The sequence below is a fragment of the Pseudomonas poae genome (genome assembly GCF_001439785.1).
GTDB lineage: Bacteria > Pseudomonadota > Gammaproteobacteria > Pseudomonadales > Pseudomonadaceae > Aquipseudomonas > Aquipseudomonas poae.
Genome location: NZ_JYLI01000018.1, coordinates 57,022 through 113,799 on the forward strand (window position 1 = coordinate 57,022; position 56,778 = coordinate 113,799).

The 56,778-nt window shown below is 58.0% G+C and carries 51 protein-coding genes and 2 pseudogenes (2 of these 53 cut by a window edge); 22 read left to right on the forward strand and 31 right to left on the reverse strand.

The genetic code is table 11. The features are described 5' to 3' along the window. On the reverse strand, positions 1-529 hold the 5' portion of the coding sequence (locus TU75_RS19945; protein ID WP_015371750.1) for a YceH family protein. It extends 122 nt beyond the left edge of the window; only the first 529 of its 651 coding nucleotides appear in the window; it begins with the start codon at positions 527-529; its stop codon lies beyond the left edge, outside the window. Positions 530-644: 115 nt separating this feature from the next. On the opposite strand from TU75_RS19945, the gene TU75_RS19950 reads away from it, so the two are divergent. Beyond that, a complete protein-coding gene (locus TU75_RS19950) occupies positions 645-1,154 on the forward strand; it encodes a DUF1993 domain-containing protein (RefSeq protein ID WP_003237956.1) in 510 nt (169 codons plus the stop codon). 68 nt (positions 1,155-1,222) lie between these two features. On the opposite strand, the gene sstT is transcribed toward TU75_RS19950, so the two are convergent. Next, a complete protein-coding gene (gene sstT / locus TU75_RS19955; RefSeq protein WP_032871475.1) occupies positions 1,223-2,443 on the reverse strand; it encodes a serine/threonine transporter SstT in 1,221 nt (406 codons plus the stop codon). A 129-nt stretch (positions 2,444-2,572) separates the two neighbouring features. Beyond that, on the reverse strand, positions 2,573-3,475 hold the full coding sequence (nhaR, locus tag TU75_RS19960; protein WP_003237952.1) for a transcriptional activator NhaR: 903 nt from the start codon (positions 3,473-3,475) through the stop codon (positions 2,573-2,575). 134 nt (positions 3,476-3,609) lie between these two features. Between nhaR and TU75_RS19965 the strand changes: the two genes are divergently transcribed. The 4 genes from TU75_RS19965 to mnmH all read left to right on the forward strand — a co-directional run bounded on the left by TU75_RS19965 (position 3,610) and on the right by mnmH (position 6,871). Further along, complete coding sequence (locus tag TU75_RS19965; protein ID WP_003237950.1) at positions 3,610-3,861, forward strand: hypothetical protein; 252 nt, start codon at positions 3,610-3,612, stop codon at positions 3,859-3,861. A gap of 28 nt (positions 3,862-3,889) precedes the next feature. Then, complete coding sequence (locus TU75_RS19970) at positions 3,890-4,639, forward strand: TerC family protein (protein ID WP_003237949.1); 750 nt, start codon at positions 3,890-3,892, stop codon at positions 4,637-4,639. Between the two features lie 94 nt (positions 4,640-4,733). After that, positions 4,734-5,768: a selenide, water dikinase SelD gene (gene selD / locus TU75_RS19975; protein WP_003237947.1), complete on the forward strand. Its 1,035-nt coding sequence runs from the start codon at positions 4,734-4,736 to the stop codon at positions 5,766-5,768. Next, positions 5,768-6,871 (forward strand): tRNA 2-selenouridine(34) synthase MnmH, encoded by a 1,104-nt coding sequence (gene mnmH / locus TU75_RS19980; RefSeq protein WP_060549860.1) that lies wholly within the window; start codon positions 5,768-5,770, stop codon positions 6,869-6,871. The genes selD and mnmH overlap by 1 nt, the downstream gene beginning before the upstream one ends. A 117-nt stretch (positions 6,872-6,988) precedes the next feature. Here the strand turns inward: mnmH and TU75_RS19985 are convergent, their stop codons facing one another. Together TU75_RS19985 and TU75_RS19990 are read right to left on the reverse strand one after the other, a co-directional pair. Continuing rightward, positions 6,989-8,044 carry a permease gene (locus TU75_RS19985; protein ID WP_003237943.1) on the reverse strand — a complete coding sequence of 352 codons (1,056 nt, stop codon included), beginning with the start codon at positions 8,042-8,044 and terminating at the stop codon, positions 6,989-6,991. A 58-nt stretch (positions 8,045-8,102) separates the two neighbouring features. Beyond that, entirely contained in the window at positions 8,103-8,804 is a 702-nt protein-coding gene (locus tag TU75_RS19990; RefSeq protein ID WP_060549861.1) for a hypothetical protein, read from the reverse strand. Between the two features lie 253 nt (positions 8,805-9,057). On the opposite strand from TU75_RS19990, the gene TU75_RS19995 reads away from it, so the two are divergent. The 3 genes from TU75_RS19995 (at position 9,058) to hemB (ending at position 11,679) form a co-directional block, all read left to right on the forward strand. Then, entirely contained in the window at positions 9,058-9,756 is a 699-nt protein-coding gene (locus TU75_RS19995) for a glutathione S-transferase N-terminal domain-containing protein (RefSeq protein WP_060549862.1), read from the forward strand. A gap of 3 nt (positions 9,757-9,759) precedes the next feature. Further along, positions 9,760-10,590: a PhzF family phenazine biosynthesis protein gene (locus TU75_RS20000; RefSeq protein WP_060549863.1), complete on the forward strand. Its 831-nt coding sequence runs from the start codon at positions 9,760-9,762 to the stop codon at positions 10,588-10,590. Between the two features lie 114 nt (positions 10,591-10,704). Next, positions 10,705-11,679 (forward strand): porphobilinogen synthase, encoded by a 975-nt coding sequence (hemB, locus tag TU75_RS20005; protein WP_060549864.1) that lies wholly within the window; start codon positions 10,705-10,707, stop codon positions 11,677-11,679. Positions 11,680-11,783: 104 nt separating this feature from the next. Here hemB and TU75_RS20010 read toward each other — a convergent pair whose 3' ends face one another. Further along, positions 11,784-12,092: a contact-dependent growth inhibition system immunity protein gene (locus tag TU75_RS20010; protein ID WP_060549865.1), complete on the reverse strand. Its 309-nt coding sequence runs from the start codon at positions 12,090-12,092 to the stop codon at positions 11,784-11,786. Beyond that, the gene (locus tag TU75_RS20015; protein ID WP_060549866.1) at positions 12,089-16,807 is read right to left on the reverse strand and encodes an RHS repeat-associated core domain-containing protein; all 4,719 of its coding nucleotides are present in this window, start codon (positions 16,805-16,807) and stop codon (positions 12,089-12,091) included. The genes TU75_RS20010 and TU75_RS20015 overlap by 4 nt, the downstream gene beginning before the upstream one ends. A 245-nt stretch (positions 16,808-17,052) precedes the next feature. Between TU75_RS20015 and TU75_RS20020 the strand changes: the two genes are divergently transcribed. Continuing rightward, positions 17,053-18,138 carry a DUF1615 domain-containing protein gene (locus TU75_RS20020; RefSeq protein WP_060549867.1) on the forward strand — a complete coding sequence of 362 codons (1,086 nt, stop codon included), beginning with the start codon at positions 17,053-17,055 and terminating at the stop codon, positions 18,136-18,138. 75 nt (positions 18,139-18,213) lie between these two features. On the opposite strand, the gene TU75_RS20025 is transcribed toward TU75_RS20020, so the two are convergent. From TU75_RS20025 to TU75_RS20035, 3 genes are read right to left on the reverse strand one after another with little or no spacing between them, the layout of a single operon-like run. Next, entirely contained in the window at positions 18,214-19,395 is a 1,182-nt protein-coding gene (locus tag TU75_RS20025) for an acetyl-CoA C-acetyltransferase (protein ID WP_060549868.1), read from the reverse strand. Between the two features lie 11 nt (positions 19,396-19,406). Next, complete coding sequence (locus TU75_RS20030; RefSeq protein ID WP_003232829.1) at positions 19,407-20,066, reverse strand: CoA transferase subunit B; 660 nt, start codon at positions 20,064-20,066, stop codon at positions 19,407-19,409. Positions 20,067-20,101: 35 nt separating this feature from the next. Further along, positions 20,102-20,800 carry a CoA transferase subunit A gene (locus TU75_RS20035; protein WP_003232827.1) on the reverse strand — a complete coding sequence of 233 codons (699 nt, stop codon included), beginning with the start codon at positions 20,798-20,800 and terminating at the stop codon, positions 20,102-20,104. A 188-nt stretch (positions 20,801-20,988) separates the two neighbouring features. Here TU75_RS20035 and TU75_RS20040 point away from each other — a divergent pair, with 188 nt between their 5' ends. Beyond that, positions 20,989-21,891, forward strand: a complete 903-nt coding sequence (locus TU75_RS20040) for a LysR family transcriptional regulator (RefSeq protein WP_060549869.1) — start codon at positions 20,989-20,991, stop codon at positions 21,889-21,891. 57 nt (positions 21,892-21,948) lie between these two features. On the opposite strand, the gene TU75_RS20045 is transcribed toward TU75_RS20040, so the two are convergent. From TU75_RS20045 to TU75_RS20070, 6 genes are all read right to left on the reverse strand, one after another. Continuing rightward, positions 21,949-22,278, reverse strand: a complete 330-nt coding sequence (locus TU75_RS20045; protein ID WP_003232823.1) for a hypothetical protein — start codon at positions 22,276-22,278, stop codon at positions 21,949-21,951. A 691-nt stretch (positions 22,279-22,969) separates the two neighbouring features. Beyond that, entirely contained in the window at positions 22,970-23,815 is an 846-nt protein-coding gene (locus TU75_RS20050; protein ID WP_015371763.1) for an NAD-dependent protein deacetylase, read from the reverse strand. Positions 23,816-23,823: 8 nt separating this feature from the next. Next, on the reverse strand, positions 23,824-24,264 hold the full coding sequence (locus TU75_RS20055) for a CBS domain-containing protein (protein WP_003232819.1): 441 nt from the start codon (positions 24,262-24,264) through the stop codon (positions 23,824-23,826). 128 nt (positions 24,265-24,392) lie between these two features. After that, positions 24,393-26,342 (reverse strand): DNA topoisomerase III, encoded by a 1,950-nt coding sequence (locus tag TU75_RS20060; protein ID WP_060549898.1) that lies wholly within the window; start codon positions 26,340-26,342, stop codon positions 24,393-24,395. 161 nt (positions 26,343-26,503) lie between these two features. Continuing rightward, positions 26,504-28,126, reverse strand: a complete 1,623-nt coding sequence (locus TU75_RS20065; RefSeq protein WP_060549870.1) for an MFS transporter — start codon at positions 28,124-28,126, stop codon at positions 26,504-26,506. Positions 28,127-28,191: 65 nt separating this feature from the next. Then, positions 28,192-29,838, reverse strand: a complete 1,647-nt coding sequence (locus tag TU75_RS20070) for a GMC family oxidoreductase (RefSeq protein WP_060549871.1) — start codon at positions 29,836-29,838, stop codon at positions 28,192-28,194. A 129-nt stretch (positions 29,839-29,967) separates the two neighbouring features. Between TU75_RS20070 and TU75_RS20075 the strand changes: the two genes are divergently transcribed. Beyond that, positions 29,968-30,864: a LysR family transcriptional regulator gene (locus TU75_RS20075; RefSeq protein WP_060549872.1), complete on the forward strand. Its 897-nt coding sequence runs from the start codon at positions 29,968-29,970 to the stop codon at positions 30,862-30,864. 309 nt (positions 30,865-31,173) lie between these two features. Here TU75_RS20075 and TU75_RS20080 read toward each other — a convergent pair whose 3' ends face one another. Together TU75_RS20080 and TU75_RS20085 are read right to left on the reverse strand one after the other, a co-directional pair. Beyond that, complete coding sequence (locus TU75_RS20080; RefSeq protein WP_060549873.1) at positions 31,174-32,520, reverse strand: glutamine synthetase family protein; 1,347 nt, start codon at positions 32,518-32,520, stop codon at positions 31,174-31,176. A gap of 11 nt (positions 32,521-32,531) precedes the next feature. After that, positions 32,532-33,089 carry a helix-turn-helix domain-containing protein gene (locus TU75_RS20085; RefSeq protein ID WP_060549899.1) on the reverse strand — a complete coding sequence of 186 codons (558 nt, stop codon included), beginning with the start codon at positions 33,087-33,089 and terminating at the stop codon, positions 32,532-32,534. On the opposite strand from TU75_RS20085, the gene TU75_RS27435 reads away from it, so the two are divergent. Continuing rightward, on the forward strand, positions 33,078-33,383 hold the full coding sequence (locus tag TU75_RS27435; protein WP_156422788.1) for a hypothetical protein: 306 nt from the start codon (positions 33,078-33,080) through the stop codon (positions 33,381-33,383). The two genes, TU75_RS20085 and TU75_RS27435, sit on opposite strands and share 12 nt — an antisense overlap. Before the next feature lie 61 nt (positions 33,384-33,444). Continuing rightward, positions 33,445-33,753, forward strand: a complete 309-nt coding sequence (locus TU75_RS20090; RefSeq protein WP_003232805.1) for an RcnB family protein — start codon at positions 33,445-33,447, stop codon at positions 33,751-33,753. A 93-nt stretch (positions 33,754-33,846) separates the two neighbouring features. Here the strand turns inward: TU75_RS20090 and TU75_RS20095 are convergent, their stop codons facing one another. Beyond that, a complete protein-coding gene (locus TU75_RS20095; protein WP_003232802.1) occupies positions 33,847-34,119 on the reverse strand; it encodes a DUF1652 domain-containing protein in 273 nt (90 codons plus the stop codon). A gap of 103 nt (positions 34,120-34,222) precedes the next feature. Further along, a complete protein-coding gene (locus TU75_RS20100) occupies positions 34,223-35,719 on the reverse strand; it encodes a helix-turn-helix transcriptional regulator (protein ID WP_060549874.1) in 1,497 nt (498 codons plus the stop codon). Positions 35,720-35,915: 196 nt separating this feature from the next. Here TU75_RS20100 and TU75_RS20105 point away from each other — a divergent pair, with 196 nt between their 5' ends. The 4 genes and pseudogenes from TU75_RS20105 to TU75_RS20120 all read left to right on the forward strand — a co-directional run bounded on the left by TU75_RS20105 (position 35,916) and on the right by TU75_RS20120 (position 38,379). Then, entirely contained in the window at positions 35,916-36,884 is a 969-nt protein-coding gene (locus TU75_RS20105) for a hypothetical protein (protein WP_060549875.1), read from the forward strand. Positions 36,885-37,003: 119 nt separating this feature from the next. Then, positions 37,004-37,624 (forward strand): transglycosylase SLT domain-containing protein, encoded by a 621-nt coding sequence (locus TU75_RS20110; RefSeq protein WP_060549876.1) that lies wholly within the window; start codon positions 37,004-37,006, stop codon positions 37,622-37,624. Positions 37,625-37,693: 69 nt separating this feature from the next. Further along, positions 37,694-37,891: pseudogene (locus tag TU75_RS20115) on the forward strand (FKBP-type peptidyl-prolyl cis-trans isomerase); the annotation flags it as partial. A 167-nt stretch (positions 37,892-38,058) separates the two neighbouring features. After that, positions 38,059-38,379, forward strand: coding sequence for a hypothetical protein (locus TU75_RS20120; RefSeq protein WP_060549877.1), 321 nt, complete (start codon positions 38,059-38,061; stop codon positions 38,377-38,379). Positions 38,380-38,628: 249 nt separating this feature from the next. Here TU75_RS20120 and TU75_RS20125 read toward each other — a convergent pair whose 3' ends face one another. Then, positions 38,629-39,351, reverse strand: coding sequence for a recombinase family protein (locus tag TU75_RS20125; RefSeq protein ID WP_060549878.1), 723 nt, complete (start codon positions 39,349-39,351; stop codon positions 38,629-38,631). A 133-nt stretch (positions 39,352-39,484) separates the two neighbouring features. Next, a complete protein-coding gene (locus TU75_RS20130) occupies positions 39,485-39,703 on the reverse strand; it encodes a helix-turn-helix domain-containing protein (RefSeq protein ID WP_069665420.1) in 219 nt (72 codons plus the stop codon). Positions 39,704-39,805: 102 nt separating this feature from the next. Here TU75_RS20130 and TU75_RS20135 point away from each other — a divergent pair, with 102 nt between their 5' ends. Further along, the gene (locus tag TU75_RS20135) at positions 39,806-40,006 is read left to right on the forward strand and encodes a hypothetical protein (RefSeq protein ID WP_056787648.1); all 201 of its coding nucleotides are present in this window, start codon (positions 39,806-39,808) and stop codon (positions 40,004-40,006) included. A gap of 50 nt (positions 40,007-40,056) precedes the next feature. Then, positions 40,057-41,346: a tetratricopeptide repeat protein gene (locus TU75_RS20140; protein WP_162276116.1), complete on the forward strand. Its 1,290-nt coding sequence runs from the start codon at positions 40,057-40,059 to the stop codon at positions 41,344-41,346. Positions 41,347-41,369: 23 nt separating this feature from the next. Here the strand turns inward: TU75_RS20140 and TU75_RS27440 are convergent, their stop codons facing one another. From TU75_RS27440 to TU75_RS20160, 6 genes are all read right to left on the reverse strand, one after another. Further along, entirely contained in the window at positions 41,370-41,702 is a 333-nt protein-coding gene (locus TU75_RS27440; protein WP_141719132.1) for a hypothetical protein, read from the reverse strand. Between the two features lie 448 nt (positions 41,703-42,150). Continuing rightward, positions 42,151-42,372 (reverse strand): hypothetical protein, encoded by a 222-nt coding sequence (locus tag TU75_RS20145; protein WP_060549881.1) that lies wholly within the window; start codon positions 42,370-42,372, stop codon positions 42,151-42,153. After that, positions 42,372-42,848 (reverse strand): hypothetical protein, encoded by a 477-nt coding sequence (locus TU75_RS20150; protein ID WP_060549882.1) that lies wholly within the window; start codon positions 42,846-42,848, stop codon positions 42,372-42,374. Before TU75_RS20150 ends, TU75_RS20145 begins: the two co-directional genes overlap by 1 nt. 320 nt (positions 42,849-43,168) lie before the next feature. Further along, complete coding sequence (locus TU75_RS20155; protein WP_082630494.1) at positions 43,169-44,416, reverse strand: primase-helicase family protein; 1,248 nt, start codon at positions 44,414-44,416, stop codon at positions 43,169-43,171. A 166-nt stretch (positions 44,417-44,582) separates the two neighbouring features. Further along, positions 44,583-44,753: a hypothetical protein gene (locus TU75_RS27700; RefSeq protein WP_169794359.1), complete on the reverse strand. Its 171-nt coding sequence runs from the start codon at positions 44,751-44,753 to the stop codon at positions 44,583-44,585. Between the two features lie 1,712 nt (positions 44,754-46,465). Next, positions 46,466-48,031: a recombinase family protein gene (locus tag TU75_RS20160; RefSeq protein WP_060549883.1), complete on the reverse strand. Its 1,566-nt coding sequence runs from the start codon at positions 48,029-48,031 to the stop codon at positions 46,466-46,468. A 49-nt stretch (positions 48,032-48,080) separates the two neighbouring features. Here TU75_RS20160 and TU75_RS20165 point away from each other — a divergent pair. After that, positions 48,081-48,248: pseudogene (locus tag TU75_RS20165) on the forward strand (FKBP-type peptidyl-prolyl cis-trans isomerase); the annotation flags it as partial. A gap of 226 nt (positions 48,249-48,474) precedes the next feature. On the opposite strand, the gene TU75_RS20170 reads toward TU75_RS20165, so the two are convergent. The 3 genes from TU75_RS20170 to TU75_RS20180 form a co-directional block, all read right to left on the reverse strand. Further along, a complete protein-coding gene (locus tag TU75_RS20170; protein ID WP_060549884.1) occupies positions 48,475-49,647 on the reverse strand; it encodes a hypothetical protein in 1,173 nt (390 codons plus the stop codon). Positions 49,648-49,661: 14 nt separating this feature from the next. Then, positions 49,662-50,549 carry a nitrilase family protein gene (locus TU75_RS20175; protein WP_003232792.1) on the reverse strand — a complete coding sequence of 296 codons (888 nt, stop codon included), beginning with the start codon at positions 50,547-50,549 and terminating at the stop codon, positions 49,662-49,664. A gap of 115 nt (positions 50,550-50,664) precedes the next feature. Beyond that, complete coding sequence (locus TU75_RS20180) at positions 50,665-52,614, reverse strand: flavin monoamine oxidase family protein (RefSeq protein WP_060549885.1); 1,950 nt, start codon at positions 52,612-52,614, stop codon at positions 50,665-50,667. A 771-nt stretch (positions 52,615-53,385) separates the two neighbouring features. Here TU75_RS20180 and mgtA point away from each other — a divergent pair. Beyond that, on the forward strand, positions 53,386-56,091 hold the full coding sequence (mgtA, locus tag TU75_RS20185; RefSeq protein ID WP_060549886.1) for a magnesium-translocating P-type ATPase: 2,706 nt from the start codon (positions 53,386-53,388) through the stop codon (positions 56,089-56,091). 92 nt (positions 56,092-56,183) lie between these two features. After that, positions 56,184-56,778, forward strand: the 5' portion of a protein-coding gene (locus TU75_RS20190) for an MgtC/SapB family protein (RefSeq protein ID WP_060549887.1). Its footprint extends 122 nt past the window's final position; 595 of the gene's 717 nt are visible here — the first part of the coding sequence; the start codon lies at positions 56,184-56,186; its stop codon lies beyond the right edge, outside the window.

The window sequence follows — 56,778 nt, forward strand, 5'->3', positions numbered from 1 at the left end:
TAATCGCCTCGATATCCGCCGGATCGCCCAGTGCATGGGTATAACGGTCTTCCCGCTGCCCCGCCTGGCGCGGCACCAGCACGGCCAGCCCGCGCGCAATCAGACGCTCCAACTGATGCACCACTTGCTCAGCGTCCTCAAAGGCATGCATGCGCCCGCTGCGGGTCAGCAACTCGTTGACTGTCTGCGGCCCGCGCAAAAACAGCAGGCCGATAAGAATCACCTGGGCCGGCACCAGTTCCAGGGCCTTTTCCACGCGGTGCTCCCACCGGTCGGCGCGGCTGCCCATCACCAGCCGGGTAAACCCCTGGCCTTCGAGCACGCGCAGGCTTTGGCCGACCTGACCCGGGCTCAGGTTCATCACCGGCTCGCGGCTGGTCTTCTGGTTGCAGGCCAGCACCAGTGCGTTGAGGGTCAGAGGGTAGGTTTCCGGGTGGGTCGCCTGTTTTTCGATCAGGCAGCCCAGGAGGCGGATTTCCGTGCTGTTCAGGCGCGGCTCGGGGGTGTCGGTGTCGTGCTCGGCGGTCATCGCGCTTTCCCTATGCAGTGAGCGCACTAGCCTATGCCGGAAAAAATAAAAGACAAGCGGCTGGCATGCCTATAATCGCCGCTGGTTCAAACCCTGCCATAACCGTGAGACTGTCATGACTATTTCCCTGTACGCCGCCTCAATTCCGGTCTTCAAGCAAATGCTCAACGCCCTGAGCGATGTGCTGAACAAGGCCGAAGCCCACGCCACCGCCAAAAATATCGAGCCTAACGCGCTGCTGCAGGCGCGCCTGTTCCCGGACATGTTCGCACTGGTGCGCCAGGTGCAGATCGCCGTCGACTTCGCCAAGGGCGTCTCGGCGCGCCTGGCTGAGATCGACGTGCCCAAGTACGAAGACAACGAAGTCACCTTTGCCGACCTGCAAGCGCTGATCACCAAGGTGCTGGCCTTCATCGACACCCTCAAGCCCGAGCAGATCGACGGCAAGGAAGGCATCGAGATCATCACCCGCCCAGGCACACCGAAAGAGAAGCGCTTCACGGGCCAGTCCTACCTGCTGACCTACGGCCTGCCGCAGTTCTTCTTCCACGTCACCACTGCGTACGCGTTGTTGCGTCATAATGGCGTGGAAGTGGGCAAGCGCGATTACATGGGCGCGTTCTAAGCACCCCCAGTACAAAAAAACCGGGGTGGTTCTTCAATGAACCACCCCGGTTTTTTGTGTCCGCCGTATCAGGCGCTCTGTTCTTCCTGGCCCAGGCACGCCGCCGCTGTAAACAACACATCCGTCGACGAATTGAGCGCAGTTTCCGCCGAGTCCTGCAGCACCCCAATGATGAAGCCTACCGCCACTACCTGCATGGCGATTTCACTCGGGATGCCGAACAGGCTGCACGCCAGCGGAATCAGTAACAGCGAGCCACCGGCCACGCCCGAGGCGCCGCAGGCGCAGATCGCCGCGACCACGCTGAGCAACACGGCGGTGGGCAGGTCCACGGCGATACCCAGGGTGTGCACTGCGGCCAGGGTCAGCACGGTAATGGTAATCGCCGCACCGGCCATATTGATGGTGGCACCGAGTGGGATCGACACCGAGTACGTGTCCTCATGCAGCCCCAGACGCTTGCTCAACGCCAGGTTCACCGGAATATTGGCCGCCGAGCTGCGGGTAAAAAACGCGGTGATACCGCTTTCGCGCAGGCACATCAACACCAGCGGATAAGGGTTGCGACGTAGTTTCCAGAACACGATGGCGGGGTTGATCACCAGCGCCACAAACAGCATGCAACCGATCAGCACCAACAGCAGGTGCGCATAGCCGAGCAGCGCGTCGAAACCCGACGTGGCCAGGGTCGACGCGACCAGGCCGAAGATCCCCAGCGGCGCGAAGCGGATCACCACGCGCACGATCAGCGTCACACCGTTGGACAGGTCGTTCACCACCGTGCGCGTGGTTTCACCCGCGCGTCGGATCGCGACGCCCATACCGATGGCCCAGGCCAGGATGCCAATGAAGTTGGCGTTCATCAGTGCGCTGACCGGGTTGTCCACCACGCTGAGTACCAGGCTTTGCAGCACCTCGCCGATGCCGCCGGGCGCTGTCACTGCAGCGTCGTGGGTGGCGAGCACGAGGAATGACGGAAACAGCGTGCTTGCAATCACGGCAACCACGGCGGCTGCAAATGTACCCAGTAAATACAGAAACAGAATCGGCTTGATATGGGTTTGCTGGCCGTGTTTATGGTTGGCGATGGAAGCCATCACCAGCACGAACACCAGGATCGGCGCGACCGCCTTTAGCGCCGTGACAAACACCTTGCCGATAAAACCGGCAGTCCGTGCAGCCTCGGGCCACACCAAGGCCAGCAGGATGCCGGCGACCAGGCCGATGACAATTTGGGTGACCAGGCTGATGCGCAAAAGTCGTTGCAGGGGGGAAGGAGCGGCAGTCATGAAGGGTTGTCTCTGATTTTTTTAGTAGGGCGCATAGTGCAGATGGAAAAGACTGTAGGAAGCAGGCGCGAAGTCTAGCACGCTGCAGGAAGTGTCTTGATGGCTGCGGCGTTGCGTCACCCGCGCTCATCAGGGCAGGGCGGTAAACAACTCGCGCCTCGCGCCTTCGGTAATCGCCACGATGCCGGGGTGCTTGACCTTGCGCTCCACCGAAATCGCGTAAAACGACTCGGTCACCGCATCCGTCTGGCCAATCAATGCCACGCCGTATTGGCCCACCACCTCGTCCGCTATCACGCTGGGGGCGATGAATATGCCGCTACCGGATTGGCCGAATGCCTGCATCAGGGCACTGTCGTCGAACTCGCCGATGATCTTCGGCTGAATGTGCTGCTCGGAGAACCAGCGCTGCAAACGGCTGCGCACCACTGTCTCCGCGCCCGGAATCAGCAACGGCGCACCCTGCAGGCACTGCGGGAAAGCGCCGGGATACCGGTCCGCCAAGGCCTGTGTGGCGAAAAAACTGATGCCGCATTCGCCCAGTTTCTGGCTGTAGCCCTTGATGTCGAGGTGCGTCGGCATCGGGCTGTCGGAGATCACCAAGTCCAGACGCTGGATCGCCAGGTCTGCCAGTAACCGTTCGAGTTTATCTTCGCGGCAGGTGATGCGCAGCGGTTCGCTCAGCTCCATGGTGGGCGCGATCAGCCGGTAAACGATGGATTTGGGCACCACATCGGCCACCCCGACCCGGAACAGGATCTGCTGTTCATCCGGTTGCGCGCGCAGCATCGCCTCCAGTTCATTGCCGGTCTGGAACATGTGCTCGGCGTAGGGCAGGGCCTTGCGCCCGGCCTCGGTGAGTTCCAACTGACGTCCTACCCGCTGAAACAATGCGATGCCATAGGTATGTTCGAGCAGGCTGATCTGCCCGCTGATGGTCTGGGGCGTGAGGTTCAGTTGCTCGCAGGCGCGCACGATGCTGCCGGTCTTGGCCACCACCCAGAAGTAATGCAGCTGTCGGTAATTGAGCATGGCAACCTACACTTCGTGAAAACCGAAGTATACGTGAGAAAAATACGAATTTTACTGAACTGTTCGCCTGCATAGAATGCCTCGCTATCGCGGGGCCACTATCTGGACCCATTGGTTCTAACGAGGAAGGCATGATGAAACTCAATTCCCTGGGCGCGGCGTCCTTGCTAGCGCTTTCATTGGTGATGATCAGCGGGTGTGATCAGGTCGAGAAAAGTGCGCAGCAGGTGTTGGGCAAAGCCACCGAGTCGGCCAAGCAGGCCATCGATGACACCCACAAGGCCGCCGAACAGGCATTGAGTGAAGCGACACAAGGCCTGATCAGCCCGCAAAAAAAGGATGATCAGGAGAAAAACGAGTCAGACTCCACTACCCAAGACACCTAACTTCCCGGCACAACCTCAGGACTGACCTATGGACTACCTTTTACAACTGGCCGCCAGCCCCACCGCGTGGATCGCCCTGGCGACGCTGATCGTCATGGAAATCGTGCTGGGCATCGACAACCTGATCTTCATCTCGATCCTTACCAACAAACTGCCCGAGAAACATCGGGCCAAGGCGCGCCGCATCGGTATCAGCATGGCGCTGATCCTGCGTCTGGGCCTGTTGAGCACCATCGCGTTCATCGTGCAACTGACGGCGCCGGTGTTTGAAATCTTCGGTCAGGCGTTTTCGTGGAAAGACATGATCCTGATCGCCGGTGGTCTGTTTCTAGTGTGGAAGGCGACCACCGAGATCCATCACAGCATGGACCCGGAGCCGGAAGAGAAGACCAGCGCCGGCAACACCATTACCATCGGTTTTGCCGCGGCCATCGGCCAGATCCTGCTGCTGGACCTGGTGTTCTCCATCGACAGCATCATCACCGCGGTGGGCATGACCGAACACTTGCCGATCATGATCATTGCCGTGGTGACCTCGGTCATCGTGATGCTGGTGGCGGCTGAACCCCTGGCCAAGTTCATCAACGACAACCCGACCGTGGTGATGCTGGCCCTGGGCTTTTTGATCATGATCGGCATGACGCTGATCGCCGAAGGCTTCGGTGCCCATGTGCCCAAAGGCTACGTGTATGCGGCCATGGCGTTCTCGGCGGTGATCGAATGCCTGAACATCGCCCGGCGTAACCGCCACAAGCGTTTGCTCGCTGCCCGCCAGTAAGCGCTGACACAAACAGGCCGGCTGTGCTCACAAGAGCCCAGCCGGCCTTTTGCTGTCTGCTAGAATCGCCCCACTTGATAGCTTGAGGTTTCCCATGAACGAGCCGATTCGCCTTACCCAGTACAGCCACGGCGCGGGATGTGGCTGCAAGATTTCGCCCCAGGTGCTGGAAGTGATCCTTGCCGGCAGCGGCGCGCAGAACCTCGACCCCAACCTGTGGGTGGGCAATGCCTCGCGCGACGATGCGGCGGTGTATGCCATCGACGACGAGCGTGGCGTGGTCTCCACCACTGACTTTTTCATGCCGATTGTCGACGACCCTTTCGACTTCGGCCGCATCGCCGCCACCAATGCCATCAGCGACATCTACGCCATGGGCGGCGATCCGCTGATGGCCATCGCGATCCTTGGCTGGCCGGTCAATGTGCTGGCACCGGAGGTGGCTCGCGAAGTCATCCGTGGCGGCCGCTCGGTGTGCGACGACGCCGGCATTCCTTTGGCGGGCGGGCATTCGATCGACGCGCCCGAGCCGATCTTCGGTCTGGCCGTCACGGGCCTGGTGCAAAAGCGCCACATGAAGCGTAACGACACTGCCACCGCTGGGTGCCGGCTGTACCTGACCAAGCCGCTGGGCATCGGCATCCTCACCACGGCGGAAAAGAAAGGCAAGCTGCGCGAAGCGGATATCGGCCTGGCCCGGGACTGGATGTGCACCCTCAACAAACCGGGCAGCCGCTTCGGCAAGTTGGCCGGGGTGACCGCCATGACCGACGTCACCGGTTTCGGCCTGCTGGGCCATCTGGTGGAAATGGCCGACGGCAGTGGTCTCACGGCGCGCATCGAATACGAAAAGGTCCCACGCCTGCCAGGAGTTGAATACTACCTCGATCAAGGCTGCGTGCCCGGCGGCACCTTGCGCAATTTCGACAGCTACGCCAAAAAGCTGGGGCGCGTGCAGGAGCTGCACAAGCGCGTCTTGTGCGACCCGCAAACCAGCGGGGGCCTGCTGATCGCCGTCACGCCTGAAGGCGACGCCGAATTCCATGCCGTGGCGGCGGAGCTGGGCCTGAGCCTTGCGCCAATCGGTGAACTGCTTGAGCGACAGACCAACGCGGTCGAGGTGATTTGATGGCGGCCGACATCACCGATTACCGCGACATTTTCCTGAACGACCGGCCGATGATGGACACGCGCGCGCCGGTCGAATTCACCAAGGGCGCGTTCCCCGGCGTGATCAACCTGCCGCTGATGACCGACCACGAGCGCCAGCGGGTCGGCACCTGTTACAAGCAGCAGGGCCAGCAAGCCGCAATCGTTCTGGGCCACGAGTTGGTGTCCGGGGCGATCAAGGCTCAGCGTATCCAGCAATGGGCGCACTTCGCCGAGGCCAATCCCCATGGCTACCTATATTGTTTTCGCGGCGGGCTGCGCTCGCAGATCGTCCAGCAATGGCTGAAGAGCGAAGCCGGCATCGAATACCCCCGCGTTGGCGGCGGCTACAAGGCCATGCGCACGTTCCTGGTGGACACCATTGAGCAGGCAACCGTCCAGTGTGATTTCGTGCTGCTCGGCGGCATGACCGGCACCGGCAAGACCGAAGTGCTCGGCCAGTTGCGCAACGCCCTCGACCTGGAAGGCCACGCCAACCATCGCGGTTCCAGCTTCGGCAAGCGTGCCACGGCGCAACCGTCCAACATCGACTTCGAGAACCATCTGGCGGTGGACCTGCTGAAAAAACGCGCTGCCGGCGTCGAGCAATTCGTGGTCGAGGACGAGAGCCGCATGATCGGCAGCTGTGCGCTGCCGCTGGCGTTGCACAAAGGCATGCAGAGTTTTGCGATGGTGTGGCTGGAAGACAGCGTGGAAGGGCGCGTGGAGCGGATCCTGCGTGACTACGTGGTGGACCTGTGTGCCGAGTTCATTGCGCTGTTTGGCGAGCAGGGCCAGGCGCTGTTTGCCGAACGCCTGACCCAGAGCCTGGCCAATATCCACAAACGCCTGGGCGGCGAACGCTTCCAGCGGTTGCAGGCGGTTTTGCAGGACGCCCTGGCGGAACAGGCGCGCAGTGGCGTGGTGCACTTGCACCGGGTATGGATTGAGGGGTTACTGCGCGAATACTACGACCCGATGTATGCCTTCCAGCGCGAGAGCAAGGGCGCGCGTATCGAGTTTGCGGGGGAGCAGGGGGCTGTGGTTGAGTATCTGCGCGAAAGGTTGACCAGGCTGAGCTGAGGGGTTGAGCATGTGACCGCTATCGCAGGCACGCCAGCTCCCACATTTTGAACGGTGAATACAGTCAAATGTGGGAGCTGGCTTGCCTGCGATGAGGCCCTCAGCCTCACCCAGCCCCTAGAGAATCAAAGCCCCGATCAAACCACACACCACCCCCACCAGCATGGTCAACCCGGCCACTGTCACCAGCACCCGCGCGTCGAAATCCTTGCGCAGCATCAACAGCGACGGCAGGCTCACGCTGGGCAGGGTCATCAGCAGCGCCACCGCCGGCCCGGTGCCCATGCCCAGGGCCATCATGGTTTGTACGATAGGAATCTCCGCCGCCGTAGGAATCACGAACAACGTGCCGACAATGGCCAGCGGCACCAGCCACACCAGGCTGTTGGCCATTGCGCCGTCCACGTGTGGGAACAGCCACACCCGCGCCGCGCCCAGTACCAGCACCGCCAGGATGTACACCGGGATGGTGCTCCAGAACAGCTGCCACAGGGTACGCAGCCAGCGGCCGAGAAACGGTTGCGCGTCCACTGTGCTCGCATCGGCCACAGCCTCCAGCGCGGCTTCCGGCACCTGTTCGGGCCGTGCGATACGCTGCGCGACAAGGGACACGCCCACCACCAGCACAATCCCTGCCACCAGCCGCAACGCGGTAAAGCCCCAGCCCAGCACAAAGCCCATGAACACCAGCGTGGCCGGGTTAAGCACCGGGTTGGCGATCCAGAACGCCAGCGCCGCGCCCACCGAGACCTGCTGACGGCGCATGCCCGCCGCGACAGGCGCGGCGCAGCAACTGCACATCATCCCCGGCAAGGCGAACAGCCCGCCGCGCAGGGTCGAGCCGAGCCCGGCACGGCCGAACAGGCGCAGCAACCAGTCACGGGGGATCAGCACTTGCAGCAATGAGCCAAGAATCACCGCCAGCACGGCCGCTTTCCAGATCGCCAGGAAATACACCTGCGCATAGGCCAGCGCTGCCGCCAGGGGCGAGCTTTGCTGGTCATTGATAATCGAGGCGCCAATGCTGTGGCTGTCGGCCGCGACAAATGCCTTGAAGTAGTAGGGCGACCACTTCACATAGTAGAGGCCGACGCAGGCCACCAGTAGAAACAGCGCCGGCTTCCACCAGAAGGACCAGCCCCGGTTGGGCTGGGTGGAGATGAGGTTGGACATGCTGATAATCCGCAGAGGAGTCGATAGCGCAGCATCATACGCCCCTGCCGCCCAACCTTCAGATATCTGCGCTGACCTGCGTCGCTTCCGGGCAGCTTTGCTCGCCGTTGTTCAGGCCCTGCTTATAGTTGCGACTCAACAACGACGCCTTGCCGTTGTGCCAGGTCAGCGTGAGTACGTACAGGGTGTCGTAATCGCTGCCGGACCAGTCTTCGGTGATGGTGTGCTTCTCGCCCACCGCCTCGCTGGCCACCTTGTTGATCAGCTCCGGCAGATAGCCGTGGGACCAGGCGGTGTAGATAGTCGCGTTGTGGTACTTGTCTTCCACCAACTCGTCGGCAAGGGCGCTGGTGTCGTTGGCCGAAAACTTGATATTGACCGGAAGGCCGAGCTTGATCGCGCTGGGACTGATGGTCATCAGCGGGCGAATGTAGCTGTATGAATTGTCCTTCTCGCCTTCTTCGATATTGCGCGTCGGGTTGGCCGCAAATACGTAGTTGGCCTTGCCGAATTTTTCCGGCAGCACCGTGGCCAGGTTCATCGCTCGGTTCAGGCCTTGGCAATTGAGTTGGCCGAGGCCGCCTGCAGGTTTTTCGCCGTGGCGCAGAAACACCAGGGTTTGCACGCCGTCCACCGGCTGCGCGCGGCTTTCGCGGGCATCGAGAGCGGCGACCATGGCGCCGCTCACCAGCAGCATCGGTAACATAATGTATGAATAGCGCTTGAAACGTTGCACTAGGCGCAGAGGCTTGATCTTCATGATAGGTTCGAGTCTTCGTGCGTCAGGTTAAGGCCGACAGGCCCGGCCACAGTGGCGCTTGGCGCCTGCTGCGGTGTTCCTTGTCGATATAGCAAGGTGCCTCCATTCACCCATGAGGGCGCACTTAAGAGTGCATCTGGGCACTTTGGTTCGCGCTTGCGGCAGATTAGCGCACCAATGTTGCGCAATGATGACCCATGCACGAAGGCGGTCAGATGACTATGATGGTGAGTTTCTGCCCAAGGGTTTCCCGATGAATCCACTCGCTGCCTTCCCGATCAACGCCAAATGGCCCGCCCAGCACCCCGAGCGTCTGCAGCTGTATTCGTTGCCCACGCCCAACGGTGTCAAAGTCTCGATCATGCTGGAGGAGCTGGGCCTGCCCTATGAGGCGCACAAGGTCAGTTTCGACACCCATGACCAGCTTTCCCCCGAGTTCCTGTCGCTCAATCCCAACAACAAGATTCCCGCGATCATCGATCCCAATGGCCCCAGCGGCCAGCCGCTGGCGTTGTTCGAGTCGGGCGCGATCCTTATCTATCTGGCGGAAAAAACCAGCCAGTTGCTCTCCGAAGACCCGGCCACGCGTTACGAAACCCTGCAATGGTTGATGTTCCAGATGGGCGGCATCGGCCCGATGTTCGGTCAGCTCGGATTCTTCAACAAGTTCGCCGGCAAGGCTTACGAAGACAAGCGTCCCCGCGACCGCTACGCCGCTGAATCGCGGCGCCTGCTCGAGGTGCTGGAAAAACGCCTGCTGGGCCGCACCTGGATCATGGGCGACGACTACAGCATCGCCGACATCGCGACCTTCCCCTGGATTCGCAACCTCATCGGCTTCTATGAATCCGGCGACGTGGTGGGCATCGCCGACTTCCCCAATGTACTGCGCGCGCTGGATGGCTTCGTCGCCCGGCCAGCGGTAATCCGTGGCCTGAGCATACCGAGCTGACCCATGCCGACTTTCGATTTCAAGCAACTGGATGTATTCAGCAGTGTGCCGCTCAAGGGCAACCCGCTGGCGGTGGTACTGGGCGCTGACAGCCTGACCGACCAGCAGATGGCCGATTTCGCCAAGTGGACCAACCTCAGCGAAACCACGTTTTTGCTGACGCCGCGCGATCCACGGGCGGACTACCGGGTTCGCATCTTCACCACCCTGCAGGAACTGCCGTTCGCCGGGCACCCGACCCTGGGCAGCTGTTATGCGTGGCTGCAGGCGGGTGGCGTGCCGAAGGGCGAACAGATCATTCAGGAATGTGAAATCGGTCTGGTGCGTATCCGGCGCCAGGGCGACGAACTGGCGTTTATCGCACCGCCGTTGCTGCGTGCCGGCGAGGTGGAGGCTTCATTATTGGAGCGCGTTCGCCTGGGGTTGGGCCTGGCACCCGGTGCCATCCTGCGCAGCCAGTGGGTCGACAATGGCGCCGGTTGGCTGGCAGTGATGCTGGCCGACCGCCAGACCGTGCTGGACCTGCGGCCCGATTACGCGCAATTGCTCGGCCTGGCGGTCGGCGTGATTGCGCCGTGCGATACGGGCGACGCTCAGTTTGAGGTGCGCGCCTTTGTCGCGGGCGATGGCGCTCCGGAAGATCCAGCCACCGGCAGCCTGAACGCGGGTGTCGCACAATGGCTGCTCAGTGAGGGGCTGGCGCCTGATCGCTACGTGGTCAGCCAGGGCACGGCGATGGGCAGAGCAGGGCGCATCCGCGTCGAACGTCAGGGCGATGAAATCTGGGTCGGCGGTGCCGTTACGGTGTGTATCGACGGACGTCTGCAGCTTTAGAAAAACGCATTGTTACAGGCCATGCAACAGACTATTGGGTCTTCGGCGTTTGTTCCATGCAATCAAGGGGCATAAGCTTTTGCCCCACTGTTTCTGCCGTTTTTCAGGAGTTCCATGACCAGCCAGTTCCCCGAGTCCCGTCCCCGCCGCCTGCGCCGCTCACCCCAGTTGCGTGGCTTGTTCCAGGAAACCGAATTCACCCTCAACGATCTGGTGCTGCCGATCTTCGTCGAGGAAGAAATCGACGACTTCGTGCCGGTCACCAGCATGCCGGGCGTGCAGCGTATCCCCGAGAAGAAACTTGCCGGTGAAATCGAGCGATACGCCCGCGCCGGCATCAAGTCGGTGATGACCTTTGGCGTGTCCCATCACTTGGACGCGAACGGTAGCGACACCTGGCAGGAACGCGGTCTGGTCTCGCGCATGTCGTCAATCATCAAGGACGCCGTGCCGGACATGATCGTGATGTCCGACACCTGTTTTTGCGAGTACACCGACCACGGTCACTGCGGTGTGATGCATGGCGCCCACGTCGACAATGACGCGACCCTGATCAACCTCGGCAAACAGGCCGTGGCCGCCGCCCGCGCCGGCGCCGATGTGATCGCCCCGTCAGCCGCGATGGACGGCCAGGTCCAGGCCATCCGCCGCGCCCTGGATGACGCCGGCTTCACCCACATCCCGATCATGGCCTACTCCACCAAATTCGCCTCGGCTCTCTACGGCCCCTTCCGCGAAGCTGGCGGCAGCGCCCTCAAAGGCGACCGCAAAAGCTACCAGATGAACCCGATGAACCGCCGCGAAGCCGTGCGTGAATCGTTGCTGGATGAACAGGAAGGCGCGGATGCATTGATGGTCAAGCCAGCAGGCGCCTACCTCGACATCATCCGCGACATACGCGAAGCCTCGCGTTTGCCGGTGGCGGCGTATCAGGTCAGTGGTGAATACGCGATGATCAAGTTCGGTGCCCAGGCGGGTGCGATTGACGAAGATCGGGTTGTGCGGGAAACGTTGGGATCGATTAAACGGGCAGGGGCGGATTTGATTTTTACGTATTTTGCGATGGAGTTGGCGTTGGCGGGGATTTGAGGCATCCATTACCTCTTGTGGCGAGCGAGCTTGGTCGCGTTGGGCTGCGTAGCAGCCCACAGCTCATGTTCACCAGTTTTTATGTTTTAGAATGTTCTAGCTATTTATTTTTTGAGTAAACAGTGGTCGAACTTTTCCACTACATAATTCAGCCATATCAGCCCCGATGGCCACTGGTTGGGGTAGTAATAATTGCAATACTGTTTGTAAAATAGGTTCTGCTGAAACTCTGACTCAGTTGTGAATGATTTCGCTAGCTGCAATATCTCTTCTCTCACAGTCATGATCGTATCTTTAGATGAGTCCAGTAAGAAACTATCAATTACTTCATCCGCTGTAGCATGTTCTTCCATCCAATCCTGGTGGAAATAGGCGCCAAAAAATTGTTGAAGTTCAGTTAATTGCTCGTTCATGTTTTTATTGGGAATCCTGTAAGTAATAAGTAGCCATCTGGCATTTCAGGTTTTCGGATCAAGACGAGAAGAAATTTATTAACGGGTACTGCTTCAGATGCGTCTCTCAAAAAACTCAATCCTACAGCTTGGTTCGACTGCTCTCTAATAATATGCTTTTTCTTTGTTCCCTGCAGGAAGTTGGTTATTTCCTGCTGACGAGAGGCTAAACTTTTAGAAACTAGTGATTCTGCGTCTTCCAAGGATTTGAATGTGGAGGCTGCCGGTATATTTGGCTCAGCCTTAAGTCGTTCAGATAACTGGGTATCGGTTTGGCCCACGTGTTTCATAATCAGGTGCCCCCCTGCTTTTTCATGAGTAACAACTACACCGTCGGCCGCAATTCTTTGGTCGGGATCAGCTTCTGATCCAGGGCATTTTCCAATCTTACAACTTAGGCCTAGTGGGTCTACCCACCCGGTAGGATTCGGCACGTACTGGTAAGCATTGATCCCGCCCGCCAGCTTCACCGGATCCGGCGTCAGGTAGCGTCCAACATCCGGATTGTAGTAGCGATGTCGGTTGTAGTGCAGGCCGCTTTCCTCATCGAAGTATTGGCCTTGAAAGCGCAGCGGGTTGTCGATTTTGTCGACGTCGAGGCGGCTGATGTGGCCGTAGGCGCGGTAGTGGGCGGACCAGACGATTTCGCCGTCTGGGGCGGTCAGTTCCTGTGGCGTGCCGAGGTGGTCGAGTTGGTAGTGGTAGGGGCTGGTGGCTTCGGGGCCGAAACCATCCAGCAGGGCGAGCGGGCGGAAGCTGTCGGGTTCGTAGAGGTAGCTGCGGTGGCGGTCGGCGTGGTGTTCGGCGATCAGTTTGTCGCCTTGCCAGAAGAATTCGGTGGTTTTGTCATCCACGGTTTTACTGATGCGCCGGCCAAAGGGGTCGTAGCGGTAGCGGGCGGTTTGGCCGTTGGGTTTCTTGACGGCGATCAGGCGGTGCTGGCAGTCGTAGCGGTATTCGCTGACCAGTGCCTGGCCTTTGCCACGGCGTTCGCGGATCAGGTTGCCGAAGGCGTCGTAGTCGTAATGCCGGTCGCCCTGGATCAGCAGGCGGTTGCCGGCGACGATGTCCGGGCCGGGGCGGTCGTGCATCAGCAGGTTGCCGGCCGGGTTGTGGCCGAAGCGCTCCTGCAGGTCCTGCGAGTGATCGGCGCGGGTCAGGCGGTGAAGCGGGTCGTAGGCGTAGTGATGTTCGCCTTTGCGGGTATCGAGGATACGGGCGAGGTTGCCGGATTTTTCGTAGTCGTATTGGCGGCGGTAGTAGCGGTTTTCCTGTTGCGTGATGGCGTGGGCGTGGAGGCGGTGTTGGTCGTCGTAGTGGTAATGGCTGAGCAGTTGGCCTTGCTGTCGTTGCTGCTCCTTGCCCGCTTTGAATAGATGCGAGGTGAGCACTTCACCGTTGAGTTCGACGGTGCCGAGGTGGCCGCCTTTATCGTGGTTAAACGTGACGCGGTTGTTGTCCGGCAGGCGCAGGCGCTGGAGTTGACCGCAGGCGTCATAGCCATAACGCAAGGTGCCCCAGCCTTGATGCTCGGCGGTGAGGCGGTTTTGTCGATCGTATTCGTAGGCCAGCGCCCAGTGGCCGTCTTCGACGCTGAGGAGATTGCCCTGGCGGTCGTAGGCATAGTCAACAACGGCGCCATCAGGCAGGGTTTTTCTGACAAGGCGCCCGGCAGCGTCTCGCTCATAACGGGTGATGAGCTGACTGCCATCGTCGCCATGTTCGGTCTTTTCCTGAAGATGGCCGTTGAGGTCATAAACGTAGGCGGTGCGCTGGCCGTCAAAGCCGATTTCCTGCTGGATCAGGCCGTTGGGGTGATAGGCAAGCCGGTAGGTCTCGCCGACCTCGTTTTCGATCTCGGTCAGCAATAACCGCGCGTTGTCGTAGCGATACTGGACCTGCGTGCCGTCGGCATTGATGCGCCGACTGATCAGGTGCAGCCTATCGGCATACTCGTAGCGGGTGACGTGCCCCAGTTCATCGCGTTCGGCGGTGATTTTTCCGTAGGCGTTGTAGCTGTATTCCCTGCATGCACCGCCCGGCAATATCAGGCGAGTCAGGCGGCCCACGCTGTCCCATTGGTATTGGGTCAGCGCGCCATGCTCATCCTCGCGGGCCACCTGTCGCCCGAGGTCGTCATAGCGATAGCGCCTGATCCCGCCACTGGGCAACTGTTCCTCAAGCAGTTGCCCGCGCTCATTCCACACCAGCCGTTGGCAGCTGTGATCGGGATACCACACCCCAATCAGTTGCCCCTGTTTGTTGTAGCTGTAGTCCGTGACATGGCCGTCAGGATCGGTCTTGCGCGTTACGTCGCCTTGTTCATTACGCTCGTATTTCCAAACCGCCTCACCCCGGCGCACCACTCTTACGAACCCGTTGTCATGCTCGTAGGACGTCGGCTCATCGTCCCCGGGAAACAGCGCCACCAAGCGCCCCGCGTTGTCGTACTGATACGCCGTCACCGCGCCCAACGGGTCCTGCTCAACCGTCAGTCGGCCTTGTTCATCGTAGGATTTGAAGTGCTGAGCGCCATCCGGATCCACCCGCTGCACCAGGCGTGCCCGCTGATCGTGGACGTACACTTCCTGGCTGCCATCGGCGTTATGCACGGTGACGCGCCCGTCATCGCCCCACACATAGCGCGTGTCCATCTGCGCAAAACTGGCCCAATGCCGTACACAGCGCGCCGCCTTGCCGGACCGTTCCCACGCCCAGAAGAAACTCGCGCCACCGGCCAGCCCACGTTCCAGAATCACGTGCTGCTCGTCGTACCGGTAAACCTCGCATTCACCTACGGCATTGGTCGCCGACACCAGTCGGCCTGCGTCGTCGTAGGCGTAGGACACCACCGTCTGTTCAGTCACCCAGTCGTAGGGTTCACGGCCCTTGGCGCGATGAACCTGATAGTCCACCGCCGCAATTCGACCCTGCGCATAGCGCAACCACAGCGAGCGTCCGGCGCCATTGTCCAGCCGCTCAATGCGCCCCAGCACGTCGCGGGAAATGCGCAGCCGGTTGTCGTACGCATCGCTGATCGCCACCAGCACGCCATCGCGAAAGTGATAAAACCGCGACGCCTGGGCCAGCACCAGCTCATCGGGCAAGTCCCCCAAAAAAATCGCTGCTTCCGCCAGGCTGTTGGTGATTGCCGGTCGCGAAACGGTGGGCAAGGGCAGGGTGGTCGAACGATTTTCATGGTCCGTCCACACCACCGAATCGCCGGACATCTGCAGCCGCTGGGCGAGGGCATGGCTCCAGCCAAACCCCAGCCCGACATCGATTTCCACCGCACTGGTGCGATATACCCGCGTCCACTCGAACGGCAGAATGCCGTCGAGGATGCCGTCGGCGAGGGTGAGCAATTCCTCGCCGGTGACCATCGACACCGGGCAGCCGTGGGTGACGGTCTTGTCCGCAGACGCAGACGCTTCCCCCGCCGGGTTTTTTGCCGACACCGGCACGTCATCAACGGGCGATGCGTGCACGAGTGCCGTGCGCTGCGTCTTTTTTCGCACCGTCGGCACCGCGTTCGGCACCAGTGCCTCGCCCACCTTCAGCGGCGCCACCGCCTTGATTGGCGTGGCCGCGCTGGCTAACAACACCGGCTTCAGCGTCTCTGTATGCTCGTCCACATGCGCCTTGCCAAACTGACTGGCTATCTGCTGCAACCACTGGCGTGTACGGTGAGACTTGATGCGGCCGAGCACTTTCGTACTGATGCGCACCGCCATGCCCATCCCGGCCGTCGCCATCCCCAGCAACAAATTGATCAGTATTTCTGCGCCGATCTCTCCCAACATTTCGTTCATGTACGGCGGCGGCAGCAGGCGCATCCAACTGACCAGCGCCGCCAGATACACGAACAGCAAGGGCTCATCACTGAGCACCAGCAACCCCTTGGCCAGGGTCTCGGCACTCAACGCCAGTAACTGGTCAAGTTCTGCCTGAGAGAGGTAATGCAGCAGCTTTTCAGCATTTGCCAGCGGAGCTGAAAGCCATTCGAACAGTTGCTTGATGTCGTCCCACAATGAATAGAGCGCTTCGCTGAAGCCCCGGGCATAGGCTTGATCCAACGAGAGATAGCGCTTGAGAAAGTTCGCCTCGGCATAGCCCTTCCACAAGGGTTCGAATGTGTCGCGCCATTCACCGCGCAGCCACAGTTCGAGGGGCGCGATCACCGACTGATAGGAGGCGTACAGCGCTTTGAAATGGTCCTTGGAAACGTTGGGGTAAAAACTGATGCGGTAACGCTGGTTGCGATCACACTCCTTGACCTCAAGAATGCCGCTGGGCCCGATGGTGTGATGGATGGGCTCGCCCAGCGGTCCGCCGTTCGGGTCAATCCGCTGCAACACCACCGGCGTATTGCCAATGGGCACAAAGCGTGAACTCTCGAACATATGCACCAGCGTCAGCGTGCCGTCCGCGGGGCAGGCGGCGACGGTGCTGCTGGGGAAGAGGGAACGGTCGATCGGCGCGACCACCACCTGGTCGCCGACCTTGAATACCTGTTCGATATCGAGCGCCGAAAAGCTGAAATAGCTTTGTGCCCAGAGATCGTAGGAATTGAGGCAGCGCCGGAAATCGCCGAGAACGGATTCGACGTCCCGCGTCTTCGCGTCCATGGCGGCCAGCACCAGAAAGCCAATGGCCTGGCTGGTAGGGTTGATCATGAGACAGCCCCGGCGATCAGGGCCTTAACGAACAAATCCATCTGCAATCCCTCGCACTGTGTGATCAGGCGAAGGACTTTGCCGAGGTCGGAGTAGGAGGGGAGTAGAGGTTATCCGAGGCTCATGTGGGAGATTTCAGCAGGATGCATCCGCTTTCAAATGGCGCAGGGCAGAGTGGCGAACCCGCGTTAGACTTGCCTGTCGATATCCGCACTGCCTGGCCCGTTGTTATCCAAGGAAGCTCCATGTACTCAACACGCTTGATCCTCAGCCTCACGACGTTGCTGGTGCTGGCCGGCTGCGCAACTTCACGCGGCCCGCAGCAGCCGGAACGCAGCGAGGCCGACGTGAAGGCGCAGATCGTGCGCCTGCTGCCCGCCAAAGTCGCCGATCGCAATGGTTGGGCCCAGGACATCTACACCGCGTTCGACACCCAGCACATCTACCCCAGCACCGAAAATATCTGCGCCGTGCTGGCGGTGACCGAGCAGGAATCCACCTACCAGGTCGACCCGCCCGTACCGAATATGGGCAAGATCGCCCAGGATGAAATCCTGCGCCGTGCCGGCAAGGTGCATGTGCCTGCGTTTGTGGTGCGCAGCGCCTTGCAGGTGCGCTCGCCTGGCGGCAAGACCTACGCCGAGCGCCTCAATGCTGCGCGTACCGAGAAGGACCTCAGTGGCATCTTTGACGATTTCATCAGCATGGTGCCCCTGGGCAACACGCTGTTCGGCGGCTTCAACCCGGTGCACACCGCAGGCCCGATGCAGGTCAGCATCGAGTTTGCGCAGAAGCAGGCGCGCGATTATCCCTACACGGTGGATGGCACGATTCGCCGCGAAGTGTTCACCCGCCGTGGCGGCATGTATTTCGGCATCGCTCATTTGCTGGGTTATCCGGTCAATTATGACCAGCTGCTTTATCGCTTTGCCGATTTCAATGCGGGTTGGTACGCAAGCCGCAATGCCGCGTTCCAGGCGGCGGTCAGCCGCGTCTCCGGCACTGAGTTGGCGTTGGATGGGGATTTGATCCGTTACGGCTCGTTGCTGCCCGGCACCACCGAGCTGGCGGTGCGCTCGCTGGGCGCGAAACTGGACATGCGCAATCCCAGCATCCGCAGCCAGCTGGAACAGGGTGAGCAACTGGATTTCGAGGACACGACCCTCTACAAACGCGTTTTTGCCCTGGCCGACAAGGCTGCCGGCAAACCGCTGCCGCGTGCCGTACTGCCGGGCATCGTGCTCAAGAGCCCGAAGATCACCCGTAACCTCACCACGGCGTGGTTTGCCAAACGGGTGGATGAGCGTTATCAGCGCTGCATGAAGCGCTGAGCTTTCGAGCCATGATGAACATCAACATGTGGGAGGGGGCTTGCTCCCACAGTTGGACTGTGTTGGCCTTTTAGATCAGTTGCGTTCGAGGGCCAGGGCTACGCCTTGGCCGCCGCCGATGCACAGGGTGGCCAGGCCTTTTTTTGCATCGCGCTTGATCATTTCATGCAGCAGGGTCACCAGCACGCGGCAGCCTGAGGCGCCGATCGGGTGGCCGATGGCGATGGCGCCTCCGTTGACGTTGACCTTGTCGGCGTCCCACTCCAGCTCCTTGCCCACCGCCAACGCCTGCGCGGCGAAGGCTTCGTTGGCTTCGATCAGGTCCAAATCGGCAAGTGTCCAACCGGCCTTGTCCAGGCAGCGGCGGGTCGCCGACACCGGGCCGATGCCCATGATGGCCGGGTCGACACCGGCGTTGGCGTAGCCGGCGATACGCGCCAGTACTGGCAGCCCGAGCGCCTTGGCCTTGTCCGCACTCATCAGCAACACCGCGGCAGCGCCGTCATTGAGGCTGGAAGCGTTGCCGGCGGTGACGCTGCCGTCTTTCTTGAACGCGGGCTTGAGCTTGCCCAGGGACTCGGCAGTGGTGCCGGCGCGCGGTTGCTCATCCACGGTGAAGGTCACGGGGTCGCCCTTGCGCTGGGGTATCAGGATCGGCGTGATCTCATCGACAAATCGCCCGGTTTCAATAGCCGCGGCGGCTTTTTGCTGGGACGCGGCGGCGAAGGCATCCTGGGCTTCACGGCTGATGCCGTACTTGTCCACCAGGTTCTCGGCGGTGATGCCCATGTGGTAGTCGTTGAACGCATCCCACAGGCCGTCAGTGATCATGCTGTCGATCATTGTGGCGTGACCCATGCGCAAACCGGTGCGCGCGGCCGGCAAAATGTAGGGGGCCAGGCTCATGTTTTCCATGCCGCCAGCGATGATCACCTCGGCATCGCCGCAGCGAATCGCCTGCGCGCCGAGGTGCAGGGCCTTGAGGCCCGAGCCGCAGACTTTGTTCAAGGTCAGGGCCGGCACGGCGTGGGGCAAGCCGGCAAGGATAGAGGCCTGGCGCGCGGGGTTCTGACCCGAACCTGCGGTGAGCACCTGGCCGAGGATCACTTCGTCCACCTGGGCCGGGTCCAGGCCGGTCTGCTCCAGCAAGCGGCGGATCACGGCGGCGCCAAGTTCCGGTGCTGGAATATTCGCCAGCGAACCCTGAAAGCTGCCCACGGCGGTGCGGGTGGCAGCAACAATCACGACGTCTTGCATGGAAGCGGTCCTCACTGAAAATGCATTTCCGGAACATGGTCCGGGACGATGAGTTTACCGGCGGTCTTGCTCACAATCTCTTCAACGCTGACACCAGGTGCGCGTTCCTTGAGGATAAACGCGCCATTGTCGATTTCCAGGTAAGCCAGGTCCGTGAGCACACGTTTGATGCAGTGGGCACCGGTCAGCGGCAGGCTGCATTGGCTGAGCAACTTCGATTCACCGTCCTTGGACGCATGGGTCATGATCACGATGATGTTTTCCGCGCCGGCCACCAAGTCCATGGCGCCGCCCATGCCCTTGACCATCTTGCCGGGGATCATCCACGAAGCGATGTTGCCCTGCACGTCGACTTCAAACGCGCCGAGCACGGTGAGGTCGACGTGGCCGCCACGAATCATCGCGAAGGACTCGGCGGAGGAAAAGATCGAGGCGCCGATGCGCGCGGTCACGGTCTGTTTGCCGGCGTTGATCATGTCGGCATCAAGCGTCTCTTCGGTAGGAAACGGGCCCATGCCCAGCAGGCCGTTTTCCGATTGCAGCATCACTTCCATGCCGTCGGGGATGTAGTTGGCCACCAAGGTTGGAATGCCGATGCCGAGGTTCACGTAGAAACCGTCCTGCATTTCGCGGGCGACACGTTGAGCCATTTGTTCGCGGGTAAGCGCCATTTTATGAGTCCTTGTTGTCAGGGCCAGGGGTCGGATTATTTGCGGACGGTGCGCTGTTCGATGCGCTTTTCAAAAGTGCCGCAGATGATCCGGTCGACGTAGATGCCAGGGGTGTGGATCTGCGCCGGATCCAGCGCGCCCGGCTCGACGATTTCCTCGACTTCCACCACGGTGATTTTGCCGGCGGTGGCCGCCAGCGGGTTGAAGTTCTGCGCGGTGTGGCGGTAGATGACATTGCCGAAGTGGTCGGCTTTCCAGCCTTTGACGATGGCGAAGTCGCCGGTGATGGACTCTTCCATCAGGTACGGGCGACCGTTGAATTCCCGGGTTTCCTTGCCTTCGGCCACCGGGGTGCCGACGCCGGTAGCGGTGAAAAACGCTGGAATGCCGGCGCCGCCTGCGCGCATTTTTTCCGCGAGGGTGCCTTGTGGGGTCAGCACCACTTCGATTTCGCCGCTGAGCAGTTGCTTCTCGAACAGGGCGTTTTCACCCACGTAGGATGCGATCACTTTGCTGATCTGCTTTTCTTCCAGCAGCACGCCCAGGCCGAAACCGTCAACACCGCAGTTGTTGGAGACCACGGTCAGGTCGCGGGTGCCCTTGCGCTTGATCTCATTGATGAGGTTTTCCGGAATGCCGCACAGGCCAAACCCCCCGGCGAGGACGGTCATGCCGTCTTCCAGGCCTGCCAGGGCTTCCTCGTAGGACGCCACGCGTTTATCGAAACCTGCCATACGCACCTCTTTTATTATGTGTGGGCCAGCCAATGAGCCGAGTGTTGCGCTGGTAGATTGATTTGTTAAGTTGTTTTTTTAGGTTGATTGGTTTGAAAAACAGCATAATCAGCCTCAAGCCGCACGCTCAAAGCTGCGTCCGGCGGCGCTATCACTTGCAGCTTTCAACTTGCAGCCTGGAGCTTTCCATGACCGTCAAACAGATACGCGCATTCCTGGCCGTGGCCCAAAGCCTGAGTTTCGCCGCCGCGTGTGAGCGCCTGCACCTGTCCCAGTCGGCGCTCAGCCTCACTATCAAAGGGTTGGAGGAAGGCCTGGGGGGGCGTCTGTTCAGCCGCACCACGCGCAATGTGGCGCTCACCCCGGAGGGCGAATCACTCTTGCCACTGGCACGCCGATTGATCGCCGACTGGGACAATGCCGAAGACGAATTGCGTCAGCGTTTCACCTTGCAGCGCGGACGGGTGACGGTAGCGGCCATGCCATCGTTTGCCGGCAACCTGTTGCCGCCGATCCTGAAGATATTCCGCGCGCGTTACCCTCAAGTGAACGTAACCGTGCATGACCTGATAAATGAGCAGGTGCTGGAGATGGTCCGCGACCGCCAGGTGGAGCTGGGCGTGGCGTTCGAGCCTGGCGAAGGTTCGGCGTTGTCATTTACGCCCCTGTATCTGGACCGTTTCGTTGCCGTGGTGCCGGGCGACTCACCCTTGGCGCGCCAAACATCCATCAACTGGCAAACCATGCTCGCACACCCGTTCATTACTTTGCAGCGACCCTCCACGGTGCGGGTGATGCTGGAAGAACATCTGGGTGCTTTGCAGATGAAGCTGCCGGTGGCACTGGAAAGCCATCAACTGGCGACGGTGGGCAAGATGGTCGCCAGTGGCTTGGGCGTGAGCGCCGTGCCTGCGTTATGCAGAGGGCAGATGGAGGAGGCGGGAGCGCGGTGCATCACCTTGACCGGCCCGGTGATTGAGCGGCCGATCGGTGTGCTGACCAAACCGGGGCATGAGCTGTCGGCGGCGGCGCAAGTGCTGTTTGATATTTTTCGGGACGAGGCGGGGAAGGGAAGGTTCCCAACGGTCTGAGTGACTGCACAATAACTTCAGGGAGCAGGCAAACCGGCGCCCTGAAGTTGCACTTGGTTAGTAGTAACGATCAATGACTTTAACTTGCGAGCTGTCTTTGAAAGAGCGCCAGGCATTGTTGATCGTGTCGAATACCTGTTCGATAAAGTTGCGATCGGCGGCGGCTTTCTTGCCGACATAACCCTGGCCGCGGCGGTACATCTTCAGGCGCGCCGCCAGTTCACGGTGGTTGCGGTCGAACTCGGCTTCTTCGGAGTGAGGCGCCAGACGATCAATTTTCACTTCGCCCGACTTTTCCACCCACAGGATATGGTCGTCGAGTGTGTCTTTTTGCGCGGCGAACATCTCAGCCAATTCATCGATAGTGGGTTGGTTGTTCAGATTCATGTGTAAGCCCCTTGACCAGTTGGTGATCTATCCGTTAATTCCGTTAAAACTGCTTAGTTGTCTCCGGCTCGAAAACCGGGCGTCAGTGACGGTCTGCCAAGTACGGGCAGGGTCTTGAAACTGATGCATGTAGTCTTGCTGATGAACTGCTACGCAATGCATTCATAACGAAGACAGGCAGCATTTGAGCGCCTGTACCCATCCCTTTCGGGGCAGGTCAGCTTCATCAATCTGCCTTGTGGGCAGTGCACATCCGGAAAAAACAGCTCGGCGGTCAGACGAGTGCTTTCAAAACGCGTGTTACCAACGCTCCCGATGCGGGAGACGTCTAGATCATGCAAGGACAAAAACGCGGCGTCAACGATTATGTAGTGATTATTTTTGATCACTACATAAAATGCTTTGGCGACGGGAGAATGCGTAAAAACGTGACCTGGGCGTCACTTTTGGAGTGGCGGGTCGCCTCTGCGGCAAGCCCATTTTGTGGCGAGCGGGCTTGCCCCGCGTTGGGGTGCGCAGCGCCCCCAATCCAGCAAAACGCGGTGTGCCTGATACGGCTCAGCGCCTGGTTTTGGGGCTGCTGCGCAGCCCAACGCAGGACAAGCCTGCTCGCCACAGGGAATCTGCGCTTAACTGAGCGGCATTGGGACAATGCCTGCTCGCCACAGGGCATTTTTGGTGGGTGTTTTTGCTAGCTCAATTGCTCGGCAAGCAAGGGCAGTAAATGTTCACAGGACGCTTCAATCTTCACCTGCAACAGCTCATCGCCGCGGGTCTTGCCCAGGTTGATGGCGATCACCGGCTTGCCCTGTTCAACCATCGCCTTGCACAGGCGAAACGCCGAATAGGCCATCAACGACGACCCCACCACCAACAGCCCATCGGCATGCTCCACCGCCGTCATGGCCCTGGCGGCTGTAACCGGTGCCACATTCTCGCCAAAAAACACCACGTCGGGCTTGAGCCGCTCGCCATTGCAACGGGGGCATCGAGGCACCTGGAAGCGTTCTTCGAATGTGGGGTCGAGCATTGTATCGCCATCCGGTAACTGCACGGCGTGTACCTGGGCGAGGTAGGGATTGTCGATCTCCATCTGGCGCTGGATTCCATCGCGTGGGCTGCGCTGCTGGCAATCCAGGCACAGCACACGATGCAGGCTGCCATGCAGCTCAATCACATCCTGGCTGCCGGCCTGATCATGCAGGGTGTCGACATTTTGCGTAATCAGCCCGCTGATGCGCTGGCGGTGTTGCAGGGTGGCCAGTGCCAGGTGGGCCGCGTTGGGCTGCGCGATGTGCACCTTCGGCCAGCCCAGCATCGCCCGTGCCCAGTAGCGACGGCGCGCCTGGGGTGTGGCGAGGAATTCCTGGTACATCATCGGCGCCTTGCCCCGACGCACGCCTTCGCTGTCGCGATAGTCGGGAATGCCCGATGAGGTGCTGATGCCTGCGCCGGTCAGTACCAGAAAGCGCCGTTCGCTCATCGCCCGGTGCAGGGTGTCGAGTTGATCGGCAAGATGTTCCAGCGTGTCGAGCATGGGTTCCCCTATTCGCCGCGAATGTACTGCTCCAGTTGCCTGATCAGGTCTGTCTGTTCGGCAATGGCTTCCTTGACCAGGTCGCCAATGGACAGCAAGCCCAGCAGCTTGCCATCTTCTACCACCGGCAAGTGGCGCAGGTGACTGTCGGTCATGATGTTCATGCACTCATCGACACTTTTATGGGGCTCAACGGTGATGACCGGCGAGCTCATGACCTGATCGACCCGTGTGGTCACCGAGGACAGGCCCTTGAGGATGAGTTTGCGTGCGTAGTCACGTTCGCTGATGATCCCCACCACCGCACCGTCCTTGACGACCGGCAAGGCCCCGACGTTTTTTTCCGACATGCGTACCAGTGCTTCGAACACGGTGTGGTCCCACTGAATGGTATGCACGTCGTGATGCTTCTGGTCCTTGGCTTTGAGCAGTTGTGCAACGGTTTTCATGGCGGCCACTCCGATATCGTTGTTGTTTAGTCAGGGTCCTACAGAATCCTAGACGGCCCGCAACCGGGCAAGGTCCAAAGCGGCGTTAAACCCGTCGAAAAACGTCATTCGCCGGATTTTTTTGTGTTTTACCCCGCAGTGGGTGGCTTTTTCGCGCGTTTGACGTGGGTGCCCGACTTGCGCGGGGCGCTCTTGCGTTTGTTTTTCCAGGGCGTGGCGCCCCGGCCTGCCGGGCTGGCCGGGCCGGTGATGGTCATGCGCATGCCGTTGCAGCGGGCCACCTGCTTGCTCATCCAGGCCGCTTGTTTGGCGACGAATTCCTCCAGGCTCATCTCGCCGCTTTGCACCATGTCCAGCGCCTGCTCCCAGATGGCGGTGGTGCCGGGGTCGGCGATGGCGCGGGGCACCGCGTCGATCAGGCTGAACGCCGCCGGCGTGGCCGACAGCGCCTTGCCATTTTTAACCAGGTAACCGCGGTCCAGCAGGCCCTGGATAATTCCGGCGCGGGTGGCTTCGGTGCCGATGCCAGTGGTGTCCTTGAGTTTTTGCTTGAGCAGTGGGTCTTGCACCAGTTTGGCGACGTTCTTCATCGCCTTGATCAGGTCGCCTTCGGTGAACGGCTTGGGCGGCTGGGTCCACAGGTCCTTGAGGTTGACCCTGGCCACCACGTAGTCCCGACCTTGCGCCAACGTCGGCAACGCCTGGGGCGCAGGGGCTTCGCGGCCTTTGGCGGGGGCCAGTGCTTCGGGCAGTGCGCGCTTCCATCCCGGCTCGATCACCACCTTGCCCACCGCGCGCAACGCCTGGCCGGCGCAGTCGAAATCGGCCTGGGTGCGATCATATTCATGATTGGGCAGGAACTGCGCCAGGTAGCGCGCACGAATCAGCGTGTACACCGCTCGCTGCTTGCCGGCGAGTTGCCCGAGATCCTTGCCGGCCCCGGTGGGAATGATGCCGTGGTGGGCGCTGACCTTGGCGTCGTTCCAGGCCCGCGAGCGGCGCTGGGGGTCGATATGGGGCATCAGTTCGTTCACTGCGGCATCCGCGCGGCCCAGCGCCGCGAGAATCTTTGGCGCTTCGCTGTGCTGGCTCAACGGCAGGTAGCCGCAGTCGCTGCGCGGGTAGGTGATGACCTTGTGCGTCTCGTAGAGGGATTGGGCGATATCCAGGGTTTCCTGGGCGCCCAGGCCGAGCTTCTTCGAGCAGACTTCCTGCAGGGTGCCGAGGTCAAAGGGCAGGGGGGCTACCTCACGCATGCGCTCGGTGCGCAGCTTCACCAGCCGCGCACTGGCAGCCTGGGTCATGGCTTGGGCGGCATCACGGGCCAGTTGCGGGTTGAGGCAGCGGCCCTGGTCGTCACAGGCATCTTCAGCGGCGCGCCACTGAGCCGTGAAGGTGATGGCGTCGTGGCGCAGGTCGACATCAATGGCCCAGTAAGCCACCGGTACGAAATCGGCGATGCTGCGGTCGCGGTCCACTACCAGGCGCAGGGTCGGGGTTTGTACGCGACCGACCGGCAATACGCCCTGGTAACCGGATTGACGGCCGAGCAAGGTAAACAGGCGGCTCATGTTCATGCCGATCAGCCAGTCGGCACGCGAGCGACCCAGGGCCGAGTGGTACAGGCTGAAGGTTTCAGCGCCGGGCTTGAGCGCGGCAAGGGCCTTGCGGATGGAGGCGTCGTCCAGGGCCGACAGCCATAGCCGCTGGATCGGCCCGCGATAACGACAATGCTCCACCAGCTCACGCGCAATCATCTCGCCTTCACGGTCGGCGTCGGTGGCAATGATCAGCTCTTGAGCTTCCCCCAGCAGGCGCTTGACCGCCTTGAACTGGCTGGCGGTCTTGGGCTTGACCAGCATTTTCCATTTTTGCGGGACGATCGGCAGGTCGGCCAGTACCCAGCGTTTGTATTTGGCGTCGTAAGCGTCGGGCGGGGCGGTTTCCAGCAAATGGCCGATGCACCAGGTGACGGTAACCCCGTTGCCCAGCCAGCAACCGTCGCCGCGGCGACTGGCGCCGAGCACGGCCGCTATATCCTTGGCCTGAGAGGGTTTTTCACAGAGGTACAGCCGCATGGTCATCACATCAGATCGGATTGATGCCTTGCAGGATGCTGAGTCGAGAGCAATTGAGCAACCATTATCTGTATGGATGTACAGCTTTAAGTTTCAAGCTGCAAGCACAGACAACGCCGATCCGCTCTTGCTTGCCGCTTGCCGCTCGCCCCATGCAGCTCCTAATTACTATCGATGTCCACGTGGCGTGTTTCCTTGAGGCAGAGCATCCCGACAATCAGGCTCACACCCGTCACCACCACCGGGTACCACAGCCCATAGAAAATATCCCCGGTGTAGACCACCAGTGCGAACGACACTGTCGGCAGAAACCCGCCAAACCAGCCGTTACCGATGTGATACGGCAGGGACATCGAGGTGTAGCGGATGCGCGTCGGGAACAGCTCCACCATCAGCGCCGCCAGCGGGCCGTAGCACATGGCCGCGATCAGGATGAGCGCGACGATCAGCACCACCACCATCACCTTGTTCACCTGGGCCACATCCGCCGAACTCGGGTAGCCGGCCAGGGTTACCGCGCCGCGCAGGGCGGCTTCGTCGAAGCCATCGATACGCACGTCACCCACGCTCACCTGCACCGGGCTGCCGGCGGGTGCGGCGGCGCTGGTGTAGGGCAGGCCCTGCTTGACGAGGAAGGTCTTGACCTTGTCGCAGGGGCTATCAAACCGCGCCTTGCCCACCGGGTCGAACTGGAAGGTGCAGGTGGCAGGGTCGGCCAGTACGGTGATCGGCGCCTGTCGGCTGGCCTGGTCCATCGCCGGGTTGGTGTAGTGCGCCAGGCTTTTGAAAATCGGGAAGTACAGCACGGTTGCCAGCAGCAGGCCGAGCATCAGCACGGGTTTGCGCCCGACCTTGTCCGAGAGCCAGCCAAAGAAGATAAAGAACGGTGCACCGATCACCACGCTGATGATAAGCAGCATGTTGGCCAGGGCCGGGTCCATTTTCAGGAACTGGGTCAGGAAGAACAGCACATAGAACTGCGCCGCGTAGAAGGTCACCGCTTGCCCGCCGTTGATGCTGAACAGGGCGATCAGCACCACCTTGAGGTTTTCCCATTTGCCGAACGACTCACGGATCGGCGCCTTGCTGGCCTTGCCTTCCTCCTTCATCTTCAGAAACGCTGGCGACTCATGCAGGCTCATGCGGATCCAGGTGGAAATGCCCAGCAGCACGATGGAGAACAGGAACGGAATGCGCCAGCCCCACACTTCGAATTGATCGCCGGTGAAGTAACGGCAGGCCAGCACCACCAGCAGCGACAGCAGCAGGCCGAGGGTGGCGGTGGACTGGATCCAGCTGGTGTGCAGGCCGCGTTTGCCTGCGGGTGCGTGCTCGGCCACGTAGGTTGCGGCGCCGCCGTATTCGCCGCCCAGTGCCAGGCCTTGCAGCATGCGCAGCAGGATCAGGATGATCGGCGCCGCGATGCCGATGCTGGCGTAGGTCGGTAACAGCCCGACGCAGAACGTGGCCACGCCCATCAGAATAATGGTGACGAGAAACGTGTATTTGCGCCCGATCATGTCGCCCAGGCGGCCGAACACCAACGCGCCGAACGGGCGTACCACAAAGCCCGCCGCGAACGCCATCAAGGCAAAGATAAACGCCGTGGTGTCGTTGACCCCGGCAAAGAACTGCTTGCTGATCACGGCCGCCAGGGCGCCGTAGAGGAAAAAGTCATACCACTCGAACACCGTGCCGAGGGAGGAGGCGAAGATGACTTTTCTGGAGTCGTTGCCGGCGCTGGCAGGCAGTGCGGCGCCGAGCGGTTGAGCATGGTCTGACATCGGGTAGTCCTCACAGTGATTATTTATTGTTGTTCCACTGTCGGCGTCAAAGGCGACGCCGCTGTTCAGATTGCGTAAACCCGTTCTTTCTCCGGGGCGAGGCTCCTTGTGGGCGGTGAAAGGATCAGCTGCGCGGCCTTCTCGGCAATCATCAGCGTGGGTGAGCAGGTGTTGCCGGAGGTGATGCGCGGCATGATCGAGGCGTCGGCAATGCGCAGCCCTGGTACGCCGTGCACCCGCAGTTGTGCGTCGACCACGGCGTCTTTGTCGCTGCCCATGCGGCAGGTGCCCACTGGGTGGAAAATCGTCGTGCCGATACGGGCGGCGGCTTCGTGCAGTTGTTCTTCGGTCTGCAACGCATCGCCCGGCAGGTATTCCACCGGTTTGAACTGGCTCAGCGCCGGTGCGGCGACGATGCGTCGGGTCAGACGTATGGCGTCGGCGGCCACGCGCAGGTCCTCGGGATGGCTCAGGTAGTTGGGCTGAATCAGCGGCGCGTCCGCCGGGTTGGCCGAGCGAATATCGATACGCCCGCGGCTCTGCGGGCGCAGGTCGCAGACCGATGCGGTAAACGCCGGGAACCCATGCAAAGGCTCGCCAAAGCGCTCCAGGGACAGCGGCTGCACGTGGTATTCCAGGTTGGCCGAGGTCTGCTCCGGCCCCGAGCGGGCAAACGCGCCGAGCTGACTGGGCGCCATCGACAGCGGGCCGCTGCGGTCATACAGGTATTGAAGGCCCATGCCCATCTTGCCCCACACGGTGCCGGCGATCTGGTTGAGGGTGCGGGCGTTTTCCAGTTTGTAGATCAGCCGCAGTTGCAGGTGGTCCTGCAGGTTGCCGCCGACGCCCGGCAGCTCGTGCAGTACCTCGATGCCCAACGGCTTGAGCACGCTGGAGGGGCCAATGCCCGAGCGCTGCAGGATGCCCGGCGAGCCCACGGCACCTGCGCACAACACGATTTCCTTGTGCGCTTTCCAGGTGATCTGCTGGCCATGTTGACGGCCGACCACGGCTGACGCACGACCGTTTTCCAGTATCACGCGATCAACTTCCACGTCGGTCAATACGGTGAGGTTGGGTCGCTGGCGGACGGGTTTGAGAAATGCTTTGGCCGCGTTCCAGCGCACCCCGGCCTTCTGGTTGACCTGGAAATACCCGCAGCCTTCGTTATCGCCCTGGTTGAAATCGCTGACCGGTGCGATGCCGCTCTGCGCCGCCGCATCACGGAAGGCATCGAGGATCGGCCAGTGCAAACGCTGTTGCTCGACGCGCCATTCGCCGCCGTCATTGTGGAACTCAGAGCCACCGGCAAAATGGTTTTCGCTATGCTTGAACAGCGGCAGTACGTCCTTCCAGGCCCAGCCGGGATTGCCTGCGGCCGCCCAGCCGTCGTAGTCCCGGGCCTGGCCGCGCATATAGATCATGCCGTTGATCGACGAGCAGCCGCCCAGCACCTTGCCCCGTGGATAACTCAGTGCACGGCCTTGCAGGCCTGCCTGGGCTTCGGTCTTGAAGCACCAGTCGGTGCGTGGGTTACCGATGCAGAACAGGTAGCCGACGGGAATGTGAATCCAGGGATAGTTGTCGCGGCCGCCGGCTTCCAGCAGCAGCACGCGGTGCGCTGGGTTGGCGGACAGTCGATTGGCCAGCAAACAGCCTGCGGGGCCGGCACCGACCATCACGTAATCGTATTGCGCAGTTGCAAGAGGCATCTGGGGTCTCGCTTGTTTTTCTTATTGGTTCCATCCTAGTTGTTAGTTTTCGTCTTAAAAATGTTAGTTTTTGCCCAGCTGCTGTGCGTTTTTAAACAGTGCTGCCCGATGCCACGCAATGGAGGCGACATGTTCGACTGGAACGACCTGCGGTTTTTTCTTGAGTTGCAGCGCAGCGGCCGCCTGCTCACCGCCGCGCAGCGCCTGAAAACCACGCACGCCACGGTGGCCCGGCATATCGAAGCGATTGAGAAGAGCCTCGGCACCGCATTGTTTGTGCAGCATGCCCAGGGCTATGAACTGACGCCTGCCGGCGAAGCGTTGCTCAAGCACGCCGAAGCCATGGAAAACCTTGCGTTGCTGGCCGAAGACGAACTCACCCATGCCGCCGCGCCCCTGGGCAAGATTCGCCTGGGCGTGGCGGAAGGGCTGGGCGTGATGTTCCTTGCCGGGCGCATGGGCGGCTTGTTTGAGCGTTATCCAGGCCTGGAAGTGGAACTGGTGGCGGTGCCGCGCTTCGTCAGCATCCTCAACCGCGAGGCGGAGATCAGCATCCATCTGGAGCGCCCCAGCGTCGACCAACTGGTCACCCGCAAACTCACCGACTACCGCCTGGCGCTTTACGCCAGCCGCGCTTACCTGGACCGCCACCCGCCGATTGAAAAGCGCGAAGACCTCGCGGCCCATGCCTGGATCGATTACGTCGACGACTTGCTGTTCAGCCAGGAACTCAAGTTCCTCAGCAGCTTCTGCCGCACCCCCAAAGTGGTGTTTCACAGCACCAGTGTCATCGCCCAGCATCAGGCGGCGCGTTCGGGATTGGGCATCGCCGTCCTGCCCTGCTTCATGGCCGCCGACGACCCGGACCTGGTCGCGCTGCTGCCGGAGGAAGGCATTCAGCGCAGCTACTGGATCAGCTCACGCCGGGAACTGCATAAATCGGTGCGGCTGCGGGTGTTGTGGGATTACGTGGTGGAACTGTGCGCACGGGAGCAAGCGCTGTTGCTCGGCGCGTCTACTGACTAAACCGGGTAAAAAATGCGGGAAGCTTGGCGCTGTCGTGCAGCCAGTTGCAGCCTCTGTGGCGAGCACATTTCTTGTGGCGAGCGGGCTTGCCCCGCGTTGGGGGGCGAAGCGCCCCCAATCCAGCAAAATGCGGTGTACCTCATATGGCTCAGCGCCTGGTTTTGGGGCTGCTGCGCAGCCCAACGCAGGACAAGCCTGCTCGCCACAGGGAATTTGCGCTTAATTGAACGGCGTTAGGGCAAGCCCGCTCGCCACAAGCCTGTAAGCGCTTGAAAAGGTGATTTTCGTCCCTGAAGAACAACGCCAGGTTCAGAGGAACCAGCGATATTCCCGCGCATGAATCTCCTGCTGAAACGCCAGATGATCCTGGCGCTTGTTCTCGCAGTACACGTCAACAAACTCCGCGCCCAGCGTGTCGCGCACGACCCTGTGATGCTGCATGGCGCGGACGGCATCGAGCATCTCCACGGGGAAGTCGGTACCGCTGCTGCGGTCGTCGTTCAGCGGGGCGATGGGCTCTTGCCGGGTTTCAAGCCCGTGTTCGAGTCCGGCCAGGATCGCCGCCAGCACCAGGTAGGGGTTGGCGTCGGCGCTGGCCAGGCGGTGTTCGATGCGCAGGTTGCGCGGGTCGGACTCGGGGATGCGCACGCACGCGTCGCGATCTTCGAAGCCCCAACTGGCGCGGGTGGCGGCGTTGACCGTGCCGCCCAGACGGCGCAAGGCGTTGTGGTTGGGGGCGAAGATCGGCATGCAGTGGGGCAGCAATTGCAGGCAGCCGGCCACCGCGTGGCGCAGTGGTTGTTGCTGATGCGCCGCCAGCAGGTTGTTGCCCGCACCGTCGTACAGGCTGATGTGCACATGCATGCCGCTGCCGGGAAATTGCAGGTAGGGCTTGGCCATGAAACTGGCGCGGTAGCCATGCTTGAGCGCCACGCCGCGGGTGCTGCGGCAGAACAGGGCAGCCCAGTCGGCGGCGCGCAGGGCGTCGTCCGAGTGGCTGAAATTGATCTCGAACTGGCCGGGACCTAACTCGGCGGTGATCACCGTGCTGTCGATGCCCTGATCCCTGGCGGTTTGCGCCATGTCGTCGAGCACGGCGCCGAAGCGCGACAGCCGCTCGATGTGCAGATTGGGCTGGTCGTCGGCATCATCGCTCAGCGGATCACGGGGGAATTGCGGGAGGCCGTCGGCGAGCTTTTTATCGAACAGGTAAAACTCCAGCTCGAACGCCACCATCGGGTGAATGCCCTTGTGCTGCAAGCGCTGCAGCACCCTGGCCAGCACCTCGCGGGGCTCGAACTCGATGGGCGCGTCGGTGCCGTCGGAGGTGATCAGCATTTGCCCCAGGGGCTGCGACTCCCAGCTCACCGGCTTGAGCGTGCCCGGCACGAGGCGGCGATTGGCATCGGGGTCGCCGTCGTTGAAACAGTAATCGCCGATCTTGAACAGCCCGCCCTGAACCCCCAGCAGCACAGCGTTCTGCGGCAGCTTCAAGGGGCTGCCGGCAGCGACTTTTTCGAGCATCTCCACGGGGTAGCGCTTGCCGTAGAAATGCCCGGGAATGTCCAGGGCGATCAGGTCGACATAGCGCACATCGGGGTGGTTCTGGCGAAACGTGCGGACTTCGGCCAGCAACGCACAGGGCGGGGTTTTCACAGGGGTTGCTCCTAGTTGTACACCCACAGCACGCGGGCAGGCACATCGGTAAGGTTGGCGTAGCGGCAGTGGGCGAAACTGGCCAGATGGAAACTGTCGCCCGGGCCGAGGGTGACGCTGTCGGCCTCGCCCTCCACCCACAGCGTCAGCTCGCCTTCGAGCACGAAGCCGGCCTGCTCGGCGCGGTCGCTCATGGTCTGTTCACCGCTGTTGGCGCCGGGCGCCAGCAGGCTGTCGAGTATGGAGAAGGCGCCGTTCATGCTCGGCGAGACGAGGATGTCGGTGATGCCATTGGCGTAATACACCGTGCGCCGCTCATTGGGGCGCGTGACCCAGTCCACCGCCTTGGGCTTGGGCAGGCTGTAGAAATAGGTGGTGGGCACGTCGAGGGCATGGCTGATGGCGGTGAGGTCGGCCACGGTTGGGCGTGACAGGCCGCGTTCAACCTGGGACAGAAAGCCCACGGAGCGCTCGATCTTTTGCGCCAGCTGCACAAGGGTGAGTTTCTTGTGTTTGCGCAGGTCGTGGATCAGGGCGGCGAGGGTGGCGAGTTCTTCTTGTTGGCTCATGAAATTAATGTCGATAAATTTCATGAAAAATTACAGGATAAATTTCATACCGGCAACAAGTACCATGGATCAATACCGTCCTGTGGCGAGCAGGCTTGTCCTGCGTTGGGCTGCGCAGCAGCCCCAAAACCAGGCGCTGAGCCGTATCAGGTACACCGCGTTTTGCTGGATTGGGGGCGCTTCGCACCCCAACGCAGGACAAGCCTGCTCGCCACAACAAGCCTGCTCGCCACAGGGAATCTGCGTTTAACTGAACGGTATCAGGGCTGGGCTTGCCGCAAGAACATGGCCTGAATGATTCCACGCGGCTGAGGTCCGAATCTAGGTACGCGTCATTAATTGAAGGAGCACCCCCATGAAGTCCAGATCCCTAGTTGCCTGTGTTCTCGTTGCTGCAAGCCTGTCCACCGCCAGCTTTGTCGCCCAGGCCGGTGATACCCCCCAGGAAACCGTGCAGCCTTCCAGCATCAATGCCCGTGACTTGAAAGAGGGCGACCGCGCGCCGGATATCCTTATGCGCAAGGAGTCGGCCATAAAAGACTGGGAAAAACGTGGCCTCAAGAACCCAGGTGAAGACAACCAGTGGGCAAAGGCAGCCGACAAGTATGTGCTGCTCAAGACCACCAACGGCACCATTCTTGAGATCACCCCGGCGAAGAAATAATCGCGCGCAGCGTTCTGCATCAAGGTAACCGGCCGGCAGGGTCGCGTTACCTTCGTACAGATGAGGGGGTTTATCGTCGGGAGAGGGGGGTGTTTATCGGGGCGTGAGTGAGGGCCAATCGTCCAGCGTGAGCTTGCCCACGTTGTTGCTTTGCAGTTCGTAACGCAACTCTTCGACCATCCTGGCCACTTCCTCCGGGGTGTGCAGCCGGTTGGTGGTAATCCCGGTGACGACCAGGTCCACGCGGCCCGTTTCGGCGTCGTAGACCTTGAGCGTCAGAGACGCATCCCGGCACAGGGTGAACTCACAGGTTAACGGCAACAGGCCTTCCTCGATGCAATTGCGCAATTGAGAGACGGTGAGCATGCAGTTTCCTTCAGGGCATTCAATGCGGTCCCTTCAAGGTTATTGATCGCGCCCCTGCGTCAGAAGGCGAATTCGCACTAGTAGCACTAGTGCATTTGCATGCCTAAGGCTTGTTTTTCAGGCGCAATTCTCCGGCAAACAGCCCGCGCTCACGGGCCCAGACGATCGCCGCGCTGCGGCTGTGTACCCCCAGTTTGGAATACACCGTGGCCACGTGGTTGCGCACCGTGTTGGGTGCCAGCTTCAGGCGCGAGGCGATTTCCTTGTCGGCCAGGCCTTCGCAGATCAGCCCCAGCACATCGCGTTCGCGCGCGGTGAGGTCGGTGAAGGCCACGTTCGGCAGATTGGGACTGTTGACGCTTTTGGCGTTGGCCAGCTTCTCGATCAGGGTCTGACTGAACCACGAGGCATCCTGCATGACCTCTTCGATGGCCGCCACCAGTTCCAGCTCCGAGCGTTTGCGTTCAGTGATGTTCATCAATACCAGCAGGTAGCAGGGCACGTTTTCGATACTCACGGTGTCTGCGGACACCACGCAGTCGATCACTTCATTGCCCTTTTTGCGCACTTTCAACTCTTGCCCGTCGAGGTTGCCGACTTTTTCCAGGGTGGCGAACAACTGCGCGCCGGCCGAGGCGCTGTCGATAAAGTCGATCTCTTCTATGGCTTTGCCGATCAGCTCTTCGCTGATGTAGCCGGTGATGTTCATGAACGCTTCGTTGACGTCCACCACCTGGCGGTTGTCGGCGTTGCACACCAGTGTCGGCACGGGCGTGAGGCGGAAGGATTTGGCGAAGCGTTCCTCGCTCTGGCGCAGGGCGATTTCTGCCTTGCGCCGTGGCTCCAGGTCCATGAAGGAAAACAGCATGCAGTCTTCCTCGTTCATGTCCAGCGGCTGCCCGGCGACGACTACCAGTTTGCTGCCGCCTTCGGGCAGTTTGAGTTCGGCCTGCATCTGCGGGATGGTCGCGCCTTCCCCCAGGCGTTGGATCGCCAGGTCCTTGCGCTCGGCCTGCTCCAGCACGTCCAGTTCATATACGGACTTGCCGATGACCTGGTCGCGGGTGTAGCCGGTCATTTCCAGAAAGCCCTGGTTGACCTTGATGTAGCGCAGGTCGCTCAGGCGGCAGATCACGGCGGGCGCCGGGTTGGCGTTGAAGGTTTTTTCGAAGCGCTGCTCGGCGCTGGCCCACTCGGTGGCGTCGCTGAGAATCAGCACCAGCAATTCCGGCTCACCCTTGGCATCGGCGATCACCAGGCTGCGCAGGCGGTGCACCCAGGTTTTGTCCGGGTCGGCGGTGGACGTGACTTCGACCACCACGTCGCTGAATTCATCGCCTGCGGCGGCGCGGGCGAGGGGGTAGTTGTCCGCCTGCAGCGGGTGATTGTTTCGATAGCGCAGGGCAAAGCGTTCGGCGTATTGCAGGCCGTCGCTACCCAGCCCCATCACATCGCTGACGCCGTGCATGACCAATGCGGCTTCGTTGGCCCACAGAATGGTCTGGTCGACCTCGGCCAGGATCACGCCATCGGACAATCCCGAGATGATCTGCTGCAATTGGCGGCGGTTGGTTTCTTTGGCAAGAACGTCCTGTGTCATGAGCTCTCCGATGTTTAAGTGCATGAAACTACGACAGGGGAGGTTCGCGAACGTGCAGAAAAAATCATCCCGTGCAGGTGCGAATGCACCAGTCAATCTAGTGCAGATGGACCGGGACTGAACGTATGTCGTTTCGCCACACTCACAACATCAAGGCACATTGCCTTGCTCCTATAACCTGTGAAGGACCTCTTGTATGACCACTGTCTATGAAACCAACCGTTCGTTGTTTCGCGTGTCCTGGAGCTCGGTATTGGCCGGTAGTGCAATTGCACTGGTGACCTATCTGGTCTTGAGCGTGCTCGGCACCGTAATCGGCGCCAGTGCCGTCAACCCGATGGAAGCGGGTAATCCGCTGAGTGGTTTCGGCACCGGTGCCGGGATCTGGCTGTTTGTTTCGACGCTGGTGGCCATCGCTGTTGGCGCATTCGTGGCCGGGCGTACCGCGCCGGATCGCGGCGGCCTGCATGGCGTGCTGACCTGGACCCTCACCACCCTGTTCACCACCTGGTTGCTGGCAGGCCTGGCCTCGAGCGTGGTCGGCACCGCTGGCAATGTAATGGGCAAAGGCCTGTCGGCTGCCGGTAGCGGTATCGCCGCCGCCGCACCGGGCATCGGTGACAGCATCAAGCAGCAACTGAACGAGCAAGGCATCCAACTGGACTGGAATAGCCTGCAGGGTCAACTCGATACCTTGCTCAAGCAAACCGGCAAGCCTGAGTTGGACCCGTCCAACGTCGAGCAGAAAACCGACCAGGCCGCCGCTGATGGCAAGCAGTCTGCAACCGATGCCGCGAACAATCCTGCCCAGGCAGGCGATGAGTTGAAGCAGTGGTTCGAACGCGTCAAAGCGTCGGGCGAACCTGCACTGAACGCTGCCGACAAGGAAGCACTGGTCAATATCGTTGCCGCGCGCACTGGCAAGAGCAAGGCAGAAGCCACCCAGATCGTCGACAACTATGCCCAGGCTTATCAGCAAGCCATGCAGAAGGTTGAGCAGTTGAAGCAGCAAGCCGAACAGAAAGCTCGCGAAGCCGGTGAAGTGGCCGCCAAGCAACTGTCGCGCGCTGCCTGGAGCACCTTGGCGATGCTGTTGCTGGGCGCTGCCTTGAGCTTCTTCGTGGGCCGTTTCGCGCTGACCAGCCGTCGCGTGCCACTGGCCTGATCCAGCCAGCGCCCGCTCCACGTTTGTGGCGCGGGCGCTGGAGGCGCGATGAGCAGTCGGCATTCGCGTCAATGAGTGCGTAAAATGGGCGCCTTTCGCATATCACGCAAAGGTGCCCCTTGAGCGCAGGCAAAGCTGTCGGACTGTTGGTCCTCACCTCCCTACTGGCCGCGTGCGGCACCTCACCGCCGCGCAGTCCCAACGACCTGTGTGCCATCTTTCGCGAAAAGGACGACTGGTACGACGCCGCCAAGGTCACGCAAAAGCGCTGGGGCGTGCCCATCGAAGTACCGTTCGCCATCATGTATCAGGAGTCGGGCTTTCGCCACGACGCCAAGACCCCGCGTAAATACCTGCTGTGGATCATCCCTTGGGGCCGCGTCTCCACCGCATCCGGCTACGCCCAGGCCAAGGATGAAGTGTGGAACGACTACCGCAAAAGCACCGGCCGCAGCGGCGCCGATCGTGAAGACTTCGACGATGCCATCGACTTTGTCGGCTGGTACATGGACAAGACCTACACCATCAATGGCGTCTACAAATACGATGCCTACGGCCAATACTTGAACTACCACGAAGGGTGGGGCGGCTACCGTCAGCGCACCTACGCGGGCAAGCCGTGGCTGCTGCCGGTGGCGGGCAAGGTGCAAACGCGTTCGCAGATGTATGCGCGTCAGTACGCCGGGTGCAAGGATGACCTGGGGCGGGGGTGGTGGAGCCGATTCTGGCGGTGGTTATAGGCGGATGGCTTGATCGTTCCCACGCCGGTGCTGGCGTACTCGTCACACGTATTCGTCAATGAGGACCCCATGAACAACGACCAATTGCAGATTACCGACACACGACCGGGCACCGGCAAAGCCGTCGTCAAGGGCGCGCTGATCACTACCCAAAACACCGGCACCCTGGAGGACGGCACGGTGTTCGATTCGTCCTGGCAGCGGGGCAAGCCATTCCAGTGCGTCATCGGCACCGGGCGTGTGATCAAGGGCTGGGAGCAACAACTTTCAATGTGACCCTCAAAAGTATCCAATTTTACATTGTGTCCATCCCTCTCAAACGAAATCCCCTGAGACATAGCTAACCAAGTGTTCAACCTTGTTTGGCGGGCTCCAAGGACAAATATCTCTCTGATGGTCTAGGCTCCCCCCGCCACCCATCAGAAGGCTGCCGCATGGACGACTATAAAAAGGCTACGTGCTATTACAGATATGAAATCGAGGGTAAGGAGAAAGCCGGGCAAATTGAGTTACCGGAAAAGCTCAAGCATCCTGACTCCCGGTATCTTCTTCACAAAAGACTGATCGGCACCATTTCCGGAGATGAGCCAGGTTATTTTCTACAGACTCCGCAGCAGCACCAGACATCCCACTCGGGATATCTTGCAGGGCCTGCGAACATCGTATTTGGGTGGATAGAATTTGAACGAGGGCTTGAGTCGGGAGCAATTGATGAATACAGCTTTTACCGCAAGGATAGGCTTCCCAAACTGTGACGCTCTCTGCGCGGGGGCTGATCGGTTAAGACCAACTACAAATGCGAACTACTCCTATTCGGCAAATGTGGAAATATGAGAGGTTTGGGGCGGCTCACCGGCTACCCCTGACCCAGGAGGGACGAGGCCGCTAGAACGCCTCAGAGGGCCTGAAACCGCCTAGAACAGACGGTTCTTGAGGGGACTCCACCTTATGCTTCGGCAGTCTTCATCAGTGCTATGTCATAAACATTAATAAGGAAGAATGCATCAGGCGAAAGTCAGTCCAAGAGTCCGCATGACACGACTTACCTGCATCGCTGACCACTCACCGCCACGCGCAGTGACAACCTTCTTGCCATTCAAGCATTCTGCGACTTGTTGTAGCGAAGTAGCGCCACGACGGATGCAGAGTTCGATTGGGTCGTGGAGTGACGCCGTAAAGGCGGATACACGCGCCTGAACAGACTCTTGAGCTTTTGCCCGGTTAGCGTCTGTACGGCCCTTGGCTAACGCGTCTGCTCTGTTCTGAACACTTTGCATGGCTTCGGCATTGCCACTGTCTGCCTTGGCCTTCAGAGTTGCTAGGGTGTCTTTTGTACGGTCGCTGATGAACTTGCGTTCCTGTTCAGCGAGGGCCGCGAACAGATGCAGTTGAAAAGGGGTGGCGTCTGGCATCGTAGCTACCTTGAAGCTTGTCTGTTCCATCAGACGGGCAATGTGATGCACAGAACGGGATAGGCGGTCTAATTTGGCTACCGCGAGTACAGCTCCTTCCTTTTTGCATGCTGCCAAAGCCTTTGCACCTTCAGGACGATCCTCGATAGCGAGCTTGCCCGACACCACATCGGTGAAGGAACCCACCACCTCCCAGTTGTTCGCCAGCGCGGCACGCTCTATGTATTCCTCTTGAGATTCGAGACCCAATCCGCTGTCGCCTTGAGACTTTGTAGACACACGGTAGTAGGCAATTACACGTACTGGCTTGTTCATCGTCTTGGCTCCTTGGCAGCAGAATGTCTGGGCTAGGAATCCATATTAACATTACTAAAACGTTCGTTCTAGATATGTTATGAAGTTATTCGTCGGTCTGTTTGTAGAGTTTTCGCCTTCAGGGGGCGGGGATTTAGATATCAGTAAACAAGATCGACAGATCAACCTTCAAGGCGTCAGCGAGAACCTTGATAGCGTCTAAGCTTGGGTTGGCACCACCGGTTTCAATGCGGCTCATGTAGGTTCTGGCGAACCCACATCTGTCCGCGAAGGCTTCTTGAGTCATGCCGGTAGCAAGACGAAGCTCACGAATTCGATGGCCGAAGCGATGGCGGAGGGAGGGAAGAGACATTCCCATATCGTGGGCTGATGTGCTCTAATCGTGAACACACTAATCGTGACATTGACTGAATAGATCACCAGCTACTCAGTTACTAGCGGAAGGAAAACAGGGATGAAGGACGGCATCATCAGACTTAACGATTACCTTTGTTACTTCGCCATTGTCGCAGTTGCGTTTGCGGGCTACGCAATCTATGGCGAATGGGGGGCAATCGGTGGATTCATAGCAGGGGCGGTGATGGCAGGATTCTGGCTTGTCCTCAGCGGGATTTACGACGAACTGAAGAAAATTACTGAGGCAAAAGGATTGTAGTAGCTGCGTATTTCGGCCGAGCGTTCACCGTCCCGATGAGCAAAATACGCATGCTTTATCAAAAAAGTGGGGGAAGTATGGGAAGGTTATTGAGATGGAGTGTAACGGCTTTGGTGGTCGGGGCGTGTTTCCAGATTTTTGCGGCTCAAGCTGATGTCCTGGAAGATGGGAAAGCAGCATACGAAGCAAAAGACTACGAGAAAGCTGCCGCAACCTTCCTACCCTTGGCTCAAGAAGGTGATGCCGAGGCTCAATCATATATGGGATACATGGCTGAGTATGGGTTGGGCCGTAAGGTTGATAAGGTCGAAGCATTTAAGTGGTATGAAAAATCCGCGAGTCAAGGGTACGACTATTCCCAGCAAAATCTCGGAGTTTCATATGAGCTTGGAAGGGGAACAAAGCAAAACTATGCCAACGCAGCTCTTTGGTATTCCAAAGCTGCTGAGCAGGGGAATAAAAAATCTCAAGGTAACTTGGGTCGGCTATATGAAAGCGGGAAAGGGGTGCCGAAAAATTTAGCTAAAGCCGTAACTTGGTATAGAAAAGCTTCTGAGCAGGGGGATAGCGCTGCGCAGAATAATCTAGCTACCCTTTACTATAATGGGAGGGGCGTACCTCAAGATTTTGAGAAGGCTAGGAGCTTGTATGCAAAAGCAGCGAAGCAAGGTAACGAAACTGCTTTTTTTAACTTGGGTGTGATGTTTCGAGATGGAGATGGGGTAAAAAAAGATCCCGTAGCAGCACACGTCTATTTTAATCTTTCCGCAGCAAACGGCGATACGGACGCTAAGACAGAGCGCAATGCCATAGCCCGGAAGCTTTCTTCAGAAAATTTGAAAGCTGCACAGCAGTCCGCATCAGCGTGGAAAATCGGCGACAAAATCCCTTATAACAATGATGATAACGAAGCAGATGAATCTACTAGTGCTGAGAAAGGAGCAACCTACTCAGCTTCAGAAAGGATCGAACACTTTGAAGTGACTTTGTTTGGCTGCACTGTTAAGTCTGATCTTGGGCTAAAAAACAAGAGTGCTGGTCCTAAACCATCAGCCGACAGCGAATTTTTGATCCTCGATGTTTCGTTCAAAAACGAAGATACAGAAAGCCGCATACCACTTGCAGGCTCTGTATTTATTAACTACGGTGGAAAGCGGTATCAATTCGATAGTCCAGAAACCGTTTGGCAAGACGGTTGGGATTTAAGGTTCGGTAAGATAAACCCCTTGCTGACGGAGCGAACGAAGCTCGCATATCGAATTCCACTACATATGCGCGGTGACGCTGACTGGGTACCTGGCCGCAATCAACAGAACGTTAAGCTTAGCTGTGGATTCTGACATCCCCAGAGCCTCATTTTGACTCATAAAGCAATTAATGTTGTATGAGCATAAGTGAGGCTGTAGCCAGCCACAAATGCAGGAAATGCTTCTGAGTCCCAAGGCCCACCGACAGCCTCACCTTTAACGAGTACCGCACCATTTACCCAACTACGGGAAATGGCAGTTAAGTCGTTATATAAACCTACAGCCTCGCTAGGTATTACCTCGGATTCAATCTGTACAGACCAGCGTCCAGACCTTTCTAAGTATTGCCAGTGCTCTCTAAGTGGCGAGAACGAGCCAATAGAAGGCTTTGTGTTGCTGTCTAGGTTGTCTGCCGAAGCCTTCAAGATAAACCAATAGAAATACGTCATTGGATACGTCCCTGTAATAGTTTGATTCTAGTATCTAAAATTCTAATTTGTCCTTCCATATCGTTATTTATCCTGTCTTGTCTCTCAAAGTTGCTATTTATTTTATTTTCTGTGTAGTTAACCAGTGAGTCTAGTCTCTGCCGGATCGCATCATCACTACTATGGTCATCGTTCGCTGTGGTCAAAGCAAATGTCAGCAATGAAATACAGATAGCACTGACAAGTGCGAACGCCACTAGGGCAACAATTACTACGTTATTCAATCCTAAAACCTTCTTATTGTTATAACTTTAACTTATAATTTCGCCAAGTGTTATAATATTGCATTGTTGGCGGAGAAATGCATCGTGCTAAACAGTTTACGTCAATAACCCAACAAACATGCAGGGTGTAATGAAGAGGGGAGACTCATGCCTCCCATACTTCGGTTTTATCAATTCCTGCTTGCTTAATCCTGTTTAGGGAATCTCTTCAAAAGAATTTGCTTAGTAAGGTCTACGCTTTCAACGGGCTTGCTTGCCTCCAAAAGCAGGTCAATGTAGCTCTGTAGTTCCTCGTCTGACAGCTTAGCCTTGGCAGGTTCCGTCTTTAGTTCAGGAGCCTTCTTAGCGGCATTGCGGGCCATAGCACGCTCTAGCTGTTTATTGAATATGGTGTTGGAGACGGTCATCACACAGCACCTTTTTCAGATGAAAGATTGGCGAAGAAGTCTTGAGCCTCTTTAGCCGCATCAGCGCGAAGTTTGGCTTCTTTGTCGTGTTCTTTCTTAGCTTCCCGATCCTTTTGTGCCTGATAGAGCTGTTGTTCAAGAATTTGCTGTTGTTTAGCTTTCTCAAGTTCCAGCTCAGCAAGGTATGCATTCTCTGTCTCAGTTGCGACGTCCTTTAGCAAGGCATCAATGTTTTCTTTCACTAGGAAGATAGTTAAGCCAGCGGCTGTGCTAATAGGGTGATGCTCGGAAAGTACACGGCCTTCTATAAATAGCTTTTGTAGCTTTGGCATGAGAATAGCGGCGGGTTCGCTATGCCGGTCTACCGCTGCATAAGATCGAAGAAATTGAAATTTGGCATGTTCGATTCGCTTATCCAGTACGTCTTGTTGAAAAGTGAATGCGCTCAAGGTGACGTGTTGTTTTGCATTTTCCATTTTTATTTCCTTTGAAGTTGCCATCGTCGGCGGTTTTTGGGCAAGACTGCCCCGTTGTTTGCTCTTGTTAAGGAGCAGATTCTATTGTTAGTGGGAATGCCTTTACATAGGCGGGAAGAATATCTTACGGCTGCGCTATCGCTTGCCTACGTCAAATCGCTTCGCTCCTTGACTTACTAACATCTTATTTAAAAAAGGTTAACTAAAGCTGTCACCCTGTCATCTATTGACTGAACCTTATAGGCTGCGGGGCTTACAGTGATGACGGCTTATATGGGTGGGTGTCACCCTACCTGTCACCCTGTCACCAATCCCGTCACTCAAAAACCATTGCAGGGCATATGAGTCTCAAGTTCTTTCGGAGTGGATTCTACTGTCAGCCCATTTTCAAAGCCGAAAGGGGTAATGTAGTACCGTTGTGCTTTTGTTCGGCGTTGTTTGCAACCCACGGCCAAAAGTACGTTTGCAACTGCCATGTCGCTCAGGCCATGATCGAATTCGCTTAGAAAGGCGTCTTTGATAGCTTTCACAGTGAGCACCTTATTCTTTTCAACCACTTCGCCTAGGAGATCTTCCAGCTTGTCCGCACTACTAAACCCCATCAGTTCTTGCTTCGGGACGGTCATCGGAGGCGCATCAGTTGGGTGATAGCTACCAAGGTCCACCTGCTCAAGATAGTTTCTAACGAGTTGCATCCCACCGTCATACATCAGCCAAGGCTTGAGCTTTGTATTGATGAATTCTGAGGTCTCTTGGATAGATTCTTTATGACGAATGAATTCCGGTATCCAGAAACGGCGATCTCCTTTTTCCAAAACAAGAGGGAGATGGTCGTTACTGGTGATGATGAAGTTTAGATAGTTATCAATCGTCACTGTTGGCTTGTGCTTGCGGTGAAGGGGAATCGTAGCGTTACCCTGGAAGCTCTTGAGGGCGTCTGTGGTGCTTTTCTTGCTCTTGTAAACTTCATCAATCAAGGCGAGAGTCTTACCTGATATCACATCGTTAAAATCGCCTACGACGTCCTTGAGAGCGCATACACACACTGATGAACGCCCCAGCAATCCTGATAGAAGGGTTTCTACTAGAAAGCCTTTGCCGACGCCGTGTTGGCTGCGTAGCACAGGTGTTGCAATGATTCGTTGCTCAGGCTTGCGAACTACATGGGAAAGCCACCATCCGAAGTACCGGCGTTCGATATCGTCCGGAAACCATCGTTCTAGAAACTCAATGAACAAAGATATCTGCTGTTTAGTGACCTTTTGACCTGTAGGTTGAATGTCAGGAGCCTTCCACAGATTAATCAGCCCGCCTTCAAGCACCGTGCCCGCATTAGGTTTAAAACCTTCACCATAAGCCCAAGGTAAGCACGCAAGTAGATAGGATGCATTGTGCTCAATACCGCCTTGCTGTGAATAGTAGTGAGAGATAATGCCTGCATCCCCTTGGTCAATGCCCGTCACTAAGTCACGGAACCTAGGGTAAGAGCTATCTGAAGGGATTCGTACAAATCGCGATTTTACCGCATCAATCGCATTGTTATTGTATTTCGGTGCTGCTGTAGTCATTGAAATTTACCTCATCTGATGGGCTAGGACGTTTGGTTTTGAATAAAGAGTCGTGAAGAGACGAAATCAAAATGTTAAGTGTGTGATTGGGTGAGCCGTGGTCGTAATGTCGCATAATTTCTAAAAGTTCATTAGAAGCTCTTTCATTGAGATGTGGTCGCATAAATTATTTCTCCAGTTTCGTAAATTCTTCACGGAGCGATTTATGTAGAAAATAACGCCTTGCTACTGCATTCATCATCTTGGAGAAGCTTTCGTAATTCACAGCCTCTGCTTCCAGTAGAGCAATCAAGTCCAAGGGCATAGCTACTTTGATCAGCCGAGTTTCTAGTTTCATTGGGAGGTTCCTTCTAGTAGTGTGGTGAGTGACAGGTTAAATTGGTTTACTTCCTCTGGGGTCTTGAGTGCTTTCAATGCGGCTTTGATGCTTTGACGAACTTTCTTCCGTGCTGCATATAGGCTCACAGAGCAGTTGTTTCCGCAGTGCTGATGTTTCTTGTTGGTTGGTTCAAAAGGGGTGTTGCAGATTACACAGTTCATAGCTTTTCCTCTGGTTGATGCCCTTGGGTGATGATGCATTTATGGTTGGTATGTCTCAGTGGTTCAGCAATTTGTTCGGTTTGATCATTGGCGTTTACAGGGTGGTCGGGGTTAGGATGTTCTCCTTCATTTAGCAGATTGTTAATTACTTCAAAGGCTAACTTTGGACCTTCACTGGAGTAATGCTTTTGTCTCCAGTAATGCAACTGGTTATGGCATTTCTGTGAACAAAGGATCTTGGAACTTCGTGTGGTGAGCATTTCGCTGCCACACCATTTGCATTGTTTTATCAACTTCATAGGCGTTACGGTGCCGTCCATTATTGTTTTGGAATATTCAAGAGTAAGGAGTTTGATGCACAAAAAACCCACAACAAGGCGAATGAGCACCTTAAATTGTGGGTGGATAAAAGATCCAAATATAAAACAAACCACCGCAGTGGTTTGAAACTCAAGGAGTTTTTTAATGAGGTGACATTGCAAGAAGGAACAATATCAACTCACATTGACCTGCGGTAGCAAACTCTAATAAGCGCCATCAGGTCTATGTTTTTCTAACGAGGGGTATGCGATAGGGTGAATTAAATTAGCTACCAAAGAGAAAGACAGGTTTTTATCTCTGTTTTCTTCCCTTTCTCATCTTATTATACAAAATAAAACCCGATTTTGTACAGATACAGTTAAACAAAGTTGAATTTATATTATCAGTACAGTTTGGCTTGAGTATCTAAATTGTTTTGACGGAAGCTTTGATTTGTTAAAAGCTGCCAGTCCATAAAGAATATCAAACTTAAGGCCTAATTGCTTATCTAAGTGCGACAACTAGTTGTATATGTACGACAACTTGGTGTTGTATTTAAATTAATATGTGTATGTTAGAGGTTGTAGAGATCATATGTTATTAATCTATTGTTATAAATACTCTGCACTGAGTTCAGAAAATTGGTAGAACTTCCCCAAGGGGATAAGAATACTCAAAAGAGCAGAGCCTTATCCCCAAGGTCTACACAACCTTCTGACTCAATGCTACAGGCTAGGACTGCTCTGCACTTGAGACGAGAATGATCACAGCTTATAGGCTGTACCTAACAGAAGGTTAGGCGGTAGTCCGGCTCCCTGATTGACATAACAAGCTCAATCACCCGCAGCCTCACCGGAACCGACTTGCGTCGGCAACTTCATGCATGCACCATCATGCTTTGTAACGGCGACTGTACATCCACTTCTTGAGGACAAGTATCTAGCCAAACCCCGAGAAGGCCCACTAACGAAAGAAAAACGAGCGAGGGTATCTATTCTACATTATTAAGCAAGTTGTGGGAATGAAACATTGAAAATAAAGTTTAGGCAGAAGAACTAGCCTTCAAAACGTTGCTAACCTCAAAACCAACCACGGACACGGGTTTAAGCTGGAAACGTCTCCTGCCCTTAAAAACTCACCGAAATACGGGATTTACTCCGTCTTAAGGTTTGCTCGACCACCTACTTTACTTGAGCGACATTAAAAAGCTCAAGGTTGGCGTCGGAGTGACCTTCTCAAGAGCTGAAGCGTTGGGATCAGTTCGTCCATCTCAACTGTTTCTATCACCCTTGTAGTCAAGTGAGGTTTTGGGTCGATTTTTATTACGTCGTCCAAATGGTGAAGGAGATATTTCTTAGCTGTTCGATCTGACCCGCCATAGAGCCACGGATATATCTCATCGGGGGCATTTACGATCATTAGACCATCGGCATGAACAGTGATTCTGTAGTCAACACCCTTGAGCAAGGCGTTGAGCTTCACAGGATCATTGTCTAACAAATCGTCCTCTATTTGGACAACTGCGGAACGGTCTATTGGACTCTCCGTGCGTTCCTGGATAAGCAGTTCAGCTTCTAATGCCTCTCGCTCTGCTTGGCGTGCTTTGAGTTGGCTAATGATTTCTGGGATTGCTCCCACCGTTTGAATAGCTGTAGCAAGGTCGGTAATTTTCTGTTTAACAGCTTCAAGCTCGCTCTGGATCGCTAGAATTCGTTTCTGACTAATTGTGAGTTGTTGGCGTTGAAATGCCGTCTCAATTGCTCGCATCGTAGTAGCTACACGGACGTAGTCCAGTACGGGCTTGGGAATAGTACGCGTGTTGTCACAGCCACTGTCTTTCAACCGCTGACGATTCAAACACCTCATACTGTGGGGGCGTCCGTCCTTGTTTTGCATTATGTAGTTTCCGCCACAGTGTCCGCACTTGACCAAACCAACGAGTAAGTGTTTTGCCGTCTTCACCGGGCGTGTTGTCTTCGCTTCCTTGCCGCGTTGTTGGGCACGAAAGAAAAGGTCAGGCTCAATGATCGCCGGGTAAGCGTTGGGAATGTCATTCCAGTAGCCGAGAACAGTCCTGTTGCGTAGCCAACCCTCTATAGTTGGACTTGAGCATTTTGCTAGCTCTGGTTCCCCAGTTTCTCGCATGCGAACGGAGATAGTTGCCTTGCCGACGCCCACCGCGTATAGCTCGAAAGCTGTCTTAACGTGCTTGGCAATTCGGTCAATCACTTTGCCATCCACTGTAAGCCAGGCAGGCGTCCAGCGTTTCACTTGTTCTCCTGCCTTTGCCTTCTCTTCACGTATCCTGTATGAGGCTGTGACGCGGCGGGAGAGGGCTTCGGAGTATTGGTTTGCAGCTTGGATTTTCGCCATCAGCATGTAGATGTGTGAGCCGTTTACGCTGGCGCGGTTGTATGTGTTTCCGTCATCAAGAGTAACTATAGAGACGCCAGCTTTAAGGATTGGCGTGAGTAGGTCGAGCATGTCAACGGTGTCCATCCGGCCTGTTCGGTCGATGGCTTCAACCAATACAACATCACCTTCTTTGATGGCTCCAGCCTCGACAGCCCCTAGCAGCTTGCCGAAGCCACCTCCAGCTTTGATGTGGTCGCCGTGATAGCCAGACTTTGCCAAATCCTCGAACTTCAACCCGCTCAGTAGGTATTCGGGATTTCTAGTTAGCCACTCAGCAATCATGGCGGTCTGGCGCTCTACAGAGCTACCACCGTGCTGTCGGAAGCTGGAAAATCGTACATATGAGATAGCTTGTTTCATGTGTTCTCCTGATGCTTGAGAGCATATCAGCTTTCAGTGTCACATCTGAAGAAGCTGGGACCAGGGCCTGATGGGCATGCAGGTGGGCGGCGTGCGCACCTTGTTCGTGCCTGCGCATCTGGCGTATGGCGAACGGTCGATGGGCGCGCACATCAAGCCCAACAGCAACCTGCGCTTTGAGATCGAGTTGCTGGAAGTGTTGACGCGCGACGATTGAGGTCGGTTGACTGTGACTGTGACTGTGACTGTGACTGTGACTGTGACTGCGGTTGTGGCGAGCGGGCTTGCCCCGCGTTGGGGTGCGAAGCGCCCCCAATCCAGCAAAACACGGTGTACCTGATACGGCTCAGCGCCTGGTTGTGGGGCTGCTGCGCAGCCCAACGCAGGACAAGCCTGCTCGCCACAGAGGTCTGCGGTTGATGTCGGATTCGGTGGTGCTGTCTTTACATTTCGTTTAACCAGCCCACCAGCGGCACCACCAGGAGCGTACTCAGTGCCATTGAAATCACATTGCCAATATACGGATGAAAATGTGTCGGCAATCGCGCTGCAATTGCACAGGCCAATGGCGGTGCGATCAGCGCGCCCAACAGCGCGCTGGAGCCGATGACCATCCAGCTGCCGCCATGGGTCAACACGGCCGCGGGCACTACCGATACCAGTGGTACATAGGTGGGGAACCAGCCGCGCTTGATCCACTGCTGCCTCCAGATCAGCACGCCCAGCGACGATGTCAGGGCTTGCGCGCCAAGCAGTGGCAGAACCAGGCCCGAGCCATAGGCCGGGCTGACTGGGTTCAGTGCATAAGCCAGCAACACGCCCGCAATCAGCCCAAGGCTGGCCCACTCATTGCCGAAGAACGGCGCTTCGGAAAAATCCGCCAATACCCGACGCGCGCTCCAGGCCACGCCGTAGGTGGGCGGTTTGGCAGGGGTTGGTCGGGTCGGCGCGAGGTAGTCCGAGCGCACCAGCGAGGGCAGGTGACGGCAAAGTACAAACGCCACCACACTGCCCAGCGCCATCCCCAGCACGTTGCCGATCACTGCGGGCAGGCCCAGCGGCACACACACGAAGTTCACGATCAACAGGCACATCGGCGTTACCAGTAATGCTCCCATTACCGCCCCATTGATCGTCACTTTCCAGCCGCCGCCAAACATCAGCACCATGGCGGCCGGTAATGAAACAAACGCTGCGAATGTCGGTTGCCACGTCTGCGCCGTGACGCTCCAGCCCCATAGAAGATTGCTCAGCAGCAGGCCGAGCAGTGAGCTGGTCACCAGCCAGGGCCATACTCCGCTGCCGTAGCAAATCGAAAAGCCTTGCCAGGCCTTACCGCGCGTACTTGCCCACCAGGCCAGGTACGCGCCGGCCAGCAGGCCAAGGGAGGCCAGCTCATGCTTGTAGAAGGCGACTTCACTGATATCTCCCAGCACCCAGCGTAGCCAGGCAATCGGGTGAGGAAGGCTTTGCGTCATATCGCTGTAGCCTGGCCACGAGCCGCCGTAGCGGATGGCGACCCATAGCACGAGCAATGCGCTGATGAAAAACAGGCTGAGCGCTACGGTATCGGCCCGTAAGCGAGCGGCCCTGGACTTGGTTGATAACGTCTCCATGCTGTGCCCTCCGATCAGCGTGGAAGGGCAGGGTGTTGGGCATACCCGAGCATCTGACCGTAGAGGTCGCAGCGTCGGTCGCGCTGCAGGTCATTGAGGCTGTTCCAGATCGGCGCACTGCGGGCGCTGGTGATATCGATGTCGGCAAACAGTATTTCCTGGCGATTGGCCGAGGCTATGGCACCGATCGGCCAGCCATTGGTGCCGGCAATCAGCGAGCAGCCGAGGTAACGGGCGTCCCGTTCTTCGCCAATGCGGCTGGCGGCCGCGATAAATACGTTATTGACATGGGCGGCTGTCATCGTCAGGTACGACGCCATGCATTTGCCCGCCTCATCGAACAGCGGCGGCGGGGTCCACACCCAGTTGTTCAAGCTGCAAATGATGTCGGCGCCTTGCTGGCTGAGAATACGCGGCACCTCGGGAAACCAGATATCCCAGCAGATCAGCAAGCCGATGCGTCCGATGGGCGTTTCAAATACGGGAAAGCCGGTATTGCCTGGGGTGAACCACAGCTTTTCCCTGTTCCATAAATGGGCTTTGCGGTATTTACCGATGAACCCATCCGGGCCAAGCAGCACCGCAGTATTGAACAGCTGCGTACCGTCTATTTCGCTCAATCCGGCGACCAGATACACCTGATATCGACTGGCAAAATCCATCCAGGCCTTGACACTGGCACCTTCCGGGACTGCCTCGGCGTGATCGAAGGCGTCCTGGCGGCTGGTGAAGAAATAGCCACAATTGGACAGCTCTGGCAGCACAATCAGATTGGCGCCACCATTGGCGGCTTCGGTGGCCAACGTCAGGGTCTGACGCAGGTTGTTGGCGTGGTTGGCGGTGCCGACCTGGGGGTCAAACTGGATCACTGCTACGCGGGCGGGGCTGGCTGCTTCGCTCATGGGTGTTGCCTCTTATTGTTATACAACCGGAATGGTTGGGCGTTTATAAGAGGCGACAATGTGTTTATATAAAAGTCAGACAATTCCTATCGAGTTGTGGCTTGTTTCTTTCGATTTAACGCTCAACCCGATACTCAGGATAATCCTGCAGGGTGAAGCCGCCATTGAAGGACGCTTGGGTCCTTGCGCATAGGTTGATCACCGTGTCTATCGCCCCCCTGAAGCACGGCTCCGTCCAGCCAGCGTCTACCGAAAACGACTCACCGCACAGGTAGAGCCCTGAAGCGTGCGAGTAATCCCTGTTGTATTTCATCAGGCTCACCGCATCGTAGTAAGTGCCCGCGCGATAAAGCTTTGCGCAGCCAAGTGAGTGCTTGTCGTTCATCCAGCGCTGAACGACAGCCTGTTCACGCGCTATATAAGGAGAAATTTTTTGGTTTATGTTGGTCGATTTCAGAAGGATTCTGTCCAGCTCATCTATGCACTTTTCAACCAGCTCTTCATCGCTGAAAAATAATAATTTCGTGGCGTCGTCTTCCCAGGTGTAGCTGAGTAAAATGCAATCATAGGTGTAGTTGTTGTTATAGCGGTAAGTGTATATATCGTGTATCAGGCTGTCGGTTACGATGGTTTGCGGGATAGTTGTATTCTGCGAAAGAAATGATTTTTTAAGCGGCGCATAAACCTTGCAGCTGGTTTCCCAGTGAGCCGTTTTGTAGGCTGATATTATTTCGAAGGGAAGCATTTTCTGATTGAAATTTTCAAGTGTTATTTGTGTTTCTATTAGCCAGGAGGGCAGTGTCATGACGACGGAGTCAACGTCGATGAATTCTTTTTTCACCCTCTCTGGATCGGCGACGTTCCAATCGTAGTAAACCCGTATTTTTCCGCTGTTCAACTTTTTTAGTTTTGTCACTGAGCTGCTGGTCAGTAAGCCTTGCCGATGGTCAATCAAATGCTCGTACAGCGATTGCCGAGTCTCGCCAGGCTTTATGAACAGTAATGATTCTGCCAGGGCCCCAAGGCCGATATAGCTGGGTTTACTGAACGGCAGGCCTCTTGAATCGACGGTCTTCAAGGCATTCAAATAAGGGGAATCTTTCGCGGTGCCGTCCTCATTCACGCGACCATGGATCAGCTGTAGATGACTGCTGAAACCGAATATTGCGGTGCGAAGCGGGTAAAGCGAACAGACGTCGTAAAACGCTCCCCAGCTGCCATCACCAATACCGATGGCATAAAAAATTGCCGACTCCTGAGCGTTCATACCCATCCCGCCAAAGTTGCCGGGGTCACCTTGACTCCATGTATCGATGGCGGGCATTTTCACCAAATCCCGGAATGAAATACCTTCATATTTTTTGACAATGGCGGCCCACATGTCATCCCAGCGTTCTGCGCCATAATGCTCGGACACTGTTAAGGTCATGCGCTCAGCAAACATTTTCCATTTTGCGAAAACCGTGCTTAAGGCTGTTCCAGGGGGCGGTGTTTTTCCATCGGCGTTCTTCCATATAAGTAGGGTTGGCTCGTCACACCCTTCAACGCTGCCTTCCCTGAGGTAGATGCCCGTTGATCGAACTGCCGGGCTGCCCGGATTTGGGAAGTCTGAATGCACTAATTCGAAGGCGTCAGCGTAATAGGCCATGAGCGAGCGACCCTTTTTAGGGGGCTCATCTGAGGTGTTGAAGAATGGCATTCTCATTGCCCCCATTTCAAACGGGGGACGGCCATAGGTGCGTGTGTTGTTTTTCCCAAAAGCGGTAAGGTGTCTGCCGCCGATGCGTTGGGATTTTTCAATCACAGTGATGTTCGTAAAACCGCATCGATGTAATTCTCGTGCGGTTGTCAGACCGGTGATGCCTGCACCGATGATGCAGATTTTATGTTGAGTGTCCGTTGCTTGAGCGACACCGTTTTCCTGCTCTACCAAGGCGCGATAGTCAAAGCACAAATCCGGCGGGCCCGGGAAGGTTGCTCGCCACTTATTATCTGCGGAGCGTTTTTTTCGATGGGACTGCGAGGCGATGTCTGCTGGGTAATTGAAGTTGGAGCCGATGGTCATTCTGATATTCCCTGTTCAGTAGTGAGTCGCTGCTGAAAGGGTGAGGGCGGGTGCTGCTGGACGGGAATAAGCCGGGAATGATTGTTGGATAGGGAATGTCGTGTTCTCGCGTAGGTCTTGCCAATGCTCTTCAGTTAACCGCGGATTCCCTGTGGCGAGCAGGCTTGTCCTGCGTTGGGCTGCGCAGCAGCCCCAAAACCAGGCGCTGAGCCGTATCAGGTACACCGCGTTTTGCTGGATTGGGGGCGCTTCGCACCCCAACGCGGGGCAAGCCCGCTCGCCACAGCGCCAGGTCGGGGAATCAGCGAGGGCTTTCATTGATCGGGGGGCTTGAAAATCGGTTCCTGAACCCATCCTGAAGAATCTTCGTATTCACCCATTCGACACTTTTCTGCGGTTTACTCTGCTGGCACCGGGGCGTAAGCTTCGCGCGTTTTCATCAATAGCGGAGACCCTAAGTGGGTACTTGTTCGAGTGACAGTTGTCGGCCGGTCTTGTTAACCGGCACGTACTTGGCAAGGTAACGCGCATTCTTTTTCGATGCCGTTGTCTCGCCAAAAAAGCGAGAAGCGGCATCCCGGTAGCGGCCAGTTCTGGTCGTGCCTCGATCCTCTCTCATCGACGCTGACCAGCCACCCATTACCGTGGGAGGCTACGGACGCGCCTGCCTGTTACGGCAGGCGGGCCACGTCTGTCTGTGCCTGTGAAACGGGCGCGGTGCAGAGGGCAGTACCTGCACGACGGGTTTTTACCTCGCGCAGGAGTAACACCATGAAACTCACTCTGCTCAAAGAGTTCTTCGCAGGCTTTCTGCGGACCCGCCATATCGCCCGGCATTTTCGCCGCCTGGCCATGCTCGAAACCGTGACCGACGCCAGCGTCAGCCGTGAAGTCCCGCCGACCCTGGCGCAAACCCTGGTGGCCGCCGCCAACAGTGACGCCGCGCAATTGCTCGGCACGCTGGGCAGCCATGCCGAGGGCCTGAGCAGCCAGGACGCCGACGCTCTGCGCGTGCAATACGGCCTCAATGAAGTCGAGCATGAGCAGCCGCTGCCATGGTGGGTGCATCTGTGGCACTGCTACAAAAACCCGTTCAACCTGCTGCTGACCCTGCTGGCAGTGATCTCGTGGCTGACCGAGGACATGAAAGCCGCCACGGTGATCTTCTCCATGGTGGTGCTCTCGACCCTGCTGCGCTTCTGGCAGGAGGCCAAGTCGAACAAGGCCGCTGACGCGCTCAAGGCAATGGTGAGCAATACCGCGACCGTGCTGCGCCGAGACGCCCCCAAGCGCATTGAGCTGCCGATCAAGCAACTGGTGCCGGGCGACCTGATCGTACTGTCGGCCGGCGACATGATCCCGGCCGACTGCCGCGTACTCACGGCCAAGGACCTGTTCGTCAGCCAGGCGGCGATGACCGGTGAATCGATGCCGGTGGAGAAATTCGTGCAGCAGCAGGACGCCGCGACGCGCAATCCGCTGGACCTGGAAAACATCCTGTTCATGGGCACCAACGTGGTGTCCGGCGCCGCCACCGCTGTGATCCTGGCGACCGGCAACAGCACCTATTTTGGCGCGCTGGCCCAACGCGTGACGGCGACCGACCGTGCTACCACATCGTTCCAGCATGGCGTGAACAAGGTCAGCTGGCTGCTGATTCGCTTTATGTTCGTGATGGCGCCGGCGGTGCTGTTCATCAATGGTTTCACCAAGGGCGACTGGACCGAAGCGCTGTTGTTCGCGCTGTCGATTGCCGTGGGGCTGACCCCGGAAATGCTGCCGATGATCGTCACCTCCACCCTGGCCAAAGGGGCGGTGTTTCTGTCGCGCAAGAAGGTCATCGTCAAGCGCCTGGATGCGATCCAGAACTTCGGCGCCATGGACGTGCTGTGCACCGACAAGACCGGCACGCTCACCCAGGACAAGATTTTCCTGGCGCGCCATGTTGATGTGTGGGGCCAGGATTCCGACGACGTACTGGAAATGGCCTACCTCAACAGCTACTACCAGACCGGCCTGAAAAACCTGCTGGACGTGGCGGTGCTGGAGCACGTCGACGTGCACCGCGAGTTGAACGTGGGCACGGCCTTCCACAAGGTCGATGAAATTCCGTTCGACTTCAATCGCCGGCGCATGTCGGTGGTGGTCGCCGAGCAAGGCTTGCCGCACCTGTTGATCTGCAAGGGCGCCGTGGAGGAGATCCTGTCGGTGTGCACCAGTGTGCGTCACGGTGAGGTTAACGAAGCGCTGACCGACGAGCTGCTGGCACGCATTCGGCAGGTGACTGCGGCATTCAACGAAGAAGGCCTGCGTGTGGTGGCGGTTGCCGCGCAACCGATGGCGTCGGGTCGCGATACCTACAGCCTGGCGGATGAAAGCAACCTGACCCTGATCGGCTATGTCGCGTTCCTCGATCCACCCAAGGAAAGCACAGCGCCTGCGCTGAAGGCGCTCAAAGCCCACGGCGTCGCGGTCAAAGTGCTCACCGGTGACAACGAGTTGGTCACCGCCAAGATCTGCCGCGAAGTGGGCCTGGAACAGCAAGGCCTGCTGATGGGCAATGACATCGAAGACATGACCGACACCGAGCTGGCCAAGGCGGTTGAAACCACCAATGTATTCGCCCGGCTCACACCCAGCCACAAGGAGCGCATCGTGCGCCTGCTCAAGGCCAACGGGCATGTGGTCGGGTTCATGGGCGACGGCATCAATGACGCGCCGGCGCTGCGTACCGCCGATATCGGTATTTCGGTGGACAGCGCGGTGGACATTGCCAAGGAAGCGGCCGACATCATTCTGCTGGAAAAAAGCCTGATGATCCTCGAGGAGGGCGTGCTCGAAGGCCGTCGTACCTTCGCCAACATGCTCAAGTACATCAAGATGACCGCCAGTTCCAACTTCGGCAACGTGTTCTCGGTGCTGGTGGCCAGCGCGTTTATCCCGTTCCTGCCGATGCTGCCGATGCACCTGCTGGTACAGAACCTGCTCTACGATATTTCGCAGATCGCGATTCCGTTCGATAACGTCGACGAGGAAATGCTCGCCAAACCGCAACGCTGGCAGCCGGGGGACGTGGGGCGTTTCATGCTGTTCTTCGGGCCGATCAGTTCGATCTTCGACATCACCACGTTCGCCCTCATGTGGTACGTGTTCGATGCCAACACACCGGATCACCAGACCCTGTTCCAGTCCGGCTGGTTCGTGGTGGGGTTGCTGACCCAGACGCTGATCGTGCACATGATCCGTACCCCGAAAATTCCGTTCCTGCAAAGCCGTGCGGCGATGCCGTTGATGGTGATGACCGTGGTGATCATGGCAGTGGGGATTTTCCTGCCGATGGGGCCGTTGGCACATTACTTCAAGCTGCAGGCGCTTCCGTCGCTGTACTTCGTGTTCCTGCCGGTGATTCTGCTGGCGTACATGGCGCTGACCCAGGCAGTGAAGGGCTATTACATCCGCAAGTTTGGCTGGCAGTAAGACTTTATTGGCAGCACTGCCTGCCCCTGTGGGAGTTCGTTCTCACCGGGGCAGGGCGGTTTCAATCTGTGGCTGCAGACAGGGAGATTTTTATGCAGGCAATCCATAACATCAACCTCGACTCGCTGATCGATACCCTGGTCAGTCTGACGGCGGCGTTCATCTTCGGCGGCCTGATTGGCTTTGAACGCCAGTACCGCCAGCGTACGGCGGGCCTGCGTACCAATGTGCTGGTGGCGGTGGGTGCGGCGATTTTTGTCGACATGGCCAGCCGGCTTGGTGGTGCGGAGGCGGCGGTGCGCGTGGTTGCCTATGTGGTCTCGGGCATCGGCTTTCTCGGGGCCGGCGTGATCATGCGCGAAGAAGGCAATGTGCGCGGGCTCAACACGGCGGCCACGCTGTGGGGCTCGGCCGCGGTGGGCGCCTGTGCCGGCGCCGACCTGATCCTGGAAGCGCTGTTGGGAACCCTGTTCGTGCTGGCAGCCAATACCTTGCTGCGGCCGATCGTCAATAACATCAACCGCCAACCGTTGGATGTGGTGTCCGCCGAGGTGACCAATATCCTCTATGTGATCGCGCGACGCAGCCAGCAACAGGCGGTGATGGTGTTGCTGGAAGCCGAGCTGGCGCGCTGCAACTACCCGGCCAGTGACATCGATGTGCGGCCATTCGGCAGCGAGGAAGTGG

What these genes read in the sequence shown, in the direction of transcription:
- TU75_RS20045 (WP_003232823.1), bottom strand. Translation starts at nt 22,278, where the DNA reads ATGAATCTGAACAACCAACCCACTATCGATGAATTGGCTGAGATGTTC.
- TU75_RS27440 (WP_141719132.1), bottom strand. Translation starts at nt 41,702, where the DNA reads ATGACGTATTTCTATTGGTTTATCTTGAAGGCTTCGGCAGACAACCTA.
- TU75_RS20160 (WP_060549883.1), bottom strand. Translation starts at nt 48,031, where the DNA reads ATGAAACAAGCTATCTCATATGTACGATTTTCCAGCTTCCGACAGCAC.
- TU75_RS27700 (WP_169794359.1), bottom strand. Translation starts at nt 44,753, where the DNA reads ATGAAACTAGAAACTCGGCTGATCAAAGTAGCTATGCCCTTGGACTTG.
- TU75_RS20035 (WP_003232827.1), bottom strand. Translation starts at nt 20,800, where the DNA reads ATGGCAGGTTTCGATAAACGCGTGGCGTCCTACGAGGAAGCCCTGGCA.
- TU75_RS20180 (WP_060549885.1), bottom strand. Translation starts at nt 52,614, where the DNA reads ATGACCATCGGCTCCAACTTCAATTACCCAGCAGACATCGCCTCGCAG.
- TU75_RS20050 (WP_015371763.1), bottom strand. Translation starts at nt 23,815, where the DNA reads ATGCTCGACACGCTGGAACATCTTGCCGATCAACTCGACACCCTGCAC.
- TU75_RS20135 (WP_056787648.1), top strand. Translation starts at nt 39,806, where the DNA reads ATGAAGGACGGCATCATCAGACTTAACGATTACCTTTGTTACTTCGCC.
- TU75_RS20025 (WP_060549868.1), bottom strand. Translation starts at nt 19,395, where the DNA reads ATGCAAGACGTCGTGATTGTTGCTGCCACCCGCACCGCCGTGGGCAGC.
- TU75_RS20090 (WP_003232805.1), top strand. Translation starts at nt 33,445, where the DNA reads ATGAAGTCCAGATCCCTAGTTGCCTGTGTTCTCGTTGCTGCAAGCCTG.
- TU75_RS20145 (WP_060549881.1), bottom strand. Translation starts at nt 42,372, where the DNA reads ATGACCGTCTCCAACACCATATTCAATAAACAGCTAGAGCGTGCTATG.
- TU75_RS20015 (WP_060549866.1), bottom strand. Translation starts at nt 16,807, where the DNA reads ATGATCAACCCTACCAGCCAGGCCATTGGCTTTCTGGTGCTGGCCGCC.
- TU75_RS20060 (WP_060549898.1), bottom strand. Translation starts at nt 26,342, where the DNA reads ATGCGGCTGTACCTCTGTGAAAAACCCTCTCAGGCCAAGGATATAGCG.
- TU75_RS20040 (WP_060549869.1), top strand. Translation starts at nt 20,989, where the DNA reads ATGACCGTCAAACAGATACGCGCATTCCTGGCCGTGGCCCAAAGCCTG.
- TU75_RS19970 (WP_003237949.1), top strand. Translation starts at nt 3,890, where the DNA reads ATGGACTACCTTTTACAACTGGCCGCCAGCCCCACCGCGTGGATCGCC.
- TU75_RS20100 (WP_060549874.1), bottom strand. Translation starts at nt 35,719, where the DNA reads ATGACACAGGACGTTCTTGCCAAAGAAACCAACCGCCGCCAATTGCAG.
- TU75_RS20055 (WP_003232819.1), bottom strand. Translation starts at nt 24,264, where the DNA reads ATGAAAACCGTTGCACAACTGCTCAAAGCCAAGGACCAGAAGCATCAC.
- TU75_RS20070 (WP_060549871.1), bottom strand. Translation starts at nt 29,838, where the DNA reads ATGCCTCTTGCAACTGCGCAATACGATTACGTGATGGTCGGTGCCGGC.
- TU75_RS20010 (WP_060549865.1), bottom strand. Translation starts at nt 12,092, where the DNA reads ATGAACGAGCAATTAACTGAACTTCAACAATTTTTTGGCGCCTATTTC.
- TU75_RS20140 (WP_162276116.1), top strand. Translation starts at nt 40,057, where the DNA reads ATGCTTTATCAAAAAAGTGGGGGAAGTATGGGAAGGTTATTGAGATGG.
- TU75_RS20095 (WP_003232802.1), bottom strand. Translation starts at nt 34,119, where the DNA reads ATGCTCACCGTCTCTCAATTGCGCAATTGCATCGAGGAAGGCCTGTTG.
- TU75_RS20175 (WP_003232792.1), bottom strand. Translation starts at nt 50,549, where the DNA reads ATGAGCGAAGCAGCCAGCCCCGCCCGCGTAGCAGTGATCCAGTTTGAC.
- TU75_RS20085 (WP_060549899.1), bottom strand. Translation starts at nt 33,089, where the DNA reads ATGAGCCAACAAGAAGAACTCGCCACCCTCGCCGCCCTGATCCACGAC.
- TU75_RS20105 (WP_060549875.1), top strand. Translation starts at nt 35,916, where the DNA reads ATGACCACTGTCTATGAAACCAACCGTTCGTTGTTTCGCGTGTCCTGG.
- TU75_RS20065 (WP_060549870.1), bottom strand. Translation starts at nt 28,126, where the DNA reads ATGTCAGACCATGCTCAACCGCTCGGCGCCGCACTGCCTGCCAGCGCC.
- TU75_RS20170 (WP_060549884.1), bottom strand. Translation starts at nt 49,647, where the DNA reads ATGGAGACGTTATCAACCAAGTCCAGGGCCGCTCGCTTACGGGCCGAT.
- mnmH (WP_060549860.1), top strand. Translation starts at nt 5,768, where the DNA reads ATGGCGGCCGACATCACCGATTACCGCGACATTTTCCTGAACGACCGG.
- TU75_RS20150 (WP_060549882.1), bottom strand. Translation starts at nt 42,848, where the DNA reads ATGGAAAATGCAAAACAACACGTCACCTTGAGCGCATTCACTTTTCAA.
- TU75_RS20125 (WP_060549878.1), bottom strand. Translation starts at nt 39,351, where the DNA reads ATGAACAAGCCAGTACGTGTAATTGCCTACTACCGTGTGTCTACAAAG.
- selD (WP_003237947.1), top strand. Translation starts at nt 4,734, where the DNA reads ATGAACGAGCCGATTCGCCTTACCCAGTACAGCCACGGCGCGGGATGT.
- nhaR (WP_003237952.1), bottom strand. Translation starts at nt 3,475, where the DNA reads ATGCTCAATTACCGACAGCTGCATTACTTCTGGGTGGTGGCCAAGACC.
- hemB (WP_060549864.1), top strand. Translation starts at nt 10,705, where the DNA reads ATGACCAGCCAGTTCCCCGAGTCCCGTCCCCGCCGCCTGCGCCGCTCA.
- TU75_RS20020 (WP_060549867.1), top strand. Translation starts at nt 17,053, where the DNA reads ATGTACTCAACACGCTTGATCCTCAGCCTCACGACGTTGCTGGTGCTG.
- TU75_RS20120 (WP_060549877.1), top strand. Translation starts at nt 38,059, where the DNA reads ATGGACGACTATAAAAAGGCTACGTGCTATTACAGATATGAAATCGAG.
- TU75_RS19990 (WP_060549861.1), bottom strand. Translation starts at nt 8,804, where the DNA reads ATGAAGATCAAGCCTCTGCGCCTAGTGCAACGTTTCAAGCGCTATTCA.
- TU75_RS20075 (WP_060549872.1), top strand. Translation starts at nt 29,968, where the DNA reads ATGTTCGACTGGAACGACCTGCGGTTTTTTCTTGAGTTGCAGCGCAGC.
- TU75_RS19950 (WP_003237956.1), top strand. Translation starts at nt 645, where the DNA reads ATGACTATTTCCCTGTACGCCGCCTCAATTCCGGTCTTCAAGCAAATG.
- TU75_RS20155 (WP_082630494.1), bottom strand. Translation starts at nt 44,416, where the DNA reads ATGACTACAGCAGCACCGAAATACAATAACAATGCGATTGATGCGGTA.
- TU75_RS19985 (WP_003237943.1), bottom strand. Translation starts at nt 8,044, where the DNA reads ATGTCCAACCTCATCTCCACCCAGCCCAACCGGGGCTGGTCCTTCTGG.
- TU75_RS19965 (WP_003237950.1), top strand. Translation starts at nt 3,610, where the DNA reads ATGAAACTCAATTCCCTGGGCGCGGCGTCCTTGCTAGCGCTTTCATTG.
- TU75_RS20000 (WP_060549863.1), top strand. Translation starts at nt 9,760, where the DNA reads ATGCCGACTTTCGATTTCAAGCAACTGGATGTATTCAGCAGTGTGCCG.
- TU75_RS20030 (WP_003232829.1), bottom strand. Translation starts at nt 20,066, where the DNA reads ATGGCGCTTACCCGCGAACAAATGGCTCAACGTGTCGCCCGCGAAATG.
- TU75_RS20130 (WP_069665420.1), bottom strand. Translation starts at nt 39,703, where the DNA reads ATGTCTCTTCCCTCCCTCCGCCATCGCTTCGGCCATCGAATTCGTGAG.
- mgtA (WP_060549886.1), top strand. Translation starts at nt 53,386, where the DNA reads ATGAAACTCACTCTGCTCAAAGAGTTCTTCGCAGGCTTTCTGCGGACC.
- TU75_RS19995 (WP_060549862.1), top strand. Translation starts at nt 9,058, where the DNA reads ATGAATCCACTCGCTGCCTTCCCGATCAACGCCAAATGGCCCGCCCAG.
- sstT (WP_032871475.1), bottom strand. Translation starts at nt 2,443, where the DNA reads ATGACTGCCGCTCCTTCCCCCCTGCAACGACTTTTGCGCATCAGCCTG.